This is a genomic window from Bathymodiolus heckerae thiotrophic gill symbiont (genome assembly GCF_900180345.1).
Classification (GTDB): Bacteria; Pseudomonadota; Gammaproteobacteria; order PS1; family Pseudothioglobaceae; genus Thiodubiliella.
Window position 1 is genome coordinate 1 of record NZ_FXLV01000003.1, and the last position, 47,874, is coordinate 47,874.

Here is a 47,874-nt window from a genome sequence, read left to right on the forward strand (position 1 = left end):
CATTCGTTATATCGTAGAACGCACTTTTGGCTTGCTAAAACTTCATCACGGTTTAGGCAAGGCAAGATACCTTGGACTAGAGAGAAACAAAACCAGAGTACAACTGATTGCCATGAGTCATAACCTTTTGAGCAAGAAAAATCAATCTCACAACTAATGCAAGCCTCTTGATTGACAAACTATCAATACAGGGAAGTGAATAAACAATTTAACGACATTTATCATTTAATCGATACAAAATTATGCCAGGTAAAAACGATGTATCCGTATGGAAAGTAAAAAAGTAAAAATACACTAATTAATTTAGAAAAATCAGCAACTAGCCAAAATAGCCCAGCTTGACGAAAACCCAAGCCAAAGGCTGAAAAACAATCTGAGCTTATTGGTTTGCGTTTTACGCTCAGTGAATATGAGCAAATCAAAACAAGGGCTGGGATTATTCCTATAGCCACTTATTTGAAAGATATTTTGGGTAAAACCGAAGTTTTTGAAAAATAAACTTTATTTTTTAGCCACTTATGACATAATACTAACAAATTACTTGTTAAAATACATCATTATGACTAGATTAGATTTACTCAAAAGAGTACAAAAAAGAAAAAGACAAATCGGTTTAACGATTGACAATATCGCCAAACTATCAAATCTTGGGAATAGAACCATCACTCGTTTTTTAGCAGGTGAAGATGTAAAAATGTCTACTGTAGAAAGTGTAACCCACTTATTGGGGCTTGATTTTGCTGGTAATGAAATACTTAGTGAGACCTTTGCATAAATATGAATAATCATCAAAAATCCACTTTTCACCCGCTTGGCAATTTTTTAAACCCAGCCTTAGCCCTGCTAGGACAAGGTTTAAGAAAATCACCAATCTGGCAAAAATTGAATTTTGCTAATCATCCCTATTTATGCAAAGGTCTCTTAGTATAAATGAGTTGGAACAAAATAGAGCCAAAGAAAAAGCTCTTTATATGGTTTCTCTTGTGCAAGATACCTCATCACTTGAACAACAAGGTTTGGATAATGAGCAGTTGAATTTATTGATAGAGCAGGCTAAAAATAGCTTTCTACACCAGCATCAAAAAAGCCTGTGGATCAGCTAGTCTAATTTTTAACGCTTAATTATATTTGACCAATGGATGGTAAAACTAAAATTGCCGATGCTACTTATGAAAGTGATTTATCAGGTTTAAAACTGGATAAAAACAAAACTTATAGTGCCAATGAAATTTATTTTTTTGAGGCTCAAAATATCCTAAAAGCCAGCCTTGATTATTTAGGAGGTATGCCTGATAAAAAACCAGACTCTTTTGATGCTGATTTTTTCTTGAAACTACATAAAGAGACCTTTGCATAAATATGAATAATCATCAAAAATCCACTTTTCACCCGCTTGGCAATTTTTTAAACCCAGCCTTAGCCCTGCTAGGACAAGGTTTAAGAAAATCACCAATCTGGCAAAAATTGAATTTTGCTAATCATCCCTATTTATGCAAAGGTCTCATAAAGAAATGTTTGATGATGTGTGGAATTGGGCTGGAAAAATAAGAACAGTTGAGCTTAATTTTGGCGTTAAAGCTTACCTTGTTAGCACTGAACTGAGAAAATTAGTAGATGATCTGAATTTTTGGCATAAAAATAAAAACTTTGATGTTGTTGAAATTGCAGCAAGATTACACCATAGGGCAGTGGTTATTCATCCATTTATAAATGGAAATGGTAGATGGTCTAGAATGCTTGCTAATATTTATCTAAAGCAAAACAGCCTAACACCAACCAAGTGGAATGAAGATTTACTTGCTAAAGAAAATGTCCATAGAGGTGATTATATTCGAGCTTTAAAGCAGGCTGATAATGGTGATTATGCTCCACTAATTAAATTGCAAAGTAATTTAACAAATCCCGATACTTTATACGGAAAAGTAGCCAAACTTGCCATTGAAGAGGGTTTAGCCTCTGAAAGCGAAACCAAAGATCTGCTTGATAGTATTGACTAATCAAAAAAATAACAAAAACTCCCAGCTAAGGGAGTTTTTAAATTTCAAAACCAACAGCACTAAAAATCAAACCCAAGCTGAATATCTGCACTTTTACTAATATCTTTGATATTGTCATCTGGCAGTTCAAGCTCGTCAATTTTTGGCTCATTAGTTTCATCTTGCGCTTGCTGTTGTTCAGTGATTAAATTCTCAGATTTTCTAAGATTTAATCGTACATCCTACAAGCCCATATAATGGGCTGGAGTATAAAACACCTCACGAGTTTCAAGCGTTAGTGAATTACCCACAACAACCTGTGCTGGCACATGCCATAAACTCAACTGCACATAACACATCAGGGCAGTAAGTCTATCAATATCAGTACACTGCACCCAAAGTTTACGAGCAGGGTTATGACCATGAGCAATCATGACTTTAACAAAAGCTAAAACCATGCCACCAGCACCACAAGTAGGCTCGGACAAAGTGATGAACGGCTGTTCAATATCTTCTAGAGACCTTTGCATAAATATGAATAATCATCAAAAATCCACTTTTCACCCGCTTGGCAATTTTTTAAACCCAGCCTTAGCCCTGCTAGGACAAGGTTTAATAAAATCACCAATCTGGCAAAAATTGAATTTTGCTAATCATCCCTATTTATGCAAAGGTCTCTTCTAATTGATCACCATAAACCAACTGCGCCATTAGCTCAGATATATGTGCTGGAGTAAAAAACTGCCCAGCATTTTTATTGCCAAGGTTTAGCTCCATATACAGATCACCCAATACATCGTGAGGCGAGGGTTCAAGCATCATCACTAAATCAGCAAACAACTTAGCAAAAGCGTTAACTTCATCCTTTGCATAAGGTTTGATAATTTGCATATATTCATCTTCTAACGATTCAACCTTATTCACTGCATATTGTGTATACATACGGTATACATTTTTAAATTAGAAAAATAAAAACCCTAAAAAATGTTGATTTTAAAGGGTTTTTGTGTAAAATAATGGCGGAGAGAGAGGGATTTGAACCCTCGGTACCGCAAGGTACACCCGCTTTCCAAGCGAGCAAAATAAACCGCTCTGACATCTCTCCAATAAGAGGGTATTTTAACTGATTTTCATCCCTGCTTGTGCGCCAGAATCAGGGGATAAAATATGCAAAGATTTTCCATCGCTTGCAGCCAAAACCATGCCTTCCGAGACACCAAATTTCATCTTTCTAGGCGCTAGGTTAGCGACCATGACAGTAAGTCGCCCTTCTAGGTCTTCTGGGTTGTAGTGTGCCTTAATGCCAGCAAAAACATTTCTGGTGGATTCTTCGCCAATATCCAGCGTAAGTTGCAAAAGTTTATCCGCACCATCAACGGCTTGTGCCTTTACAATTTTGGCAATGCGTAGGTCAATTTTAGTAAAATCATCAATTTGAATCATGCTGTCGTCCTCTTCTTTTTCTAGTTCGGTTGCTTGTATGCTTTGCTTAGAATTCTCAACTACTTGACTAATTTGCGCATCTTCAATGCGTAACATTAGCGGCTTAAACTTATTAATTTGATGCTTAGTAAGTGGGTGCTTGATGTCGTCCCAGTTTAGCGAATCAATATTTAAAAAAGCCTCAGCTTGTTCTGCCATCACTGGCAATACTGGCTTCAGATAAGTCATTAGCACTCTAAACAAATTAATCGCCAAAGAGGCAACATCATGCACTTGCGCCTTTTTGCCCTCTTCTTTAATTAACTGCCAAGGTTTATGTTCGTCAATGTATTGATTAGCCTTGTCTGCAAGTTTCATAATTTTACGCATCGCTTGATTGTAATTGCGTGCCTCATAAAGCTTGGAAATCTGCTCGCCTTGGTCAACAAACTCTTGATACAGCTGCGGTTCAACGGCATACGCTGATAAAGTTTTATTGAATTTTTTAACCACAAAGCCCGCACTGCGTGAGGCAATATTAACTACTTTACCCACCAAATCAGAGTTTACCCGTTGTTTAAAGTCCTCTAAATTAAGGTCAATATCATCAATCTTGGCAGAGAGCTTATAGGCGTAATAATAACGCAAATACTCGGGGTTTAAGCTCTCTAGGTAAGTTCTTGCTTGAATGAATGTGCCACGAGATTTACTCATTTTCTGCCCATTAACGGTTAAAAACCCGTGTGCAAAAATGGCATTTGGTGTGCGGTAATCCGCCCCCATTAACATTGCTGGCCAAAACAACGCATGAAAATAAACAATGTCTTTGCCGATAAAGTGATACAACTCAGTAGCCGAATCTTTATTAAAGTATTCGTCAAAATCCAGTCCTGTGTCGATACATAATTTTTTAAAACTCGCCATATAACCAATCGGCGCATCCAGCCAAACATAAAAGTATTTACCCTTCACCCCAGGAATTTGAAAGCCAAAATATGGTGCATCACGAGAAATATCCCATTGTTGTAAACCTTGCTCAAACCATTCTGCCAGTTTGTTGCTAACTTCATCCTGTAAATGCCCTGCTTTCGTCCATTCTTTCAGTTGTGTCTCAAACTGCGGCAAATCAAAGAAATAATGCTGTGAATCCTTAGTTACAGGCGTTGCGCCTGAAATAGCGGATTTGGCATTTTTTAATTCAGTTGGCGAATAAGTTGCACCACAAACTTCGCAATTATCGCCATATTGGTCGCTTGCACCACATTTAGGGCAATCGCCTTTGATAAAACGGTCGGGTAAAAACATTTGCTTTTCAGGGTCAAATGCCTGAGAGATAATGCGTTTTTTAATAAACCCAGCGTCGTTTAATTTGTTATAAATACCCGCAGAAATTTCCTTATTTTCTTGGCTATGGGTCGAATGATACTGACTAAAGCCAATCGAAAATTCCCTAAAATCTGCTTGATGCCTCTCACTCACACTTTGAATTAATTCTTCGGGAGTAATACCAAGTTCGTTGGCTTTGAGCATAATTGGCGTGCCGTGTGCATCATCTGCACAGACGAAATGACACTCATTACCCATCATTTTTTGAAAACGCACCCAAATATCGGTTTGGATATATTCTAATAAATGCCCTAGATGGATTTCGCCATTGGCATAGGGTAATGCCGAGGTAACAAGGATTTTACGATTTGACATAATAATATTAAGGGCTTAGTAGTAAGCAACTACGATAAAATAGCACATTTTACTTAATCGGATGAAGTGATGGCAGATTTAACTCAAGACAAAATTGAAAAAATTCTTGAAGGTGTGGTAGATATTTATACCAAGCAAGATATTGTTTCTTCAAACTCATTAGACAGTATTGAGATTGACAAAGACAAAGTTACCATCAATATTGTATTAAGTTATCCAGCACAAAGCTACCATCAAACCCTATCTGACGCAATAACCACGGCACTCTCAGAGGCAGGTATTAGTAATGTAGAAGTTGATATTAAAACAGAAATCGCCAAATATGCCACCCAAAAAGGCGTGGAAATGTTGTCAGAAGTTAAAAACATCATTGCCATTGCTTCAGGCAAAGGTGGCGTTGGCAAATCAACCACTGCCGTTAATTTGGCACTTGCACTACAAGCAGAAGGCGCAAAAGTGGCTATTTTAGATGCCGATATTTATGGACCTTCTCAGCCCAAAATGCTAGGCGTTTCCAAACTTAAACCTGAGCAAACAGGCGAAGGCAAATTATTACCTATCTTAGGTCACGGTATGCAATCTATGTCTATCGGTTATTTGGTTGATGAAGAAAACCCAATGATTTGGCGTGGTCCTATGGTAACGCAAGCGTTAGAGCAAATGTTGCGTGACACTTTGTGGCGTGGCGTGGATTATATGATTATTGACTTGCCACCTGGCACAGGCGATACTCAGCTCACACTGTCACAAAAGATTCCAGTCAGTGGCTCAATCATCGTTACCACGCCGCAAGACATCGCCCTACTGGATGCTAAAAAAGGTCTGAAAATGTTTGAAAAGGTTAATATTCCAATTTTAGGTATTGTTGAGAATATGTCATTACATATTTGTTCAAAATGTGGTCATGAAGAGGCGATTTTTGGCACCGGTGGTGGAGAAACAATGGCCAAAGACGCTAATGTCAATTTCTTAGGCGCGCTACCTTTAGAAATAGACATTAGAACAGATGTTGATGAAGGCACACCAACTGTGGTCAAAAACCCAGATGGAAAAGTGGCACAAATCTACAAAGAAATTGCCAAGAAAATATCCGCCAAACTCACTCAACAAGACAAAGCACTGAGTGCATTTCCAAGTATTACTATTGAGTAAACTCGTTTAGCATGGACTATTTAGCACACTTTCAAGGTCGCTTTATTGGTATTATGCAATGGGAGGATTGTCACGCATTGTTTGAAAAACTTAGCAACAATCCAAACGACTGGTATCTATACAATACCTCAAAAGTTGCGCCAAAAACAGTTGTTAATGCTAACGATTTTCTTGATGCTATCAATAACATTAAGAAGGTTATTAAAAGTGAGCACCAAGAAAGGTATTGTGGTATTGTTTATACTAACAACTTAAACAACCCTGATTTTGTGAAAATATTTCACCCAAACAATCTAGGAAAATCTTGTGGCAGCAGTGAAAATCCACTAATACCACAATGGTTGTTATCTAAAATAAAACCAATTGATATAATAAAAAGATTTTATCTTCCACCTAAAAAGAAAGGGTTTATTTCTAAATATTTTAAACTGTGAAAAACTTGAAGTATTCAATGAGTGTTTTCATTGTAAAAAATTAGCATTTTGTTGGTTTTATGTCCTTAGGAGACCTTTACATAATTCATAATTCCCCATCCTATTTTCAACCCTTGCAATTTTTCAAAAAAAATAGCTCAAAATTTCCGTATTTTTCCATAGAAATCTAAAAAACACCTTGTTTGTCTGATTTTTTTAGCCTTATTTCTCTCTTTTTAGCCTTTTTTACTCACTGGATGTAATAATCCCTTAGGCTTTTTAATCGCTGCATTTCTTTAAAAATATTCATGCCAGTTTTAAGGTTATGACTCATGGCAATCAGTTGTACTCTGGTTTTGTTTCTCTCTAGTCCAAGGTATCTTGCCTTGCCTAAACCGTGATGAAGTCTTAGCAAGCCAAAAGTGCGTTCTAGGACTTGGAACAAGTCCAAGTTGGGGCTTTGCTTCAAACCTCAAAAAAGATTATTGATACAGAAAAAATAATGCGTAAACTATTAATTTTGTGTCCAGTCAAGTGGGGGGAGGAGTTTTAGCCTGTCCTCATTATTTCTTTTTCTTTTAGTGTTAACGCTTGAATTTACCTACTGCGTTAGCAGTCGGCTGGTAGGATTATATTGGCTTAAATACCATCCAATATAAATTAGCCAATGGCAACAAAGTTGCTAATACGCCAAAAACTATCCATAACTTCCCTAATTTCCAATATTGTTTTGGTATCGGCTCTTCTTCAGAAAATTGTTTAGCTATTCTTGCTTGTTTAATTTGTACTGGCAGTAATATTGCCACCCAAATAATACCAGATGCTACAAACAACCAGTATCCCCAAGCCAGCCACTTTATCATGAAATAGTCTAGTTCGTGTAGCATTGTATTACCTATCCCTGTAACTAAAACAAGTAAAACACCACCTAGAGTGAAAACATAGTCAGTAAGTGTTACTTGGCGTTGAGCGAAAGCAATGATGTGTTTGTTTTTTGTGCGATCAGCCATTACTTTCCACCAGCCAGTGATAATAATATTGCCAAGAAATAAAACCACGCCAAGTATGTGTAAACTTTTTAATAATAAATAAGTATTCATTGTTTTATCCTTTTTTTAGTCTATTTTAATTGATATTGTTTGGTCGCCATTAATTATAATTTTTGCCTCATCAAAAGTAGGCTCTCCAAAAACATCTGCACCACTAAAGCCGTATTTTTCTATTGGTATGCCAAAGAAATTTTTATCTAATACTTTGTTGTTATTCGTGTCTTGGAAAATTGCTATGGCGTAACTTCCAGATAGAATTTGTAAAGTTTTACTAAGTTTATTTTTATCACTATTAACAATAACGCCTTCAAACTGATTTCCATTTGGAAATTCTTGGCGATTAAAAATACCAATACGAATATTGCCCTGATTTAAAGTAATGCCATGAATGTTAATCTTTAGCGAATCGGCAATAGTATTTGTACTTAATAAAATGAGTGAAAAATAATAAATTATGTACTTCATAGTACTCCTGTTGATAATACTAACTATTTATCATTGCCACTATTATGAGATCTTTGTATAAATATGAATAATCATCAAAAATCCACTTAACGCAAAATAAAAACCTACTAAGCACAACAATTAACCACTTGCCACTAACAAATAAAGTCCTAAAAAGAGGGCTTTATTGTGGAAAATATGATATTGGTTTATAGTGCTTTAATCTGTGCGTTGAGGCGAGATTTTTTTCTGGCTGCTTGGTTTTTGTTCATTAAGCCTTTGCTAACTGCTTGGTCAATCTCTTTTTGCATTTTAGCAAAACCGCCTTGTGCGTCTTTTTTGTTGCCATCTGCTAAAGCGTAGGCGACTTTCTTGATAAAGGTACGAACTTTGGCACGAATTTGAGAATTGTGTTTGTTGCGTTTAACTGCTTGTCTTGCGCGCTTCTTAGAGCCTGCTGAATTAGCCATTGTATAAATTATGAAATGAATAAAAAGGCGTAATTATAAAGTCTAAAGCGTTAAAAGTCCATAGTGTTTATTAATTTAAGTGCTTGTTTTTTATTAAACAACAAATGCCAGACTTTACCACCTTGTGATTTCCACAAAGATACTGCACGAATACCTGCCAGTAATAACGCTCTAATGTGGTTGGCAGTGTGCTTATTAGACAGATAAATTTGCTCGCCACTGACCATAATAGTGGGGTTTAGTTCACCCAAAGTTGATTTGTATAATTCGGCTAAACGCGCTAATGAGTTGGTATGAGAGATTTCAAAAAACTCTTGTTGTTTAATGTATTCAATTTCACTCAATATTTGTGATAAAAGTTTTTTATTTTTCATGAGTTTCTTTTCAAGATTTATCAACGCCAAAGAATAAAAAATAATATTTTGTATGTTTTTTGTTTTTTTACTAAAGGCGATTTTGAGCGAATTAAGCCCAACAGATAAGTCTTTTGGCGAGTGAAATATGTCCTCAATATTGGTACTGTTGGTAACAATACTTTTTAGGCTAACTTCGTCGCCTTTGCTATCGCAAACGCCCGTGCGTGCTAATTGGTCAACCAGAGTTGCGCTTTGTAGTAGGGAGGCAAGTGCTAGAGTGCGTTGTTTTAGGTTGTTCATTTTTTTGTAGTATTAATTCCTAGTTTCTATAATAGCACCACCCAGACAAGCGTCTTGTGCATAAAAAACCACTGATTGTCCGGGTGTAATGGCGCGTTGTGGTTGTTCAAAATTAACTTCAATCTCTCCATTTTTCTCGCTAATTGTGCAGTTTTGTGATGCTTGGCGGTAGCGTATTTTAGCACTACATTTTAATGGGAATATTGGTGGTGGTGTAATCCAATGTGGATTTGAGGCATTTAAAGATTGGTGGTAAAGCAGCGGATTATCGCCCTGCACCACGACTAATTCATTGCTATCCAGTCGTTTATCAGCCACAAACCAAGGCTCGCCTGATGTGCCAAAGCCACCACCGATTTCCAAGCCTTTACGCTGACCAATGGTGTAGAAAGCCAAACCTTGATGGTGTTTGATAAATTGCCCATTTTCATCAACAATATCCCCTTGTTGTTTGGGTAAATAAGTTTGCAAAAACTCAGAAAAATTGCGCTCACCAATAAAACAAATACCCGTGGAGTCTTTTTTATCGGCAGTGATAAAGCCATTCTCTGCGGCAATTTTCCTTACCTCGTCTTTGTTGATTTCACCTAAGGGAAACAGACTTTTTGACAGTTGCTGCTGGTTTAAAAGGTGTAGAAAGTAACTCTGGTCTTTATTGTCGTCCAGCCCTGTTTTGAGTTGATAAACGCCATTTTGCTCTTCAATACGAGCATAATGCCCTGTGGCAATTTTGTCTGCACCTAGTGCCAGTGCGTGATCTAAAAATGCCCTGAATTTTATCTTTTGATTACACAATACATCAGGATTAGGCGTGCGACCTTGTTTATGTTCTTGCAAAAAATGCGCAAATACATCCTCCCAATAATCCGCCGAAAAATTAACCGTATGTAATTTTATCCCCAACTTATCAGCCACCTTTTTCGCATCAGATAAATCTTGCTCTGCCGTGCAATGTCCATCCTTGTCATCCTCTTCCCAGTTTTTCATAAACAAAGCCTCAACCTCAAAACCTTGCTCAAGAAGAATATGAGCCGCCACAGAAGAATCCACTCCGCCTGATAGTCCGATAATTATTTTCATTGGTTGATAAAGTTTTGTAAGTCTAACTTGAATTTATCAACACCCGCTTTATCGATCTTAGTCACAAATTCAAAGATTTCATCTTCTGAATACTTTTCTTTCATTTTCTCATAGACACCTCTGCCTTTTGGATCGGGCTTAGGGATTACAACCTTTTGAAAAAAATTAAACCTTTCTCCATGAGGCAGTGGCAGCTTAATAAACTCTTCAAAAGAGTGTTTACCATGGAAGTAAAGGTTAAATATTTCTTGAAATGATTTTTTTTTGATCATAAATTGGTTGGCGTTTTTTAAAATGCCCAATGTTGACTTCATCAACATTGGGCATTTAAAATTAATAATAACCACTTAAAAGTTAAATTTTTATAGACTGAAGATACTTCTAGTCATTCAACTTAAGAGAAATTATATCAAAGAAGTAATTATATTACAACTAACGAATGCAGTTTAATGATAACTCAAGACCTCTATTTAAATTTTTCGTAGGCAGAAACGATGCGTTGCACGAGATTGTGGCGTACCACATCTTTGGTTTCGAAATAGCAAAAAGAAATTTTATCTTCGTGTGCTAATACTTTGGCGACGTGAATGAGTCCAGATTGCTTTGGATTGGCTAAGTCGATTTGCGTTACATCGCCTGTGATGACCATTTTTGAACCAAAGCCTAAGCGGGTTAAAAACATTTTCATTTGGGGGATGGTGGTGTTTTGTGCTTCGTCTAAAATAATAAATGATTCATTTAAAGTGCGACCACGCATAAAGGCAAGTGGGGCGACTTCGATGATGTTTTTATTGAGTAATTTTTCTACTTTATCGAAGCCTAGCATTTCATACAAAGCATCGTAAATAGGGCGTAAGTAAGGGTCGACTTTTTCATTCATATCACCAGGCAAAAACCCTAACTTTTCTCCCGCTTCAACGGCAGGACGAACCAAAACAATTCTGCGTACATCAGAACGCTCTAACGCCTCAACAGCGCGTGCCACAGCGAGGTAGGTTTTTCCCGTACCAGCAGGACCAATACCAAAGGTGCAATCTTTTTTTTGAATATCTAGGGCGTATTTTTGCTGATTTTTACTTCTAATATGAATGAACTTGCGTTTGGTTTTAATATTAACCATCTGCTCTGGCAAATCCGTATGAGAACACGCCTTGATTGCCATTTCCACATCGTGGATTTCAATGGTTTGGCTATTGCCGAGTGTTGCTAAACCTTGCAATACTCTGGCAGCAATATGCTGGTTATCGCCTTGGATAACAAAATCTTCGCCTTTGTTGCTGATTTCAACCTCTAGGCTTTTGGCAATGGTTTCTAAATGCCTGTCAAACGATCCACAAATGCTGGCTAATTGTTCTGAGCTGCTAATTTCAAGAGTAAGATTCATATTCGGTATATTTTATAGGTAAAATGTAGCGTATGAGTTTTAATAAAAATAGAGCAAAGATTATTTATGCAGTGATATTTGTATCCCTGTTTCAGTTGCTTTCTTCAACGGTTTTTGCCTTAACACTTGGCTCTGAACAAGGTGGCAAGTATCTTACCGTTTGCACAATGCAGGGCTATAAGCAGATTTGGGTTAATGCAGATAATGAACAACACGACACCAATTCCGCTGATTTAAGTTGCCCATATTGTTTGTTAAATATGGGCGCATTAGATGTTATAAATACCAATGTAGAGCATTATTTTAATTTTTCAAATGAATATACCAACAGTTTTACTACTGTTCAAAATACCCTTCAATCAGAGGTTTTATTAAAGTTTTTAGCCATTCGTGCGCCACCTATTTTAAGTTAATGTCATAACAAAATCTTTGTGCTTGCAAAGGTGTAAAGTAGTCTGTTTCTAATTTGGAGACAGAGCAACAACTTAAATTCTTAAAAAAGGAAAACACTATGTTTAATAAAGCAAAAAAACTTGTGTTGGCGGCTATTACGCTAATAACGCTAAATAGCGCCATTGCAATAGAGCATCATCGCACGAACCAAACCATAGCTGAGAAGATTGTGATAAACAATCCATGGGTGCGCTCAGCACCACCTAATACACCTATGTTGGGTGCATTTATGGAAATTCATAATAATTCTAATCAGACTGTTAAATTGTTATCTGCAGATAGCAAAGGCTACAGGCGACTTGAATTACACAAAACTCAGTATGAAGATGGCATGATGAAAATGATTAAGCAAGATTTTATGCCTATTCCAGCTCATGGAAAATTAACTTTAAAGCCAGGCAGTTGGCATATTATGTTGATTGCCCCTGAGTCAGTGCCACGCGAGGGCGGTACGGTGATGATTGACTTGGTATTTGATAATGGCTTATCAAAAACCGTGCATGCTCCAGTCAGGAAAATGAAGAAAATAATGGGCAATCGCCATTATATGACGCACTAGTAAAAAAACATTTAAACAAGGTCTTTATATAATTATGAAGGCAAAAAATCTATATATTTAAGGAGATATGATGAATAATAAATTACTTAGTAGCATTGGTGTGGTTGCATTAGCGATTGCGGCGTTTTATTTTGCAACTGCTGGCAAGGACTATCAGGCATTAAAAAAACAACTAAAAGTTTCTTACATCCTACACAATCCAGACAAACCCCTACCTGAATTTTCTTTACTTGATCATAATCGTCAATTATTTGATAATACACACTTAAAGGAGGGCTGGTCATTGCTGTTGTTTATGTATACGCATTGCCCTGATATTTGCCCAACCGAGTTGTTTGATATGTCACGCTTAAAGAACCTAATGGAGGAGGACAAAACAGCAAGTATGCCAAGTGTTGTGGTCATTACTTTTGATTCGCTTAGAGACACGCCTGAGGTAATGAAGGAATATATCACTCATTTTGATAAAGATTTTATCGGTGTGTCTGGTGACCAAGCGCAAATTGACCGACTTATTAAGCCTTTTGGTGCTTATTACGAACGGGTTATTTACGACGAAAAAGGCAAGCCAGTTATCTTAAAAGCCAGTGATGAATTACCAAAAGATGCGCTTGAAAAGGGGTATATCATCAATCACACTGCTTGGATTTATCTAATCAATCCTGAGGGTGAGATTTTTGCTGGCTTTCCATCGCCACATAAACCCAGTGCTATGGTACAGGATATTAAACTCATGATGGATTATTAAGTGCCTCGCAATATTATGCAACACAAGCCTATTTTTATTATTGCTGCAATCTTATCGGCATTTATTGTTTTATTAGGGTATTCGGTTGTTAATTGGAATGCTCAGGATATCGATTATTACCTTCGAGTTGATGATTGTCAAATAGACAAAACCAGCTGCCAAGTTACACTTGATAAACACAGTTCTATTAAAGTTAACATCTTACCAAGAGGTATTCCCGACACTAAAAAACTAACTGTTTATATTCAGGAAACAGGCGATGAACTTGATGAATTAAGCGTCTCTTTTGAGGCGATTGAAATTGACACCACCACGCCACAATATCGTTTATACAGGCAAACTGAAAACAGTTTTTCAGGTGGTGCTTTTTTGGCAATATGTTCATTATCAAAACAAAGTTGGGTTACGCATCTTTTTGTTAAAAAAGGCAATGAAACTTGGGAAATAGCATTCCCATTTAGTAAGCAATTAAAGGATTAATTCTCCAATAAGTGAGTTGCCTCGTGCGTTTGTAATTTTGACATCGACAATGTGACCGATGAGAGAAGTATCGCCGTTAAAGTGGGTGTTGCGCATATTTTCAGTGCGACCGAATAAGTTATCGTCTTTTTTTGCTTTGTTTTCCACTAGGACTTTTTGCACACTGCCAATCATCGCCTTAGAGATGATTTCCGTGGAGTCGTCAATGGTTTTTTGTAACAGCGCAAGGCGTTCTTTTTTAATTGCCATATTAACATCATCGGGATAACTGGCCGCAGGCGTGCCAGGGCGTTGAGAGTAAATAAAACTAAAAGATTTGTCAAAACCAATATCGTTAATAAGCGTCATTGTATTAGCAAAGTCTTGCTCGTTTTCCCCGGGAAAGCCAATAATAAAATCCGAAGAAATGGAAATATCGGGGCGAATTGCACGCAAACGCCTAATTTTAGATTTGTATTCAAGTGCGGTATGTCCACGCTTCATTAGGGTTAAAATCTTGTCAGAACCACTTTGAATGGGCAGGTGCAAGTGTGAGACTAATTCAGGCACTTCGGCGTAGGCTTGAATCAGGCTATCGCTAAATTCAACGGGGTGTGAAGTGGTGTAGCGAATTCTATCAATGCCGTCAATTTGTGCCACAATATTAATCAACAGTGCCAAATCAGCCATTTCTCCATCGTCTATTTTGCCTTGATAAGCATTGACATTTTGCCCTAATAAATTTACCTCTCTAACCCCTTGTCTGGCGAGTATTTGCACCTCGTTAATAACATCGTTGAAGGGGCGAGAGACTTCTTCGCCTCGTGTGTAAGGCACTACGCAGAATGTACAGTATTTAGAGCAGCCTTCCATAATAGAGACAAAAGCGGTTACACCATTGGTCTCTGGCTCAGGTAAGTGGTCAAATTTTTCAATTTCTGGAAAAGAAATATCAATACTCACAGACTTATCGCTTAAGGCGTTGTTAAGCATATTTGGCAATCTATGCAGCGTTTGTGGGCCAAAAATCATATCTACATAAGGCGCTCGTTTTAGGATGAGTTCGCCTTCTTGTGAGGCGACACAGCCACCTACGCCAATAATCAAATTGGGATTTTTGTCTTTGAGTTTACGCCAACGACCGAGTTGATGAAACAGTTTTTCTTGTGCTTTTTCACGAATAGAGCAAGTGTTGAGTAATAACACATCAGCCTCAAGTGCATCATCGACGAGTTCTAAACTGTGTGAATGTTTGAGCACATCAATCATTTTTTGACTGTCGTATTCATTCATTTGACACCCAAAAGTGCGAATGTATAATTTAGACGGTGTCATTATTTTTGAATATGTAAAGTTTGCGTTGGGAAGGCAATCTCTGCCTTGTGTTTGGTAATAATATCTGCAATACTGAGTAACATTTCTTGCTTAATCTGCTGATATTTTCCTTTATTGACGGTTTTGGTAAAGGCATAAATATTAAAATCTAACGATGAGTCGTTGAAATAATTAAAACACACACGCAGTGTTTGAGATTGGTCAATTTCTTTGTGTGCTTTTAACATAGCCTCAACTTCGGTAGTAATGGCAGACATTTGTGCTATGTCATTATAGCGAATGCCAATCGTTTCATTGATGCGTCTGTTGGTCATTCGTGACGGGGTTTCAATTGGGATTGAGGCAAAAATTGAGTTAGGAATGTAGATTGGGTTTTTGCTAAAAGTACGAATGCGCGTCATCCGCCAGCCAATTTTTTCAACCACACCTTCAAACTTGCTAGAGCGAATCCAATCACCGACCGAAAAAGGCCTATCCATTTGAATCATTAGTCCACCAAAGATATTTGACAGCATATCTTTGGCAGCAAAGCCCATCACAATACCACCGACACCACCAAAAGTTAGCAAACTGGAAATTGAAAAACCAAAATGCTGGGCAATGCCGAGCGCAATAGAGGCAACAATCAACAGTTTGACTAAGCGAGTAATCATTCTTACCGAGTCGTTGTCAATACTAGTATCACCCTCAATTAGGTAAAATTCAATATTGGATATTGCCCGCAATACACCCCAAGTAATAATAAAAATTGGGGTAATATCAATGTAGTCGATTACTTTCGTGAGCAGTTCGCCTTCCTCTTTAAATACATTGATAGAAAAATAAACCCAAGCGAACCAAACCAAGGCTTTAAGTGGTGCAGAGATGGATTTGATTAAATAATCATCCAATTGATTTTTGGTTTTACTGGCTTGAGTAGTGAGTTGTTTTAGCAATAGCCCTAGGGTGAGGTGCGCTACAACAGCCGTGATGAGTAAAGCGCCAACGGTTTGATAAAGATTTAAGTTTTGTAAAAATTCCATATTACTTTAGATAGTTAAGTGGGTTAATCGGTGTTTTAAATTTTTTCATTTCAAAATAAAAATTATTTTTTCCAGTGAGTGCAACAATCTGCCCTTTTTTTACCTTATTGCCGCTTACTACTTTCAGCGTTTGATTCTGCGTATAAGAACTGTAAAAACCCAACGGGTGTTTGATAATAATCATTTCGCCATGACTTTTCATTTTATTACCACTATACACTACAATGCCATCACGAATAGCACGAACCACTTGACCAGGGCTGGTGTTAAAAGTTAGGCCTTGGTGTTTTTTAGAAAAACCTTTGATGATTTCTCCAGTAACAGGAATGAATTGGGCCTTTTTAGCGGTAGGTTTGTTTGTCTGAATATTAAAGTTCACTAAATTAATATTTTCTCGACCGCTTGACTTATCAATGATAATCACGGGTTTTTTGACCTCGTCAGAAAAACAACTGACAAGCGTCATGGAAATAAAAGCAACAATCAAATTATTTAGAGACCTTTGCATAAATAGGGATGATTAGCAAAATTCAATTTTTGCCAGATTGGTGATTTTATTAAACCTTGTCCTAGCAGGGCTAAGGCTGGGTTTAAAAAATCGCCAAGCGGGTGAAAAGTGGATTTTTGATGATTATTCATATTTATGCAAAGGTCTCATTTAACATACCAAATCCCTAGTGCAATAACAACAATCAAACTATAACCCAAACGGTCAATGTATTTTTTTAGCCAAACATCACAAACATTGCCGAATTTTCTAATGAAAAATGCCACCAAGAAAAATCGCATACCTCGTGCCAAAAATGAGATTAGTATAAACGGTAAAAGTGCCATATTGGCAATTCCTGCACCGATGGTAAATATTTTGTAAGGCATGGGCGAAAAACCTGCAATTGCCACAATCCAAATGCCGTATTCGGTAAACCATTGTTTAATGGTATCGAGTTTATCGATATAATGCAGTTTGACCAATAAGGGCTGGATGCTGTCTATTAATAATGCACCTAAAAAATAACCAACCACACCTCCCAGTACTGATAAAACCGTGCAAATCAAGGCAAATTGATAAGCGCTTTTTGGTTTTTTAAGTGCCATCGGTGCAAGTAAAACATCAGGTGGCGGGTAAGGCAAAATAAAAGATTCTACAAAACTTACCAACGCAAGCCAATAAATCGCATATTTGCTCTGTGCCCAATCTAATGCTTTTTGATAAAATTTAGAGAAAATTTGCATATTGCTAGTTTTTATTTACCATTGGAAAGCCGAGCGCTTCACGAGAATCATAATACGCCTTAGCCACTTTTTGACTCATTGAATGCACACGACGAATAAAACGCGCTCTGTCAGTAACGCTAATTGCGTGGCGTGCATCAAGTAAATTAAACAAATGCGAAGCCTTTATTACTTGCTCATAAGCGGGATAAGGTAGTGCCTCGTTAATCAACTTTTCATTCATCGCTTCGGCCTCATCAAATTGTTTGAATAAAACATCAGTATCGGCAATTTCAAAATTATATTTGGATTGCTCTACTTCGTTTTGATGAAAAACATCGCCATAACTCACACCATCAACCCACACCAAATCATAAACACTGTCCACACCTTGTAAATACATCGCCAGACGCTCAAGCCCGTAAGTAAGCTCGCCCGAAACAGGCTTACAAGGCAAACCGCCAATTTGTTGAAAATAGGTAAATTGAGAAACCTCCATGCCATTGAGCCAAATCTCCCAGCCCAATCCCCAAGCACCTAGAGTGGGTGATTCCCAATTATCCTCAACAAAACGCACATCGTGTTTGGTTAAATCAATGCCAATTTGCATTAAAGATTCCAAATACAAATCTTGAATGTTTTTAGGTGAGGGCTTGAGCAATACTTGGAATTGATAATAATGCTGCAAGCGGTTCGGGTTTTCTCCATAACGCCCATCAGTAGGGCGGCGAGATGGTTGCACATACGCTGCCTTCCACGGCTCAGGACCAATGGCTCTTAAAAAAGTGGCAGGGTGAAAAGTCCCCGCACCCATTTCCATATCAAAGGGCTGCAACAAGGCACAACCCTTTGACGCCCAAAATGATTGTAATTTTAAGATCAAGTTTTGAAACGAAGCCGTAGCATCTAAGTCTTGTAGTGACATTTTTTATCTGTACAAAATGAAATAAATTTTACCTTTATTTTTTTGCATAATAGGCAATATTTTCTAACCCTTATTGATGATAGATATGTGGCACTATACTATAAAAATCAATAAATTTAATATTTATAACTTTCAGGTTTGAAAGGACCTTGATTAGGCACATTAATATAACTGGCTTGCTCATCAGTTAGTTTGGTTATTACTCCGCCAAAACCAGCAACCATATCGGCTGCCACTTCTTCATCGAGTTTTTTTGGCAACACCTCAACATAAATCTCACCGCCTGCATTGGCAAATTCTTTTTCGTATAAATACATTTGTGCCAGCACTTGATTGGCGAATGAGCCATCCATAATACGGCTTGGGTGCCCTGTGGCATTGCCTAAATTCACCAAACGACCTTCGGATAATAAAACAATATAATCATCTTTATCGGCACTTCTGTTGACACGGTGAACTTGAGGTTTGACCTCGTCCCAATCCCAGTTATCACGCATAAATTGAGTGTCAATTTCGTTGTCAAAGTGCCCAATATTACAGACCACTGCGCCTTGTTTGACAGTTTGTAGCATTGCAGCATCGCAGACATTAAAATTACCTGTGGTGGTAACGATTAAATCCGTTGTGGCTAATAATCGCTTGTTAATATCATCGGTTTTTCCTGTGTTGTTGCCTTGCTTGTAAGGGGAAACAATCTCAAAACCATCCATGCAGGCTTGCATGGCACAAATTGGGTCAATCTCACTGATTTTAACAATCATACCTTCTTGCCTGAGACTCTGCGCTGAGCCTTTGCCAACATCACCATAGCCAATTACCAGCGCTTTTTTGCCTGCCATTAGCATATCAGTGCCGCGTTTAATAGCGTCGTTGAGTGAATGGCGACAGCCATATTTGTTGTCATTTTTTGATTTGGTAACTGAGTCATTGACATTGATGGCAGGCACTTTAAGTTCATTTTTTTTCATCATTTCAATTAAACGATGAACGCCTGTGGTGGTTTCTTCGCTAATGCCGTGAATGCTTGCCAACATTGCTGGATATTTTTCGTGCAACATTTGGGTTAAATCGCCACCATCATCAAGCACCATATTAGCATTCCAAGGCTTGCCATTGTCTAAAATGGTTTGCTCGATGCACCATAAGAATTCCTCTTCGGTTTCGCCCTTCCAAGCAAAAGTAGGAATATCAGCGGCCACCATGGCAGCGGCAGCGTGATCTTGTGTTGAGAAAATATTACAACTTGACCAGCGCACTTCTGCCCCTAAATCTACTAGCGTTTCCATCAAAACTGCGGTCTGAATGGTCATGTGAATACAGCCTAAAATTTTGGCATCTTTTAAAGGCTGCGTGGCACTGTATTTTGCTCGAAGTGCCATTAATGCTGGCATTTCCTTTTCCGCTAACTCGATTTCTTTACGCCCAAAATCAGCCAAAGTCATATCAGCAACTTTGTAATCGTTGTTTGTTATTGTTGAATTACTCATTTTTTCTCCATTTTAAAAGTTAAAAAAATGAGCGTCGTTTTGATTTTACCAAGCCTGATTGAAAACAATTTTTCAATGCAACGCTCCTTGGCGTGTTTGTTATTTTGAGACCTTTGCATAAATATGAATAATCATCAAAAATCCACTTTTTACCAACTTGGTAATTTTTTTAAACCCAGCCTTAGCCTTGCTAGGGTAGAGTTTAAAAAAAATACCAATTTGACAAAAATTGAATTCTGCTAATCATCCATATTTATGCAAAGGTCTCATTTTATTGGTTTTTTAAAGTGATTGCTTGATTTTTTCCCAAGTAATGTCATCTTCAGTTCTGCCAAAATGTCCGTAAGCGGCTGTTTGTTGGTAAATAGGTCGCTTTAAATCCAGCATAGCAATTAAGCCTTTGGGGCGTAAGTCGAAGTTTGTACTAACGAATTCCTTAATTTCTGTGACAGATGCTTTTGCTGTACCAAAGGTTTCAATACTAATTGAGGTCGGCTCTGCCACGCCAATTGCATACGATACTTGGATTTCGCATCTATCTGCCAGACCAGTAGCCACGATATTTTTTGCCACATAGCGTGTAGCATACGCCGCACTTCTGTCTACTTTTGAAGGGTCTTTGCCTGAAAAAGCGCCACCACCGTGTCGCGCCATACCGCCGTAAGTATCCACAATAATTTTACGCCCTGTTAGTCCCGCATCGCTCACAGGGCCGCCGATAATGAAAGCACCTGTTGGGTTGATGTGGTATTGGGTTTTATCATTTAGCCATTCAGCAGGTAGAATAGTTTTGATGATTTCTTCCATAATCGCTTCTTTGAGGTCTACTTGAGAGATGTCGCCATCATGCTGAGTGGACAAAACTACCGCATCAACGCCAACCACTTGCCCATCTTGATAAACACAAGAAACCTGTGCTTTTGCATCGGGGCGTAACCATGCCAATTTGCCACTTAACATTAAATCTGCTTGTTGTTTAACTAGGCGATGTGCGTAAGTAATCGGTGCTGGCATTAAAACATCAGTCTCATTACAAGCATAACCAAACATAAGGCCTTGGTCGCCTGCACCTTGCTCGTGGTTGTCAAACTCATCAACACCCATAGCAATTTCTGGCGATTGTTCGCCAAGTAGATTGGTGATTTTGCAAGTATCGCCTGTAAAGCCATACTCTTCTTTGGTGTAGCCGATGGCGTTAATCGTTTCACGCACAATCTTGTCGTAATCAACGACAGCATGAGTGGTAATTTCGCCTGCTAATACAACATCGTTGTCTTTAACTAAGGTTTCACAAGCCACACGGGCATTTTTATCTTGCGTTAAAATAGCGTCTAATATCGCATCAGATATTTGGTCGCAAACTTTATCAGGGTGTCCGGCAGAAACGGATTCGGAAGTAAAAATCATTTTTTATTCTCCTAAAATCAAAAACCCCACAAAGTGGGGCTCTCAACTAAGAAAAACACCTACTTTAGCTTGTTTTAGTTGCATCTTGCGGGCAACAACGCTAGCAATCGGGACAAATTAGCGTGTGTAAAAAATTATACAGAAGTTATTAGTCATTCTAAGCTTATCTTTAAAGATAAGGCACTAACAAGAGGTACAAGCATTAAGCTCACCACCAAAATTGTGGCTAAAAAATATAATTGTGCGTCAATCTCTAAGCCAGATTGCGCTTGTGAAACAGCAGAAGAGGCAAAAATTAAAATAGGAATATACAAAGGCAATATTAATAATGATAATAACATCCCTGAGTTTTTAATACTCACAATCAACGACGCACCAATCGCACCAATCAGGCTTAGACTTGGCGTGGCAAGTAGCAGGGTGAGCATCAGTATTTTAATGCTCTCATTATCAAGAAATAAAAGTACACCGAGTAATGGCGATAGTAGGATAATCGGCACACCTGTGAGTAGCCAATGTGCCACAATTTTGGATAAAATCAGAAGAGGTAGTGAGTGATGAGAAATAACCATTTGCTCTAACACACCATTGTCAAAATCATTATGGAACAAGGTATTTAATGACAGCAACACAGCCAGCATACTTGCCACCCAGATAACACCTGCAGCGATTTGTGACAGCATTGACGCTTCTGGACTAATAGCGAGTGGAAATAGTGAGATAGAAATGATAAAAAACAACAAAGGATTAAGCACACTGGATAGATTGTGAATGGCAGAATGCAGGTCTCGTGTGAGTGTTTGCAGATAAATATTCATAATGCCAGCACCTGTTGATTTTTTAGCGCTGAGCTTTGATGCGTGGTGAATAAACACATCCCGCCTTGCTCGCAATGTTGTGTAATGTACTGCTCCACCATTTCTACGCCTTGCGGGTCAAGCGCAGTAAAAGGCTCATCCAATAGCCAAATTTTTGCCTTAGAAAGTATCAAGCCTGCCAAGGTTACACGGCGTTTTTGTCCTGCTGAGAGCTTGGCACAAACTTCGTCTTCATAATCCTCTAATCCCACTTGTTTGAGTGCGTCAATTAAAAGTGGCTGTTTAACCGATTGATTAAGTGTGGTCAAAAACCTAAGGTTTTCAAGGCAACTGAGTTCAGCGCTCAAAGCAGGTAAATGTCCTAAATAAAAAATTGCTCGCTGATAGTCTTCTGATTTGACGGAGTAATCTTTTAAGAAAATCGTGCCTTGTTCTTGCACATTAAGCCCAGCGAGAATTTTCAAAAGCGAAGTTTTGCCACTGCCATTAGTACCAGTAATGTGTAAAATATCACCCGAACTAACCTCAAAAGAAAGGTGGCTAAACAAAAGATTGTAGCCTTTTTGACAACTGAGATTATTTATTTTTAACATAACCGAGATTATATATGAAACGCACCTCTGATGAACAATTAGCTGATATTGCCCAAGAATTTGTCCACCAAAATAAATCCAAACGCCGCTGGCGCCTTGTATTTGGTTTGTTATTTATAGGTTATTTCGCATTTATATCTTATATCGGCATTAGTGAAAGTGGCGTATTAGATGGGGCACTTAAAAAAGAATCCCCTTTTGTTGCCGAGGTGGTGTTGACTGGCACAATTCAAAGCTCAGGCACAATTGATGCCGATGAAGCGATTAAATTATTGCACAGTGCTTTTGAATCAGAAAACGCAAAAGCTGTTATTTTAAGAATTAATTCACCAGGCGGCTCACCCGTTCAATCCAGTAGAATTTATAAAGCCATTGTGCGTTTTAAAAAGCAGTTTGATAAAAAAATCTATGTGGTTATTGAGGATATTTGTGCCTCAGGTTGTTATTATATCGCCTCATCTGCCGATGAAATATATGCCGATGAATCTTCAATTATAGGCAGTATTGGTGTGGTTATATCGGGTTTTGGTGCGGTTGATGCGATTGAAAAACTGGGTATTAAAAGAAGGCTTTACACCGCAGGAAAATACAAAGGATTGTTGGATTCTTTCTCCCCAGAAAACGAAAAAATGATGGCGCATATTCAAAGCAACATTTTAAACAAATCACATCAAAATTTTATCAATGCAGTGAAAGTGGGCAGAGGTGATAAACTCTCAAAACACCAAGATTTATTTACTGGTTTGATTTGGCTTGGAGAAGATGCCAAAAAACTGGGCTTGATAGACGGTATTGCAGATTCAAATTATATTGCCAAACACATTATTGGTGTGGATTCAAGGATTTTGTTCGAGAAGGAAAAAACCTTATTGGAACAATTAACCGAAGCCAGTGCCAAAAGCATTGCACTGGTTATTGGCGAGCAGTTAACCAGTCAGAATTTTACAGGCGCTTTACAGTAAATAAATAATGGTTAAGACCCTAAATAATTACTAGAATTTATACCAAGGCTTGTTTTTTTCTTGAATCCGTTTTTCTTCTAATGCCTTTGCTTTAGCATCGGCAATGTCTTTTGCCACTTTTTCTGCTTTAGCTTTTTTTGACGCCTCTGCTTGAGCGAGTTTTATTGCTGCTATTTTAGCCTCTTCTGCTATTTTCTCTTGCAGAATGCGTTGGGCTTTTTCTTTTGCTACTCTAGCCTTTTCTTTAGCGAGTTTTATTGCTGCTATTTTGGCCTTCTCTTTTGCTACTCTAGCCTTTTCTGCTGCTATTTTGGCCTTCTCTTTAGCGAGTTTTATTGCTGCTATTTTGTCATTAATTCTTTTGTTTTCTTCTGCTTTTTCTTTGGCAGTCATTTGCGGCAGTGAATCAATGCCGTTAGTATTGATATTGACTAATTTTTCTTTTTCAAATGTTAGTGTTAAGCGGTAACTAATAACTTCACCTGAGCCAAGGGTGGAGTGGTTGATATAGTCCCATTGATTGTTATGGAATGGGTCAATTATACTCGGTGGGCCGATTAAATCCTGCACTTGGTTGCTTGACATGCCGAGTTCTAACTGGTTGATGGTAAAACGCTCCAGCACCGATCCTTGATGAATATCAGCTTTGTAAGGTGTTATTAGCAGACTTGATAGCGATAGATTTGGCGTATCGGCAATATGCTTTGAAATAACGCAGGCATTTAAAAATAGAGATAATAATACAATTAAGATTAATCGGTTCATTTTTTGGTTAAAATAATTAAAAACTAAATAAGTGATTTTACATCAAGGAAGACACAATGGACGCACAAGATTTAAAAAGTGCAGGACTTAAAGTAACCCTGCCAAGGCTTAAAATTTTAGAAATTTTAGAAACCAGTGAAAACCACCATATGAGTGCTGAGGACATTTATCGTGCACTAATTATGCAAAATGCAGAAGTGGGTGTAGCGACTATTTATCGTGTCCTGACTCAGTTTGAAGAATCAGGCATGGTTAATAAACTCAATTTTGACAATGGCCAAAGTGTGTTTGAATTGTCTAATGTTGAGCATCACGACCATCTCGTATGCGTAAAGTGTGGCAAGATTGACGAGTTTTCAGATGAAGTTATCGAGCAACATCAGCACGATGTTGCTACTAAGCACGGTTATCAATTAACTGACCACTGCCTGTATTTGTATGGACTGTGCAAAGACTGCCAATAATCTAAATTTTAAATGGAAGATTTTATTATTAGAGCTGCACTAGCAGCCATCGGCATCTCAATAATTGCAGGCTCATTAGGCTGTTTTGTTATTTGGAAGCGAATGAGTTATTTTTCAGAGTCAATTTCGCACTCTGCACTTTTGGGCGTGTCTTTAGGGTTGGTTAGCGGTTTAGGGTTGCATTTTGGTTTGTTGATAGTTGGGGCGATATTCTCTATACTTATCGTCGTTTTACAACAAAGACAATTTTTATCCAACGATGCGATTTTAGGTATTTTTTCGCACATATCTTTGTCGCTGGGTATTGTTCTTTTGGCGTTGGTGGGCGGTGCGAATACCGATTATTTTTCACTCTTATTTGGCGATATTTTGTCTATTAGCAATCAAGATATTATTTGGATTTATGCCATTCTTGTTTTGGTGAGCATTTTGCTCAGTATTTTTTGGCAACGCTTGTTATTACTCACTTTAAATGAAGAATTGGGTGTGGCAAGTGGGCTCAATAGGCTGGCGTATCAGTTATTATTTATGCTGATGATTGCACTTACGGTGTCAGTTTCAGTGCAAATTGTCGGTGTTTTGCTCATTACTTCGTTGCTTATCATTCCACCTGCTACTGCCAGAGTTTTTGCTCGTAGCCCTGCACAAATGGTGCTATTATCCATTGTGGTTTCAATGATTGCTGTGGTAATGGGACTTAGTGGCTCAATATATTATGATGTAGCTACAGGTCCTGCTATTGTCATTGCACTTGGTATTTTGTTTTTATTGTCGCAGATATTACCCAAAAGAAACATTATTTAGTGTGTAAGGTTTAGTTTTTCTGCTAGCCCAAAGTGTCATTTAATTCGCTAAGCTGGCTGGTTTGTTGTTCAACAATTAACGGCTCAATTACGGATTCTAAATCGCCTTCCATCACTTCAGCTAATTTGTAAAGGGTTAAGTTAATGCGGTGATCAGTGATGCGTCCTTGGGGGTAATTATAGGTGCGAATGCGTTGTGAGCGGTCACCGCTACCGACGAGCTCTTTGCGTGTTGAGGCTTGCTGTTGCTGTTGCTGTTGCTGTTGTGCGTCTAAGATGCGTGATGCTAATACTGATAGTGCTTGTGCTTTGTTTTTGTGTTGTGAGCGACCATCTTGGCATTCCACCACAGTGTTGGTAGGGATATGCGTTACTCGAACGGCAGAATCAGTTTTATTCACATGCTGCCCTCCAGCACCACTTGCTCGGAAAGTATCAACACGCACATCGCTCATATTGATGTTGATTTCCTCGATATTTGTGACTTCTGGCATAATGGCAACAGTGCAAGCAGAGGTGTGAACACGACCTTGTGATTCGGTTTCTGGCACGCGTTGCACACGATGTGCGCCTGATTCGAACTTGAGTTTTGAATACACATTTTCGCCACTAATTCTGGCAATAATCTCTTTAAACCCACCGTGTTCGCCAATATTGGCGCTCATTATTTCCATTTGCCATTTTTGTTTCTCAACATAGCGAGAATACATTCTGAATAAATCACCTGAGAAGATAGAAGCCTCATCACCGCCTGTACCCGCTCGAATTTCAATAATAATATTGCGTGAATCGTTCGGGTCTTTTGGCAGCAGCGCTTTCTTTAATTCTAAATCAAGTTGCTCTAGTATTCCCTTACCTTGTATGATTTCTTCTTTTGCCATAGCACGCATTTCATTGTCATCTTCAAGCAACATTGCCTCAGCATCCTCAATGTCGTGTTGCGCACTCAAATATTGCGAAAATTGTTCATTAACGGGAGTAAGTTGGGCGTGCTCAATAGAAAGTTCACGAAATTTGTTTTGGTTTGAGGCGATTTCGGGGTCGCTCAGCATTGCACCGACTTCTTCAAGTCGCATAGAGAGTTGTTCGAGCTTGGTTATGATGGAGGCATTCATAATTTTTTATTAGAGTTTGTTGGTACACAACCCTTGCACTGAGCGAGTTGCTTCATATTTACTTGTTTAATATTACCAAACGGTGTGTGCAATAATTTGTTGGTAAGCTGGTCGGCTAATTGACTAATAATCGTTGTTGCGTCGCCTCCATTGTTGAGTTTTTTAAGTGCCACTTTAACGCTTTCCTCTTTAATTTTATAGGCATTTTTTCTATAAGTTTGCACCACTTTTTCGTTAGGCAATGTTGCCACCCAGTCTGTAAATTTTGTGTTTTGACTGGTGATAATTTCTTCAGCCAGTGTTTTCTCTCTTTGTCTATTGTTAATGTTGTTATCCACCACTTGCTGTAAATCATCAATGGTGTATAAAAACACATCATCAAGTTGTGCAACTTCTGGCTCAATATCCCTAGGAACGGCAATATCGAGCATAAATATTGGCTTGTGTTTACGCAATTTGAGTGCGCTTTCAATTAGCCCCTTGCCGATAATTGGCACGCTGGCAGCGGTGGAAGAAATAATAATATCCGCCTCATGTACCACCAGTGAAAATTGCTTTAAGCTGATGGATTCTGCATTATACAAATCAGCAATTTTCTTGGCATTTTCAACAGTGCGATTGGCAACAATCATTCTATTAACGCCTTTTTGATTCAGGTGCTGGGCACATAGTTCGATCGTCTCGCCCGCACCAATTAGCATCACCGTTTGCTCAGATAAATTAGCAAAAATCTTTTCGCCGAGTTTGACTGCACAATAAGCCACCGAAACTGCTGATGAGCCGATTTCTGTATCAGTCCTGACTTTTTTAGCAGTTGAAAAAGCGTGTTGAAACAGCTTTTCTAACAATTTATTCAGTGTATTAGCCTCTTTGGCGGCGTGATAAGCATCTTTAAGTTGTCCTAAGATTTGTGGCTCACCCAGCACTAAAGAATCCAGCCCTGTTGCCACACGGCAGATGTGATTAAGTGCATCATCGCCCTCAAAATAAAGCAGATAAGGGTCTAATTCTGCAATATCCATATTGTGGGCGTTAGCCAGATATTCTCCCAGTGTTCGTTGAGCATTGCGACTCTCGACAATGGCGTATACCTCAGAGCGATTACAAGTGGAAAGAATGGCGCAGGCTTTAACCCCTTTGGTCTTGTTGAATTGTTTCAATTCATTTGACAATTTATTCGGTGTAAACGCAACTTTTTCACGCACGGCAATGGGCGCAAGTTGATGATTAACACTTAAAATTGCAATACAGGGCATTTAAAAATGGTAAAAAATTAAACGCTTGATTATACCCTAAGGGACTTGTTTGCCATTACAATAGGCGACTATGAAAATACTTATATTATTGCTACTCATCTCGTTTTTATCTGCTTGTTCGACAATGCCTGAACGACCCAAACAAGTTCTTTATTCGAGTAGCGTGCCAAAGGCATGGAAGATAGAAGGGCGCATTAGTGCGACAAATAATGAGGGAACCAAAATAGCAGGTTTTGTGCTCAATCGCCAAAATGGGCATTATCAATTAACACTAACAGAATCGTCTGGGTTTGGACAAATGCAAGTAAGACAAACTGAGCAAGGTTTGTTGGTGGATGATGAATTAACAAAATTGTCTTTACAAGAATGGATGATAAGTGAATTGGGCTGGTATTTTCCCATAAGTAAATTGGAAAATATTATCTTTAAACATGCAGAGGTAATTATGCAGGATTGGCAAGTTGAAGTTGATAAATATCATATCATTAACGGGATTATTTATCCGAAAACCATTCGCCTTCAGCGCACACACCAAACAATCAAAATCAAATTACTTTTACAAGAAATTAATCTAAAATAAGCAAATATGATAGAAGAAGATTCCTTGGTTAGCGGACAAAGTCAAGACAACGAAGATATCGTTATGACATCAGTTCGCCCTGATTCTCTGTCTGAGTATATCGGGCAAAAAGATGTTAAATCTCAAATGTCATTGTTTATTAAAGCTGCCAAAAAACGAGGCGATGCACTGGATCATTGTTTGATTTATGGCCCGCCAGGATTGGGTAAAACCACATTGGCAAATGTGATTGCCAATCAAATGGGCGCAGGGTTTAAACAAAGCTCCGGTCCTGTGTTAGAACGCTCAGGCGATTTAGCGGCAATACTTACCAAGCTTGAACCGTACGATGTTTTGTTTATTGATGAAATTCATCGCCTAAATCCTGTGGTGGAAGAAATCTTGTATCCTGCGTTAGAGGATTTTAAACTCGATATTATGGTGGGTGAAGGTGTTGCTGCGCATTCTGTGCAATTGTCGTTGCCACCATTTACCCTGATTGGTGCGACCACGCGTGCAGGTATGCTGACTTCGCCGTTAAGAGACAGGTTTGGTATTGTGCAGCGATTGCAGTTTTATGAAGTGGTAGATTTACAAAAAATTGTTAAGCGTTCTGCGGGTATTTTAGGCGTTCAAATAGAAGGTAAAGGCGCATTGGAGATTGCTAAACGCTCACGAGGTACACCTAGAATCGCCAATCGTCTATTGCGCCGAGTGCGTGATTTTGCCGATGTTAAAACCGACGGCATTGTCCATCAAGAAATTGCACAACAGGCGTTGACTGAATTAAAAGTGGATGAGTTAGGATTGGAGCAATTAGACAGGGAATATTTGTCAGTGATGACACAAAAATTTGGTGGTGGGCCGGTGGGCTTGGATACACTTTCAACAGCAATTGGTGAAGAACGAGGCACTTTGGAAGACATGGTTGAGCCGTATTTGATACAGCAAGGGTTCATTATGCGCACACCACGAGGCCGTAGTGCGACTAATTTGGCCTATGCACATTTAGGCTTAAAAAGCCCTGATTCAGCGATAGATTTATTCAATAAATAATTTTGGAGAAAAGTAATGGACAATAGTATTAGTATTTTAGGTTTAATCACACAGGCTGGTTTGGTGGTGCAATTGGTAATGTTAATTTTGGTGATAATGAGTATTTATTCTTGGACCCTTATTTTATCTAAAAAGAAAATTTTGTTGGATTCTAAGAGTGATATTAAAAGATTTTCTCAGATTTTTTCAGCCACTAAGACATTAGACGAACTAAAGTCTCAGCTGCCAGCCAAGGGTGCAATGGCAAGTATTTTTGCCACGGGTTGTGAAGAGTTTACCCACTCAAATACGGGCAATAATCAGGCAAACGCCGAGCGTGCTTATCGTCTAATGAATACGACGGTGAATGATGAAGTTGAGCGTTTAGACAGTAATTTGAGTATTTTGGCAATGATTGCTTCTTCCAGCCCATATATTGGTTTATTCGGCACGGTGTGGGGTATTATGCACTCTTTTATTGGCTTGGCATCTATCAAACAAGCCAGTATCGCAGTGGTTGCACCCGGTATTGCGGAGGCGCTTATTGCCACTGCTTTTGGTTTGTTTGCTGCTATTCCAGCAACTATTGCTTATAATCGTCTAATGTCTCAAGTGGGGGAAATTGGCAATCAATACAGTGCCTTTATTGAAAAGATGTTTGTTATTTTCCAAAGACAACGCTAAACAGCAATGATTACCCTGCCAAAATACGCAAGAGCAAAGATAGAAGCAAACATTAATATCGTGCCGTATATTGATGTGATGTTGGTGTTGTTGGTGATTTTTATGATGACCACGCCGATTATTGAGCAGGGTATTGAGGTGGATTTACCCAGTGGTAATGCAAAAGCAGTTGACTTTACTGAACAACAGCCCAGTATTATCACCATCAATAAAAATGGTGAATATTTTATCAATTCTTTGGTGGATGAAGGTGGTTCACTTGAGCGTTTGTCAGCAGGAAAAATTGCCGCACGAGTACAAGCCAGATTGCAAATTTTTCCAAAGATGAAGGTTTTTGTTAGAGGTGATAGAGAAGTTGCTTATGGTGCGGTAATTGCACTGATGGTTTTTTTACAAAAAAACGGTGTTGAGAAGGTTGGCATTGTTACCGAGTCGGCAGAATGAATATAGATTTTATCAAAAGAATTAAACTGCCTGCCATTGCGAAACGCCATCCTGTGGCTTTTTCTGTTGCAGTAGTGCTACATATTATTGTATTTTTTGGGTTGTTTTTTTCTAATGTGCAACACTGGGAAGAGGTTCAAAAAAAGCCAACGACAAAAGCCGTGCCTAAGTTTATTCCTAAAACGGTAACAATTGATTTGAACGAGATTAAGAAAGAGCAGCAACGCTTGATTGACGGTCAAAAAAAGAAACAAAAAAAACTTAAACGAGAAGAAAGACGCTTAAGAGAGTTAGAGGATAAGCGTTACCAAAAGCAAAGAAAGATTAACAAACTCAAAGCCAAGGCTAAAAAAGAAAGGCAAGCCAGAGATTTAGCCGAGAAGAAAAGAAAAACAGCTGAGGAAAAAACCAAAATTGCGGAAAAGAAAAGGAAAACAGCTGAGGAAAAAGCCAAAATTGAGGAAAAGAAAAGGCAAGAGATTGAAAAAAAACGCCTAACTGAAAGCAAAAAATTTAAAGCAGAGCAGAAAAAACGAGCATCAACCCAGCAACAACAGTTAGCGGTGGATAAAAAGAGAAAAGACGCTCAGGAAAATATTCTCAACGAACTTAAGGTAAAATATACTAACCAAATTGCTGCCAGAGTGCGTGAGAATTGGCGTTATTCAGGTGCAAAAGATGAATGGGGCTGTGTGGTGAACATCTCACAAGACAATAACGGTAATGTTAAAGATGTTAAGTTAAAATCTTGCAATGTTGATAATAAAAGTAAAGAAAAATATTTTAAAAATGCCATTATAAGGGCAGTAAGAAAGGCTTCTCCGTTGCCAAGTGCACCAGATAAAAGTGTATTTGATCATGAAATAATATTCCATTTTAAGGTAAATTAAAAGCGTGTTTGAAAAAAATGACTGAAGAACAAAAAAACCAACTAACCTTTCGTTTAACGCAAGTAATGGAGGGCTGGAAATTGACAGACCAAGACCAAATCGCCTTATTGGGATTGTCGTTAAAGCCTAGGCACTTGTATTTATACAGAAGGGGCGACAAGTCTTTTGATTTTGATGAGGTTTCAATTGAGCGGGCCAAGATGGTTTTAGGTATTCATGAATCTTTAGGCACAACTTATCCAACCAATCGTGAATATGCCGCTATTTGGCTGAAACGAGCAGTTAAAAAATTTAATCATAAAGCGCCGCTAGAGTTGATGTTAAGTGGAAATACAGGAATGAAGCGTGTTTGGCATTTCTTGGATTGCACGCAAGGTTGGAAGTAGTAGATGATGAAAAAAACCGATTTAATTGAGGTGGAAGTTCAAAATGAGGCGTTTTATACGCTTAAAGTATTGAGTAAAAATACGGATGAATTGTTTGATGAGATTGCTGATTTATCAACCAGTAATAAGGGGAAGTTCCAGCACGCACCAGTTATTTTAGAGATTGAAAACAAGCATTTTCAAGCCAACGAGTTGGCAGTATTGATAGAGATATTAACCCAAAACAATATGGTAGTGATTGGTATTCGTTCACAGGTACAGGAATTGATTGATTTTGCCAGATTTTCAGGTTTGGCAGTATTTGATAAATCAATCAGTGCCTTAAAGAACCCAGAAACAACCAAACCAAGCAAGAAAAAAGACCCTACGCCTGAGAGAGAATACCGCCTACCTAAAATTGTTGTGGGCGAGGTTGCATCGGCACAGCAGGTATTTGCCAAAGACAGTGATTTGGTGTTGTTAGGTGTAGTTAAGGTTGATGGAGAGGTTATTGCACATGGCTCTGTTTCTTCTTATAGAGAGATGCAGGGCAAGGTGTTTGCAGGCATTGATGGCGATGAAAAGGCCACGATTTTTGTCCATTCTTTTGATGCGCAGTTGGTTTCTATTGCTGGTATTTATAAGCGGTTTGATGTTGTGCCAGCCAAACTACAATTGCATTCGGTCATGATTGACTTAAAAGAGGGAAAATTAAGGTTTCAAATCATTAAATAATATGAATACACAAGATTTTTTATTAGAGTTAGGCACAGAAGAGTTGCCACCTAAGTTATTAAAACAACTCTCAAATGACCTAAGTAGTAATTTGACTAAGCAATTTTCTGAGTTAAATTTATCTTTTAGTGAGGTGGAGGCTTTTGCCACCCCAAGGCGTTTGGCAGTTTTGGTGTATGATTTACAATGCCAGCAAGATGACCAAGTTATTGAACGCAAAGGTCCAGCAGTGAATGCGCCTGAGCAGGCGGTGGCAGGGTTTGCAAAATCTTGCGGTGTGGAGGCAAGCGCCTTGGAGAAAAAAGCGCTTGGCAAAATAGATTATTTCTTTTTTAGTCAAGATAAAAAAGGCTTAAAAACGCAAGATTTATTGGCAGAAGTGGTTGATACTGCAATTAAAAAAATACCAATTACCCGAGCAATGCGTTGGAGCGATTTGGATTTTAACTTTGTGCGTCCCGTGCATTGGCTAATTATGATGCTTGGTAGTGATGTCGTAGAGGCGAACATTATGGGGCTTGCTAGTGGTAATACTACCCGAGGATTGCGTTTTACAGGTGCACAAGAATTCAGCATTAATCATGCCAAGGATTACCAAAAAACTTTACTTGATAAGGCGCAAATTGAAGTGGATTTTGAAGTGCGCAAACAAATCATTCGCCAGCAAGTTATGCAAGAAGCCAGTAAGAAAGGCGCAACTGCCGTTATTGACGAATCTTTATTAGACGAAGTGTGCGCCTTGGTTGAATATCCTTGTGCGTTCTCTGGCGTGTTCGATAAAAGATTTTTACAAGTACCAGAAGAAGCATTGATTTCAGCAATGAAATCACACCAAAAATATTTTCATATGGTGGACGATAATGCTAAATTATTACCTGCTTTTATCTCGGTTGCGAATATTAAATCCAGTGATTTATCCGTGATTATTGATGGTAACGAGCGAGTGATTCGCCCTCGATTAACCGATTCTGAGTTTTTTTGGGAGCAAGATAAAGCCACTTCTTTAGTATCCAGACTTGCAAAATTAGACAGCGTTTTATTTATGAAATCACTCGGTTCAATGGGCAACAAAGCCAAACGCATTGAATTACTTGCCACTTATATTGCAGGTGTTATTGGCGCAAATAAAACGCATAGTGCTCGTGCAGGGCTGCTGGCAAAAACAGATTTAATCACCGATATGGTAGGCGAGTTTGCTGATTTACAAGGGGTAATGGGTGGTTATTACGCCAAAAATGATGGCGAAGATTTGGCAGTTTCCACTGCAATTAGCGAGCATTATCACCCCAGATTTGCAGGTGACACATTGCCTTCTACAAAAGAGGGCTTGTGTGTTGCTATTGCTGATAAATTAGACACAATTACTGGTATTTATGGCATTGGACAAGGTCCAACAGGCTCAAAAGACCCTTACGCTCTAAGAAGAATGGCGCTGGGGTTATTAAGAATGATGGTGGAGGGCGAACTTAAACTTGATTTAAAAACCCTAATTAAGCACTCGCTTGAATTACACAGTTCTGAGGTTAATATCGACAGTGCAGATGATATTTATAAATTTATGATGGATCGTTTGCGTGCTTATTATAAGGAGAAAAAAGTTAGTGGCAAAGCCTTTGAGGCGGTATTAGCAGTGCGTCCTGAGTCGCCTTATGATTTCCATCTTCGTGTTGAGGCGCTTAACAACTTTACTCAAGACAAGGCGTCAGAGAGTTTGATTGAGGCAAATAAACGCATTGCCAATATTTTAAAAGACCAGAGCAATCTTTCTGTTGAAGTTGATAGCTCAATATTACTTGAAGATGCCGAAAAGGCACTATATAAAGCTACCGATGCGATAGCAAAACGCCTAACTTCATCAACGGATTACACTGGCAATATGCACGAGTTGATTGCACTCAAAGATACGATTGATACTTTTTTTAACGAAGTTATGGTTAATACAGATGATAGCCACTTAAAGCAAGCGCGCTTGAATCTTATTAACTGGGTGCGTTCATTATTTTTATCAGTAGCTGATGTGTCGTATCTAAGTTCGTGAAAGCCTTAATCCAGCGTGTTTCCAATGCTAAAGTTGAAATTGAGGGAAAAATAACAAGTGAAATTAATCAAGGGATTTTGGTTTTTTTAGGCATTGAAAAGGCAGACGAAAAACCTCAAGTTGATAAAATGATTAAAAAATTATTGGCTTACCGGGTGTTTTACGACAGTCAAGAAAAAATGAATTTATCACTTACTGATATTAATGGCGGGATGCTTTTGGTGTCTCAATTTACACTGGCAGCTGATACTAAATCAGGCACTCGTGCTGGTTTTTCAAGCGCCAAATCGCCCGCACCTGCCAAAGATTTATACGATTATTTTTTAACTCAAATCAAGCAAGTGCATTCGCCAATTGCCAGCGGTATTTTTGGCGCTGATATGCAGGTGTCATTGACTAACGATGGTCCCGTTACTTTTTTACTGGAGTGTTAAGCCAAATGTTAGATTTTATTAACAGTTTACTTGTTGAATACGAGGAGTTGCTAGTAACAGTGGGTATTGTTTCGGCTGTTATTTTTGTTATCAGCCTGGTGTTAATGCCTTGGTTGTTAAGCAAAATTCCTGTTGATTATTTTATGCAAAGTAATCAACACAAGGCTGAAATTAAAGGTTTTGGTAGTTTACTGATTGCCATTATTAAAACAGGTATTGGACTGGTGCTATTATTGGCGGGTATTATTATGTTGGTTACCCCAGGTCAAGGCATTATTTCAATTTTGTTGGGTTTATTTTTAATGGAGTTTCCAGGTAAGCGTAAGCTAGAAATTAAATTTATTAATCACGACCCAACTTTTAAAACACTTAATTGGTTACGCTCTAAAACCAACCACTCTCCCTTTAATCGATAGGATTCTTATGATAAAAATGTATGGTATTAAAAACTGTGACAGCATTAAAAAGGCACAGAAATTTTTAACAGCACGGGGTGTTGATTTTGAATTTATTGATTTTCGTCAAACCCCAATTAGCGAGCAAACTTTGCAAAGCTTCGCTGATGGTGTGGGCTGGGATAAATTAATTAATAAGCGCTCAACGACTTATCGAAATCTGAGTGATGACGAAAAACAAAACATCTCGTTAGCGTTGATATTAAAAAATCCAACGCTTATCAAACGCCCTGTTTTAGTAACAGAGAATGGTATTAAAATCGGGTTTAATGAAAAACTTTATCAGGATTTGATTTAGTCACCTGCTTTTTTTTTGGCAACTTCTTCACGCACTTTGTTCATGTCTAATGTTTGTGCTTTTTTGATAACTGCCTCTAAATCAGCACCTGACATTGCTCCAGGTTGAGAGAAAATAGCAATCTGCTCTCTGAAAATCATCAAGGTTGGGATTGAGCGAATTTGAAAATTACCTGCTAATTCCTGCTCGTCTTCCGTGTTAATTTTTGCAAAAATGACCTTATCAAACTTTTCAGAAACTTCGTCGTAAGTAGGTGCAAACTGCTTACAAGGACCGCACCACGGCGCCCAAAAATCCAAGATAACAATGTCATTTTTTTGAATTGTGTTGTCAAAATTATCTTTGTTGAGTTCTAATACTGCCATGATTTTCTCTGATAAATAAAAAGTTATATTATATCTTAGACTTTTGTTTGCGCTAAGCAATAATATCCAATTCATCGTTTGTTATTATGGGATATTGACCCAAGACTAAAGTCGCATTATAATGAAAGCATATGAACACAATAGAACGATAATGACTACAACCATGACACTTCGCCTTGATGACGAAACCAATAATCGCCTTGTCAATTTAGCAGAAGCTACTGAGCGTTCAAAGGCATATTTGGCAACACAGGCACTTAAATATTTTTTAGAAAGCAATGAATGGCAGGTGCAGGCTGTTGTTGCGGCTGACAAGTCCAGCCTAAATCAATTTGTTGACAATGACACTGCTATGGCATGGATGGAAGCTTGGGGAACAAGTCTTGAACATAAAATTCCCTTGTGAAAGTTGTTTGGTTTGCCTATGTTATGCTGGATTTAAAATTGGTAAAAGATTGTATTGCTCAAGACAATTCGAAGGCTGTTCAACAAATGGTAGAAAGCATTAAAAAAAGTGTTTTTTTATTGAGCCAACAACCAAGCAGTGGAAGATTGGGAAGAGTGCCAAATACAAGAGAGTTGATTGCGCATAAAACTCCATTTATCCTGCCTTATCGAGTTCGTGATAATCAAATTGAAATTTTGCGTGTGTTGCACACTTCAAGGCAACGGCCAAAAGATATTCTTTGAGTTTATGAAAATTTTAGGAATTGACCCCGGTTCAAGAGTAACAGGCTTTGGTTTGATTGAGGCCGAAAAACTCAAATTTACTTATCTTGCCAGTGGTTGCATTCGCACCAAAGGTGAATTGACTGAGCGAATTACCACAATTTTTGAAGGCATTAGTCAAATCGTTGAGCAATATCAGCCCGATGTTGTGGTTATTGAGCGTGCATTTATGCGACCTGATCGTCCCAATCCAGACGCTGCTATTAAACTAGGGCATGCACGAGGTGCGATTATTGCGGCAGTTGGCTCTCGTGGAATTGTCATGGTGGAATACAGCCCCAATCAGATTAAAAAAGTGATTGTTGGCAAGGGGCACGCTGCAAAAGATCAAGTAAGTTATATGGTGTGCGAATCCTTAAAACTTAATAAAGCACCGCAAGAAGATGCAACAGATGCGCTGGCGGGCGCTATCTGCCATGCTTATCATTGTCTTTAACTAAAATAGACCTTAATATTGCCAAAGGCGGGTAATACTTTTATAACTTTAGTGAGTTTGTTTAAAATGTCATTATGGCTTATATCCGCAGACAAACAACTGAGTGGCAGGTAAAAGTCTACATGAATTTTTCCGTCTAAATAGTGTAATTGAATGCGTTCAATTTCTCCATCACATTGATTATTAAACAAAGTTTTGTTTAGAATGCCTAGAGCCTCAGCACGCTCAGGCAAGTGCTCGCAAGGTGCCACTGTTTCGTCATCTTCAGGGTCAATATGCACAGTAACATCAGACAACTCTTCTAAGCATTCTTTTGCTGCTCGTTCGACACTGACGCTAATAATATGTCCCTCGCTGACACTCAGAAACGGGTCAACTTGCACATGCACATCGGCTGAAATAGCACTGCCGATTTTACGAGTGCGTAGTGAATGCACATTATTAACCCCGCTAATCATCCCAATTGCTTGTTTGAGCTGTTCAACTTGTTCTGCGTTAATGGAAGTATCAACCAACTCTTTGGTCGCATTCACCCCTAATTCCCAAGCAATATAAACAACCATTAAGCCAACCACAATGGCGGCAACCCCATCTAAGTATGGATAGCCATTAATACTACCCAAGACCCCCACAAACACGACAACAGAGGACAACGCATCTGAACGATGATGCCAAGCGTTGGCTTTAAGCATATCCGATTTATAAGTTTTGGCAACTTTGAGTGTGTACCAATACAAAACCTCTTTAGAGAAAATAGACAACACAGCAACACTTAAAAGTAGCGTACTGTGTGTGATCACACTTGGGTTATTTAAGCGTTCAAAAGCATCAAAAATAACCCCAACACCAACAATCGCCAGAATAATCGCTAATCCCAGCGTGGCAACGGTTTCAAAGCGTTTATGCCCGTAAGGATGCTCCTCATCGGCCTCTTCGGCAGCGTGTTTGACGGCATACAGCACTATGCCATCGGAAAGCAAATCTGAGAATGAGTGAATGCCGTCGGCAATCAGCGCACCGGAGTTGCCCAATACACCTGCAATCACTTTAAGGATGGCGAGCAATAAATCAACAATCGCACCAATGAAGGTAACTTTTTGACTGGCTTTTGTTTTATTGTGTGAATTCAAAGCGCTAAAAATTATTAATAATGACTTTCTTATTTTATGTTATTTATTCACAAACAAGCGTGTTATTAATCAAGTGGCGATAAAGATTTGTTTTTGGCTAACTTGTTGCGCTATATGACTGTAAATAATCGTGGATCTGGCGTATTTGTGACCGAGTAGTTTTTGTAGTGTTTTTATGTCAACTTGATTTTGCAATAAATGTAGCGCATAAGAATATCTAAAGGTTTGTGCTGTGACTTTAAAATCAATATTGATTTTTTTGGCAGCGGCGATGATGTTGTAATTTAGGGTATTACTGATAATAGGAAATCTGGTTAATTGACCTTCTGCACTATTACACAACTGTTTCATCGGGAACAAATAAAGCGCATCAGTATTATTTTTTTGGAAAAATTTACTCTTAGAATCTTTGTTATATTGTTCGCTAACAAATGACATTTGATTGCGAATTTCGTCGGTGATTTTCAAAGGTATTGACAATACTCTAGCGTACTTGTGATTGGATACACTCAATCGATTGTTGGTTAAATCAATATCGCCTAATTTCAAGTTCAACACTTCGTTAGAGCGCAAACCACAACCGTATAAAAGGTAGACAATCAGTTGATAAGAGTCTTTTAAGTGATAAGCAATAGCACTAATCTGTTTTTTGGACAGTGTTTGGGGTAAATGATTGTTGTGTTTCAGCCTTAGTGCTGAGTTTAAATTGTTATTTATAGGTACATTGAGTATTTTATTGTATAAAAAAATAATCGCATTTAACGCCTGATTGTAAGCTGATGTTTTGACTTGTTTAACAATTAAATCGGTTAAAAAATCTTGAATATCTTGCGTGGTAAATAGTGATAATGCTTTATTGTGATATTTTAAAAAACGAACAATCCAAGATTGGTAAGCGTTGACTGTTGTTACGCTGTAATGATTGTCATTCAATGATTGGATTATTTCTTGCCTACTAATGCATCTCATTTAATAAAAGTCTTTGCGTAATTATCTGCAAGGAGGGCTACGCGCTGGATGGTTAGTAAAATGATAACCTTCTGATGATGTTGAATGCCTTTATCGGTAACAGCGTTGCAAATACACATAGTTATAAATATAAATGATAATGATTATCATTATATATAAAGATAAATCTGGTGTCAATCTCAAATGTAGCGAAAAGTCTTTATAAACCTGATGATAGCGCGATATTTTTGTGCTATTTTTTGTCCAAATTTTGTGATATTTCACAAGAAACATAAACAATGGTTATTGTTGTTGACAATACAAATGATAATCAGTATCATTTGCATACAAGAACTTAGGAACAAAAAAGTCTTATTGAGTTAATAAAACATTTAACAGGAGAAATGAAAATGAAAATAAAGAAAGGTTACTTACTAATTAGTCGAAAAGAATTAAAAGATTATTTGGATTTTTTCTCAAAATTGGCTAATTGAGTATTATAAATAACAACGCCAATGCCAGATTTTTAAAAAACCTCCTTATTTTTTTTGAACTCATCAACGGTATAGTTGTTATTTTCTTTGTCCAGTAAAGAGCTTGTCGCTCACTACGCTGGATTCCATGAAAAAAGGGATATAAATTGCCGGTTTAAAGGAAAACTCTCTCATAAAAAAACTAATTTAGGCTGGCAATCTATATATCTTTTACAATTTGAGACCTTTGCATAAATATGCAAAGGTCTCTATAAATAAAAAAGGCGGAATAATGAAAAATAAACTCATCGATATACAAACTACACCTAGCGTTAATCAAGCGCATATTAAACCACCAGCTAAGAACAAAAAGCCAAGCACTGGCTGCAATAAATGTCGTGGCTGTCATGCTAAGTAATGATGTTAGATTTTTGGCATAACTATAAAGTGCGTTATCTGCGCAGGCACAATACGCTTGATTTTGATTCAATGAGGGGGTTCAGTGTTCCCAGTCGAATTATTAAAGAGGTTTTGCTGAGTGAAGTTGCCAACGAAATTGGACGGTTAAGAAATGGTAATAAATAAAATCAATCTAAAAAGCGGTATGCGTTCGTGTGAAATTGATACAATTAACTGTATTGCAAAATATCTTTGGGGGTTTGATGACTCTTTGTTAGTCGAAAGGGAACTAGATTTAGATGAAATACAATTATTATATTTGTATTTTAATTATTGATTTAATAAGAGACCTTTGCATAAATAGGGATGATTAGCAAAATTCAATTTTTGCCAGATTGGTGATTTTATTAAACCTTGTCCTAGCAGGGCTAAGGCTGGGTTTAAAAAATCGCCAAGCGGGTGAAAAGTGGATTTTTGATGATTATTCATATTTATGCAAAGGTCTCAATAAGTGTAATAAAGGTTTTTAGGCGGTATTTGTAAAGTTGAGTTATGTGATATATCACAATATTAGTATATTATGATAATGTTTATTATTAATGCAAATGATAACTGGTATCATTTGTATAACTAAAAAATTACTTGTTTATTCTTAACAGAATGACGCCGTGAATTTTAGGAAGGTGTAGGAAGTATCAAAAGTAAAGTGGTCGTATTTTGCGGCATTTTTTAAATAGTAAAGGAATAATATGAAAAGGAATAAAATTGTAACATTAGGTACGCTAATTGTAGGCACAACAACTGTATTTGCAGGCACTGAAATGGACGCCTTAAAAGATCGTATTACTGAACTTGAAAATAGTGCGACTAAGGTTGAAATTAGTGGTGCAATTAGTGTGAATTACGCCAAAGGCAATCAAACTGATAAAGAGATTTATGTCGATGGAGTGGAAATAGGCATTGCGACCAGTATTGCCGATGGGTTTAATGCAAACATTGTATTTTTAGCGGAAGTTGATGATGATGCGGACAATGAGCTGAAAAACCCTGTTATTGATGAAATTACCATTGGTGGCAGCATCAACAGTGTTGACTTTTCTATAGGTAAGCAAAGCGCACCGTTTGGCGCATATGAAAGTATGATGATTTCTAATGCCACAGAAGGTATGGGTGATACTGGTACGAAAAGTTTAATACTTTCAACGGAAGTTGGCGGGATAACACTTTCAGCATGGAGCGGTAGTAGTAAGAATCGTGGTTTCTCTATTGGCTATGAAGGCGAGCACTTTGCTGTTGGCGTTGACACCATTCGTGATGCTGGCGGAGATGCTCAAAAACAGTCAGATATTGTGAATAATAAGGGCACGGCTATTCATGGGCAATTTTCAATAAATAATGTTACTTTGATTGCCGAAAAGGTTGCAGTTAAGACCCCTAGTGCGAATAAGGCACATGTAACTTCAGTAGAAGCGCAGTATACAATGAGTGATTTTACAGTTGCGTTGAGAAAAGACAGCACTGACGACGCTACTAATGCTGATGCAACTTTGTTTGCCGTTGGTTATGAGTTTACCGAAGGCTTGGGTTTAACAATAGAAAACTTCAACCCAAAAGCGGCAGGCAAAGATACTGTAATGACCGCTAATTTAGCTTACGAATTTTAATTGATTAATATTAGGAGAAATAACATGAGAACACAAAAAAGAATTATAGTTTCATCAGTGCTTACAATAGTAATGGTGGCATCTACTGCTCAAGCATTTTTGGGCGCTAAGAATGGAGTATTAACTACTTATGCAGATATTGCTACCGCTAATTATACGGATGCATTAAACGATGCTAAAACTTTACAAGTAGCATTAAAAGGCTTTACCAACAATCCCACAGCCGCAACCATGGCCAACGCAAAAGCGACTTGGCTAAATGCGCGTGAATCTTATGGACAAATAGAGGTATTTAGATTGTCAAATGGTCCGATTGATGCAGAAGAAGGCTGGCATACGGCTTATGGCGCACCAGAAGGGCAGCTTAATGCATGGCCGTTGGATGAAAATATGATTGACTACACGACTGATACTAAAGGTAAGAGAACTTCTGGCAATATCATTGATGCAAAAGGCTCGTTTACCCCAAGTGGCAATAAATCTGTAACAGTAAATGTGAGTAATATTACCCCTGATGCACTTGCAGCGTTGAATGAAAATGGTGGTGATGCGAATGTGGCAACGGGCTATCATGCGATTGAGTTTTTGCTTTGGGGTCAAGACCAAGATTATGCCAACTTTATGAAAGATGGTGTTACCAATGGTGCATTGACTGCTGGCCAAAGACCCGTAGCTGATTACACAACAGCTAAAAACGCCAATCGTCGTAAGCAATATCTAAATGCAGCATCTGCACTTATCGTTTCAGATCTTGAAGCGATGACTGCCGCATGGGCTGATGGAGACGATAGCAACTACAAAGCGGCGTTATTAGGTAATAATGCAGACAGCGCTAAAAATATCGATGAGAAAACAGCGCTGTCTCAAATCTTTGCAGGCATGGGCGTGTTTATTAAATCAGAATTAGCGAATGAGCGCATTGCTGTTGCTGTATTAACACCAAGTGAAGAAGACGAGCACAGTTGTTTTTCTGACAACACTCACCGTGATATTACGCAAAATTATCAGGGTTTTAAAAACATTTTATTTGGCACTTACAACGGTGTTGATTACGGCGTAGCACCGATTGATGCACTAAAAGATAAGTCTAAGTTAATGGCATTGATTAAATCTGCGGATGCTAAAGTGAATCAAATGAATGCTTTGGCACGAACCTCTCGTCATTTTGATTACCAAATTCGTCCTAATGATTCTCAGGCCAAGCAAATTAAAAAGCTTAAAAATGAGTTAAGAGCGATTGGCGACCAAATGATTAATGTGGCTAAAGCAAACGGTGTTAATTTGAGTATTGGCGATGTGACGGATGGTGAAGAGACTCAACTTTAATAGAGCCTTATTGTTGGCATTAATCCTTGGCATTGTTTTGATGCCAAGGGTTTTTGCCGTCTCAATCAAGGCGTTTAATGAAGATAGGTTTATTTTGGGTAAAAGTTTTTTTGAAAAACCTTGGGTGGCTTTTCCTGCATCCACTACAGCGCGTGACGGATTGGGCCCTTTGTTTAATCAGAATGCTTGTGTAAATTGTCATCCAAAAGGAGGTAGGAGTAATAAATTTGTCGTTAAATTAGACAATCCTAATACTATTTACGGGGGGCAGATTAGCACACAATCTGCTGGCAATGTGCCTGCGGAGGCAAAGGTGGCAATTGATTATCAAATGTACACAGCACATTATGCAAATGGCGATAAAGTGGTATTAAAAAAGCCAGTGGTCAAGCTTAGTAATCTAGGTTATGGTAAAGTTGATAGCACTCTCTCGGTGCGTATTTCCCCTTCTTTGCATGGCTTGGGCTTGTTGGCAAGTATTCCCAATAAGCCTGTAAAGCGTTTTAATTTAAGTGCCAGCGAGCCATCTATTTTAGCGCAAGCAGCAAACGCTGCCCATAATGATATGGGTTTGAGTAACCCACTTTATCCGCAGGAAAATTGCACCAATAAGCAGGAAAAATGCAACAACGCCCCCAAAAGTAACTCGTTGGATTTACCACAACATCGCTTAAAGGCAATTGCTTATTTTGTTAAAAGCTTGGACAAGGTGAGTGCAGTTAAGCCGATTAAACTGTTTGCTAAAATCGGTTGTAGTCGTTGTCATACACCGAGTTATGTCTTAGAAAAACGCACTATTTATCCTTATAGTGATTTATTGGTACATAATTTAGGCGAAGGTGATTTTCGCACTGCACCGCTTTGGAGCAGCAAAAAAGCACCTAATTTTTGGCATGACGGGCGTGCCAGCACTGTTGAAGAGGCGATTTTATGGCATGGTGGCGAAGCGCAATCGGCTAAGGAAAGTTTTGTCAATTTAAGCAAAAAAGACAGAGTACAATTCATAAGATTTATTGAGAATATGTAATTATGAAAAAAGTAATCATACTAACCGCTTTACTGTTCACTTTCTGCGCCAATGCAGTAGATAAAGTCTTTTTTGAGCAAGTCATCATTGACAATGTTGAGCGCTCGATTGTTAGTATTAAGCAAATAAACGCCAGTATCAAACAAGGACAAAGCAAAAAAAGTCAAGCATTGTTTGCTCAATTAGTCAGGCATTGGAAAAAAGTAGAAGCCACTTATATGTTGGGTGATTTAAATGAGGATTTTTTAGACACACCACGATATATTGATATTTTTCATGGCAATAATGAAGACATTAAAGCCCAATTAGATTTGATTATTAGCACTAGTGATGATTTGTCTTACGCACTTTATAAACACTCGCACAAAACCATTAACGCACTTGAATATTTGTTATTTACGCAAGATTTGTCTAATGCCAGAGTAAGTGCGATGGCTTTGATAATGGCAAAGTCTATTGAGCGTTATTTACAAGAGATTAAGTCCGCCTATCAAGCACATCAGGCTAAATTCGTGCAAGATGAGCAGTTTGCCAGTGCTATTTTGTTAAATACTTTGGTGAGCAGTGCTTATGCTTTAAAAGAATGGCGCATTGGCGATGTGGTTGGTTTGAGCAAAAAATACAAAGACCATGCAGATGCTCAGCGCGCAGAATATGCTATAAGTCAAAATAGCACAGTGGCAATTTTGTCTATTCTGCAAGCGCATAAACAGGCGATTGATGCTCCTAACTATAAAGATTTTGGCGATGTTGCTAGAAAATTTGGTGCCAGCAAAGAAATTAATAAAACCACCGACTATCTTAATCAAGCCATCGCACAAGTTGAAAAAATGCAAGAGCAAGATTTGCTTAATGCTAAAGGAAAATCCCTATATCAATCAACTGATCGGTTAATGAATTCTTATTACTTATCGCTTATGAACAAACTGGGCTTTATTTCAAAAGTACTTGATGCTGATGGCGATTAACCCACTTGAGTATTTAATCGACCCGCATAGGCGTATCTATTGGGTGTTTTTATTCAGTTCGGTGGTTATTGCGGCAGTTTTTTTATGGTTTAATCCTAAAAAGCGCAGGCTTAATCTCTCAAAAAAACTATGGCTGCATCCCAGTGCTTTGTTGGATTATGGATATTTTATCTTCATCTCTGTTTTTAAAGTTTTGGTTATTTTGCCTGTGTTGATTGGTGCAAAAGAAGTGGCATTATGGGTGAATGATTTTTTATTAACGCAATATGGTTTTGTTCGGATAGAGGGATTTTCTTACAGCCAAGTAATGGTATCTTTTACCCTGATTTTGTTTGTTTTAAGTGATTTGAGCCGTTATTGGCTACACCGTTTTTTACATACCGTGCCTTGGTTGTGGGCGTTTCACAAGGTGCATCACAGCGCTAAAGTTTTAACACCACTGACTTTTTATCGGGTGCATCCCATCGAGTCTTTGTTGTTTGGTTTGCGTTATTCGTTTGTTATCGGGCTAGTGAGCGGTGTGTTTATTTATGGCTTTGGTGCAATGATTGGTATCGTTGATATTTTAGGGGTAAACGCTTTGGCTTTTGTTTTTTCATTCGTAGGTTCTAACCTTCGACATTCTCATATCGGCATTAGTTTTGGTGCCATTATTGAGCACTTTTTAATCTCTCCAAAGCAGCATCAAATTCATCATTCGAAGCAACATATTAATGTTAATTTTGGCGGATTTTTGGCAATCTGGGATTGGTTTTTTAATTCCTTAGTACTATCTAGGGATGTTAATAGGGTAAAATTTGGCATTAAGTACAGTGAAATGAAGTACTTTAGTCGTTTTCATCAGCTTATTTTTTCTCCTTTCTTTCTATTATTCAAATCAAAATGAAGTTATTATCCTTATTTTTTATTCTAATGTTAAGTGCCTGTGGCACAGAATCCAACCTCAATACGCAAAAACAAGCACTCGGTCAACAGCTGTTTTTTGATCCAATTTTGTCTAACAATCGCACCCAGTCTTGCAGTACTTGCCACAATCCCAGTTTAGGCTTTATTGATAATCGTGATAATGGTGTTGGTGGCGCTGCCTCTCTTGGCGATGATGGTAAAAGTTTAGGTGATAGAAACACCCCAAGTGCAGCATATGCTATGCTTAGCCCTGACTTTCATTTTAATAAAAAAAACCAACAATGGATAGGCGGGCAATTTCTCGACGGGCGTGAACAAGATCTAAAAGGACAAGCAGGTGGTCCGCCACTTAACCCCGGTGAAATGAATTTGCCAAACAAACAAACTTTGATTAATCGTTTTAAGAATCATCCTGCTTATAACACGCAATTTAAAGATATTTATGGCGATGATGTTTTTAACGATGCCGACAAAGCGTATACAGCAATGGCACAAAGTATTGCCGAATTTGAAAAAACCAAAATTTTTGCCCCATTTGACTCAAAATATGACCGTTATTTGGCGGGCAAATACGAGCTCACAGATTTAGAAGATTTAGGACGCTCTTTATTTTTCTCAAGTAGTAACATCAATTGTGCCACTTGCCATCAACTAAAAAAATTCGATAATGCCACAGGTGAAACATTTAGCAATTATGAATACCACAATATCGGCGTGCCAATTAACACCGCATTACGCACTAAAAACGGCGTAAAGACGATAGATGAAGGCTTGCTCAACAACCCCAAAGTAAACGACATAAAGCAAAAAGGAAAATTCAGGACTCCGAGTCTTAGAAATGTCGCCATCACCGCTCCTTATATGCACAATGGCGTGTTTAAAGATCTAACAACTGTGATTATGTTTTATGACAAATACATTAATAAAAACCGCACTACTAATCCTGAAACTAATCTGCCTTGGGCAGCAGCAGAAGTGCCTGAAACGATAAATTTTAATGACCTTGAAAAAGGCATAAAACTTTCAGATAAAAAAGTAAATGCTTTAGTGGCTTTTCTAAAAACTTTAACAGATAAGCGTTATGAGCATTTTCTGAAAAGCAATTAACACCTGAATTGATAAGATGATTGAGAGTAGGTTACTTTTTTCATAATTTTCTCTCATTTTTTTTGCACTTTATCTTGTCTTTTTGAAGTTTTTTAGTGACTGCATTGGTTTATATGGAGAATAGGAATTGATATTTTAGTTGCTTTTATTGGATTTTTTTTGTTAGGCTTTTATTTAAATATAGTTAGTGCTATCATTATTACTTGAATTCGCACATTAAGTGCAATTTCTCCTAAGCCGTTAATAAATCAACAGCCTTTCCTAAAAATAACTCAACTGGTTGTTTCCCACCTCGTGTTTTTCGAGGTCTTGTATTGAGTCGCTTCATG

Annotated in this window: 67 protein-coding genes, 1 tRNA gene and 1 riboswitch; of the genes, 39 read left to right on the forward strand and 29 right to left on the reverse strand. The window is 38.1% G+C overall.

All coding sequences use genetic code 11. The annotated features are described in order from the left end of the window. The first annotated feature begins 10 nt into the window (after positions 1 to 10). From CRYPD_RS08415 to CRYPD_RS00675, 7 genes are all read left to right on the forward strand, one after another. Positions 11 to 157 carry a transposase gene (locus CRYPD_RS08415; RefSeq protein ID WP_425290258.1) on the forward strand — a complete coding sequence of 49 codons (147 nt, stop codon included), beginning with the start codon at positions 11 to 13 and terminating at the stop codon, positions 155 to 157. A gap of 402 nt (positions 158 to 559) precedes the next feature. Beyond that, positions 560 to 775: a hypothetical protein gene (locus tag CRYPD_RS00655; protein ID WP_138145645.1), complete on the forward strand. Its 216-nt coding sequence runs from the start codon at positions 560 to 562 to the stop codon at positions 773 to 775. 2 nt (positions 776 to 777) lie between these two features. Continuing rightward, the gene (locus CRYPD_RS07785; protein WP_171004258.1) at positions 778 to 930 is read left to right on the forward strand and encodes a hypothetical protein; all 153 of its coding nucleotides are present in this window, start codon (positions 778 to 780) and stop codon (positions 928 to 930) included. Beyond that, the gene (locus CRYPD_RS00660) at positions 909 to 1,103 is read left to right on the forward strand and encodes a hypothetical protein (RefSeq protein WP_138145646.1); all 195 of its coding nucleotides are present in this window, start codon (positions 909 to 911) and stop codon (positions 1,101 to 1,103) included. Before CRYPD_RS07785 ends, CRYPD_RS00660 begins: the two co-directional genes overlap by 22 nt. A 32-nt stretch (positions 1,104 to 1,135) precedes the next feature. After that, entirely contained in the window at positions 1,136 to 1,357 is a 222-nt protein-coding gene (locus CRYPD_RS00665) for a hypothetical protein (RefSeq protein WP_138145647.1), read from the forward strand. A gap of 2 nt (positions 1,358 to 1,359) precedes the next feature. Further along, a complete protein-coding gene (locus tag CRYPD_RS00670) occupies positions 1,360 to 1,548 on the forward strand; it encodes a hypothetical protein (protein ID WP_138145648.1) in 189 nt (62 codons plus the stop codon). Further along, positions 1,512 to 1,997 carry a mobile mystery protein B gene (locus CRYPD_RS00675; RefSeq protein WP_244610218.1) on the forward strand — a complete coding sequence of 162 codons (486 nt, stop codon included), beginning with the start codon at positions 1,512 to 1,514 and terminating at the stop codon, positions 1,995 to 1,997. Before CRYPD_RS00670 ends, CRYPD_RS00675 begins: the two co-directional genes overlap by 37 nt. A 221-nt stretch (positions 1,998 to 2,218) precedes the next feature. Here the strand turns inward: CRYPD_RS00675 and CRYPD_RS00680 are convergent, their stop codons facing one another. Further along, positions 2,219 to 2,506 (reverse strand): DNA methyltransferase family protein, encoded by a 288-nt coding sequence (locus CRYPD_RS00680; RefSeq protein ID WP_212743987.1) that lies wholly within the window; start codon positions 2,504 to 2,506, stop codon positions 2,219 to 2,221. A gap of 4 nt (positions 2,507 to 2,510) precedes the next feature. On the opposite strand from CRYPD_RS00680, the gene CRYPD_RS07790 reads away from it, so the two are divergent. After that, positions 2,511 to 2,660, forward strand: a complete 150-nt coding sequence (locus CRYPD_RS07790) for a hypothetical protein (protein WP_171004259.1) — start codon at positions 2,511 to 2,513, stop codon at positions 2,658 to 2,660. Here CRYPD_RS07790 and CRYPD_RS00685 read toward each other — a convergent pair. The 3 genes from CRYPD_RS00685 to metG all read right to left on the reverse strand — a co-directional run bounded on the left by CRYPD_RS00685 (position 2,640) and on the right by metG (position 5,099). Further along, positions 2,640 to 2,900 (reverse strand): SAM-dependent DNA methyltransferase, encoded by a 261-nt coding sequence (locus CRYPD_RS00685; RefSeq protein WP_212743988.1) that lies wholly within the window; start codon positions 2,898 to 2,900, stop codon positions 2,640 to 2,642. The two genes, CRYPD_RS07790 and CRYPD_RS00685, sit on opposite strands and share 21 nt — an antisense overlap. A 93-nt stretch (positions 2,901 to 2,993) precedes the next feature. Continuing rightward, a tRNA-Ser gene (locus CRYPD_RS00690) sits at positions 2,994 to 3,081 on the reverse strand. Between the two features lie 14 nt (positions 3,082 to 3,095). Beyond that, entirely contained in the window at positions 3,096 to 5,099 is a 2,004-nt protein-coding gene (metG, locus tag CRYPD_RS00695) for a methionine--tRNA ligase (RefSeq protein ID WP_138145651.1), read from the reverse strand. A gap of 69 nt (positions 5,100 to 5,168) precedes the next feature. On the opposite strand from metG, the gene apbC reads away from it, so the two are divergent. Continuing rightward, a complete protein-coding gene (apbC, locus tag CRYPD_RS00700) occupies positions 5,169 to 6,251 on the forward strand; it encodes an iron-sulfur cluster carrier protein ApbC (RefSeq protein WP_138145652.1) in 1,083 nt (360 codons plus the stop codon). Positions 6,252 to 6,262: 11 nt separating this feature from the next. Continuing rightward, complete coding sequence (locus CRYPD_RS00705) at positions 6,263 to 6,685, forward strand: hypothetical protein (protein ID WP_138145653.1); 423 nt, start codon at positions 6,263 to 6,265, stop codon at positions 6,683 to 6,685. A 229-nt stretch (positions 6,686 to 6,914) separates the two neighbouring features. Here the strand turns inward: CRYPD_RS00705 and CRYPD_RS00710 are convergent, their stop codons facing one another. The 8 genes from CRYPD_RS00710 to CRYPD_RS00745 all read right to left on the reverse strand — a co-directional run bounded on the left by CRYPD_RS00710 (position 6,915) and on the right by CRYPD_RS00745 (position 11,747). Then, on the reverse strand, positions 6,915 to 7,133 hold the full coding sequence (locus tag CRYPD_RS00710) for a transposase (protein WP_138145654.1): 219 nt from the start codon (positions 7,131 to 7,133) through the stop codon (positions 6,915 to 6,917). Between the two features lie 160 nt (positions 7,134 to 7,293). Continuing rightward, positions 7,294 to 7,764 (reverse strand): DUF2269 family protein, encoded by a 471-nt coding sequence (locus CRYPD_RS00715; RefSeq protein ID WP_138121242.1) that lies wholly within the window; start codon positions 7,762 to 7,764, stop codon positions 7,294 to 7,296. A 15-nt stretch (positions 7,765 to 7,779) separates the two neighbouring features. Beyond that, the gene (locus CRYPD_RS00720) at positions 7,780 to 8,178 is read right to left on the reverse strand and encodes a DUF2141 domain-containing protein (protein ID WP_138145655.1); all 399 of its coding nucleotides are present in this window, start codon (positions 8,176 to 8,178) and stop codon (positions 7,780 to 7,782) included. A gap of 188 nt (positions 8,179 to 8,366) precedes the next feature. Further along, positions 8,367 to 8,627, reverse strand: a complete 261-nt coding sequence (rpsT, locus tag CRYPD_RS00725) for a 30S ribosomal protein S20 (RefSeq protein ID WP_138145656.1) — start codon at positions 8,625 to 8,627, stop codon at positions 8,367 to 8,369. Between the two features lie 50 nt (positions 8,628 to 8,677). After that, positions 8,678 to 9,283, reverse strand: coding sequence for a high frequency lysogenization protein HflD (gene hflD, locus CRYPD_RS00730; RefSeq protein WP_138145657.1), 606 nt, complete (start codon positions 9,281 to 9,283; stop codon positions 8,678 to 8,680). A 12-nt stretch (positions 9,284 to 9,295) separates the two neighbouring features. Next, positions 9,296 to 10,363 (reverse strand): tRNA 2-thiouridine(34) synthase MnmA, encoded by a 1,068-nt coding sequence (mnmA, locus tag CRYPD_RS00735; RefSeq protein ID WP_138145658.1) that lies wholly within the window; start codon positions 10,361 to 10,363, stop codon positions 9,296 to 9,298. Further along, positions 10,360 to 10,677 (reverse strand): hypothetical protein, encoded by a 318-nt coding sequence (locus CRYPD_RS00740; RefSeq protein ID WP_138145659.1) that lies wholly within the window; start codon positions 10,675 to 10,677, stop codon positions 10,360 to 10,362. The genes mnmA and CRYPD_RS00740 overlap by 4 nt, the downstream gene beginning before the upstream one ends. Before the next feature lie 152 nt (positions 10,678 to 10,829). Beyond that, complete coding sequence (locus CRYPD_RS00745) at positions 10,830 to 11,747, reverse strand: PhoH family protein (protein WP_138145660.1); 918 nt, start codon at positions 11,745 to 11,747, stop codon at positions 10,830 to 10,832. 32 nt (positions 11,748 to 11,779) lie between these two features. Between CRYPD_RS00745 and CRYPD_RS00750 the strand changes: the two genes are divergently transcribed. From CRYPD_RS00750 to CRYPD_RS00765, 4 genes are all read left to right on the forward strand, one after another. Further along, positions 11,780 to 12,160 (forward strand): hypothetical protein, encoded by a 381-nt coding sequence (locus CRYPD_RS00750; RefSeq protein WP_138145661.1) that lies wholly within the window; start codon positions 11,780 to 11,782, stop codon positions 12,158 to 12,160. A gap of 98 nt (positions 12,161 to 12,258) precedes the next feature. Beyond that, entirely contained in the window at positions 12,259 to 12,759 is a 501-nt protein-coding gene (locus CRYPD_RS00755) for a copper chaperone PCu(A)C (RefSeq protein ID WP_138145662.1), read from the forward strand. A gap of 70 nt (positions 12,760 to 12,829) precedes the next feature. Beyond that, entirely contained in the window at positions 12,830 to 13,507 is a 678-nt protein-coding gene (locus CRYPD_RS00760; protein ID WP_138145663.1) for an SCO family protein, read from the forward strand. A gap of 15 nt (positions 13,508 to 13,522) precedes the next feature. Further along, on the forward strand, positions 13,523 to 13,987 hold the full coding sequence (locus tag CRYPD_RS00765) for a hypothetical protein (RefSeq protein ID WP_138145664.1): 465 nt from the start codon (positions 13,523 to 13,525) through the stop codon (positions 13,985 to 13,987). On the opposite strand, the gene miaB is transcribed toward CRYPD_RS00765, so the two are convergent. The 10 genes from miaB to ccmA form a co-directional block, all read right to left on the reverse strand. Further along, positions 13,976 to 15,301, reverse strand: coding sequence for a tRNA (N6-isopentenyl adenosine(37)-C2)-methylthiotransferase MiaB (gene miaB, locus CRYPD_RS00770; RefSeq protein ID WP_138145665.1), 1,326 nt, complete (start codon positions 15,299 to 15,301; stop codon positions 13,976 to 13,978). The two genes, CRYPD_RS00765 and miaB, sit on opposite strands and share 12 nt — an antisense overlap. Beyond that, complete coding sequence (locus CRYPD_RS00775) at positions 15,301 to 16,323, reverse strand: mechanosensitive ion channel family protein (RefSeq protein ID WP_138145666.1); 1,023 nt, start codon at positions 16,321 to 16,323, stop codon at positions 15,301 to 15,303. Before CRYPD_RS00775 ends, miaB begins: the two co-directional genes overlap by 1 nt. Before the next feature lies 1 nt (position 16,324). Next, positions 16,325 to 16,831 (reverse strand): murein hydrolase activator EnvC family protein, encoded by a 507-nt coding sequence (locus tag CRYPD_RS00780; protein ID WP_244610219.1) that lies wholly within the window; start codon positions 16,829 to 16,831, stop codon positions 16,325 to 16,327. Further along, the gene (locus tag CRYPD_RS07795; RefSeq protein WP_171004260.1) at positions 16,816 to 16,962 is read right to left on the reverse strand and encodes a hypothetical protein; all 147 of its coding nucleotides are present in this window, start codon (positions 16,960 to 16,962) and stop codon (positions 16,816 to 16,818) included. Before CRYPD_RS07795 ends, CRYPD_RS00780 begins: the two co-directional genes overlap by 16 nt. A gap of 15 nt (positions 16,963 to 16,977) precedes the next feature. Next, on the reverse strand, positions 16,978 to 17,556 hold the full coding sequence (locus CRYPD_RS00785; protein ID WP_138145667.1) for a YqaA family protein: 579 nt from the start codon (positions 17,554 to 17,556) through the stop codon (positions 16,978 to 16,980). Positions 17,557 to 17,560: 4 nt separating this feature from the next. Beyond that, positions 17,561 to 18,460, reverse strand: a complete 900-nt coding sequence (gene glyQ / locus CRYPD_RS00790; protein WP_138145668.1) for a glycine--tRNA ligase subunit alpha — start codon at positions 18,458 to 18,460, stop codon at positions 17,561 to 17,563. Between the two features lie 116 nt (positions 18,461 to 18,576). Further along, positions 18,577 to 19,947 carry an adenosylhomocysteinase gene (gene ahcY / locus CRYPD_RS00795; protein ID WP_138145669.1) on the reverse strand — a complete coding sequence of 457 codons (1,371 nt, stop codon included), beginning with the start codon at positions 19,945 to 19,947 and terminating at the stop codon, positions 18,577 to 18,579. A 22-nt stretch (positions 19,948 to 19,969) separates the two neighbouring features. After that, positions 19,970 to 20,042, reverse strand: a riboswitch (S-adenosyl-L-homocysteine riboswitch). Between the two features lie 187 nt (positions 20,043 to 20,229). Beyond that, positions 20,230 to 21,354 carry a methionine adenosyltransferase gene (gene metK, locus CRYPD_RS00800; RefSeq protein WP_138145670.1) on the reverse strand — a complete coding sequence of 375 codons (1,125 nt, stop codon included), beginning with the start codon at positions 21,352 to 21,354 and terminating at the stop codon, positions 20,230 to 20,232. Positions 21,355 to 21,506: 152 nt separating this feature from the next. Continuing rightward, the gene (gene ccmB, locus CRYPD_RS00805; protein WP_138145671.1) at positions 21,507 to 22,172 is read right to left on the reverse strand and encodes a heme exporter protein CcmB; all 666 of its coding nucleotides are present in this window, start codon (positions 22,170 to 22,172) and stop codon (positions 21,507 to 21,509) included. Continuing rightward, the gene (gene ccmA, locus CRYPD_RS00810; protein WP_138145672.1) at positions 22,169 to 22,765 is read right to left on the reverse strand and encodes a cytochrome c biogenesis heme-transporting ATPase CcmA; all 597 of its coding nucleotides are present in this window, start codon (positions 22,763 to 22,765) and stop codon (positions 22,169 to 22,171) included. The genes ccmB and ccmA overlap by 4 nt, the downstream gene beginning before the upstream one ends. 14 nt (positions 22,766 to 22,779) lie before the next feature. Between ccmA and CRYPD_RS00815 the strand changes: the two genes are divergently transcribed. Further along, on the forward strand, positions 22,780 to 23,727 hold the full coding sequence (locus CRYPD_RS00815; protein WP_138145673.1) for a S49 family peptidase: 948 nt from the start codon (positions 22,780 to 22,782) through the stop codon (positions 23,725 to 23,727). A gap of 30 nt (positions 23,728 to 23,757) precedes the next feature. Here CRYPD_RS00815 and CRYPD_RS00820 read toward each other — a convergent pair whose 3' ends face one another. Further along, positions 23,758 to 24,492, reverse strand: a complete 735-nt coding sequence (locus CRYPD_RS00820; protein ID WP_138145674.1) for an outer membrane protein assembly factor BamE — start codon at positions 24,490 to 24,492, stop codon at positions 23,758 to 23,760. Between the two features lie 56 nt (positions 24,493 to 24,548). Here CRYPD_RS00820 and fur point away from each other — a divergent pair, with 56 nt between their 5' ends. Together fur and CRYPD_RS00830 are read left to right on the forward strand one after the other, a co-directional pair. Further along, positions 24,549 to 24,956, forward strand: coding sequence for a ferric iron uptake transcriptional regulator (gene fur / locus CRYPD_RS00825; RefSeq protein ID WP_138145675.1), 408 nt, complete (start codon positions 24,549 to 24,551; stop codon positions 24,954 to 24,956). A 12-nt stretch (positions 24,957 to 24,968) separates the two neighbouring features. After that, positions 24,969 to 25,760: a metal ABC transporter permease gene (locus CRYPD_RS00830; RefSeq protein WP_138145676.1), complete on the forward strand. Its 792-nt coding sequence runs from the start codon at positions 24,969 to 24,971 to the stop codon at positions 25,758 to 25,760. A 22-nt stretch (positions 25,761 to 25,782) separates the two neighbouring features. Here CRYPD_RS00830 and prfA read toward each other — a convergent pair whose 3' ends face one another. Together prfA and hemA are read right to left on the reverse strand one after the other, a co-directional pair. Continuing rightward, the gene (gene prfA, locus CRYPD_RS00835; protein ID WP_138145677.1) at positions 25,783 to 26,874 is read right to left on the reverse strand and encodes a peptide chain release factor 1; all 1,092 of its coding nucleotides are present in this window, start codon (positions 26,872 to 26,874) and stop codon (positions 25,783 to 25,785) included. Beyond that, positions 26,871 to 28,130: a glutamyl-tRNA reductase gene (gene hemA, locus CRYPD_RS00840; RefSeq protein ID WP_138145678.1), complete on the reverse strand. Its 1,260-nt coding sequence runs from the start codon at positions 28,128 to 28,130 to the stop codon at positions 26,871 to 26,873. The genes prfA and hemA overlap by 4 nt, the downstream gene beginning before the upstream one ends. Positions 28,131 to 28,200: 70 nt before the next feature. On the opposite strand from hemA, the gene CRYPD_RS00845 reads away from it, so the two are divergent. The 11 genes from CRYPD_RS00845 to CRYPD_RS00895 are packed head-to-tail and all read left to right on the forward strand — an operon-like array spanning position 28,201 to position 36,067. Further along, entirely contained in the window at positions 28,201 to 28,710 is a 510-nt protein-coding gene (locus CRYPD_RS00845) for a lipoprotein insertase outer membrane protein LolB (RefSeq protein WP_138145679.1), read from the forward strand. Between the two features lie 6 nt (positions 28,711 to 28,716). After that, complete coding sequence (gene ruvB, locus CRYPD_RS00850) at positions 28,717 to 29,745, forward strand: Holliday junction branch migration DNA helicase RuvB (protein ID WP_138145680.1); 1,029 nt, start codon at positions 28,717 to 28,719, stop codon at positions 29,743 to 29,745. A gap of 15 nt (positions 29,746 to 29,760) precedes the next feature. Further along, positions 29,761 to 30,408, forward strand: coding sequence for a protein TolQ (gene tolQ / locus CRYPD_RS00855; protein ID WP_138145681.1), 648 nt, complete (start codon positions 29,761 to 29,763; stop codon positions 30,406 to 30,408). 6 nt (positions 30,409 to 30,414) lie between these two features. Then, positions 30,415 to 30,852: a protein TolR gene (gene tolR, locus CRYPD_RS00860; RefSeq protein WP_138145682.1), complete on the forward strand. Its 438-nt coding sequence runs from the start codon at positions 30,415 to 30,417 to the stop codon at positions 30,850 to 30,852. Further along, positions 30,849 to 31,742 carry a cell envelope integrity protein TolA gene (gene tolA, locus CRYPD_RS00865; protein WP_138145683.1) on the forward strand — a complete coding sequence of 298 codons (894 nt, stop codon included), beginning with the start codon at positions 30,849 to 30,851 and terminating at the stop codon, positions 31,740 to 31,742. The genes tolR and tolA overlap by 4 nt, the downstream gene beginning before the upstream one ends. A gap of 17 nt (positions 31,743 to 31,759) precedes the next feature. Beyond that, entirely contained in the window at positions 31,760 to 32,128 is a 369-nt protein-coding gene (locus tag CRYPD_RS00870; RefSeq protein ID WP_138145684.1) for an antitoxin Xre/MbcA/ParS toxin-binding domain-containing protein, read from the forward strand. A gap of 6 nt (positions 32,129 to 32,134) precedes the next feature. Next, complete coding sequence (gene minC, locus CRYPD_RS00875) at positions 32,135 to 32,842, forward strand: septum site-determining protein MinC (RefSeq protein WP_171004261.1); 708 nt, start codon at positions 32,135 to 32,137, stop codon at positions 32,840 to 32,842. Between the two features lies 1 nt (position 32,843). After that, entirely contained in the window at positions 32,844 to 34,880 is a 2,037-nt protein-coding gene (gene glyS, locus CRYPD_RS00880) for a glycine--tRNA ligase subunit beta (RefSeq protein ID WP_138145686.1), read from the forward strand. Continuing rightward, the gene (gene dtd / locus CRYPD_RS00885; RefSeq protein WP_138145687.1) at positions 34,877 to 35,314 is read left to right on the forward strand and encodes a D-aminoacyl-tRNA deacylase; all 438 of its coding nucleotides are present in this window, start codon (positions 34,877 to 34,879) and stop codon (positions 35,312 to 35,314) included. The genes glyS and dtd overlap by 4 nt, the downstream gene beginning before the upstream one ends. A 5-nt stretch (positions 35,315 to 35,319) precedes the next feature. Then, the gene (locus tag CRYPD_RS00890; protein ID WP_138145688.1) at positions 35,320 to 35,730 is read left to right on the forward strand and encodes a PGPGW domain-containing protein; all 411 of its coding nucleotides are present in this window, start codon (positions 35,320 to 35,322) and stop codon (positions 35,728 to 35,730) included. 7 nt (positions 35,731 to 35,737) lie between these two features. Beyond that, positions 35,738 to 36,067 (forward strand): Spx/MgsR family RNA polymerase-binding regulatory protein, encoded by a 330-nt coding sequence (locus CRYPD_RS00895; RefSeq protein ID WP_138145689.1) that lies wholly within the window; start codon positions 35,738 to 35,740, stop codon positions 36,065 to 36,067. Here CRYPD_RS00895 and trxA read toward each other — a convergent pair. Next, a complete protein-coding gene (gene trxA, locus CRYPD_RS00900) occupies positions 36,064 to 36,432 on the reverse strand; it encodes a thioredoxin (protein WP_138145690.1) in 369 nt (122 codons plus the stop codon). The genes CRYPD_RS00895 and trxA overlap by 4 nt on opposite strands. A gap of 121 nt (positions 36,433 to 36,553) precedes the next feature. Between trxA and CRYPD_RS00905 the strand changes: the two genes are divergently transcribed. Genes CRYPD_RS00905 through ruvC form a run of 3 tightly spaced genes read left to right on the forward strand, consistent with a single transcriptional unit; the run spans position 36,554 to position 37,597 of the window. Then, on the forward strand, positions 36,554 to 36,838 hold the full coding sequence (locus tag CRYPD_RS00905) for a CopG family ribbon-helix-helix protein (RefSeq protein WP_244610220.1): 285 nt from the start codon (positions 36,554 to 36,556) through the stop codon (positions 36,836 to 36,838). Then, positions 36,835 to 37,122, forward strand: coding sequence for a type II toxin-antitoxin system RelE/ParE family toxin (locus CRYPD_RS00910; RefSeq protein ID WP_244610221.1), 288 nt, complete (start codon positions 36,835 to 36,837; stop codon positions 37,120 to 37,122). The genes CRYPD_RS00905 and CRYPD_RS00910 overlap by 4 nt, the downstream gene beginning before the upstream one ends. A gap of 4 nt (positions 37,123 to 37,126) precedes the next feature. Continuing rightward, a complete protein-coding gene (gene ruvC, locus CRYPD_RS00915) occupies positions 37,127 to 37,597 on the forward strand; it encodes a crossover junction endodeoxyribonuclease RuvC (protein ID WP_138145691.1) in 471 nt (156 codons plus the stop codon). Here ruvC and CRYPD_RS00920 read toward each other — a convergent pair. Together CRYPD_RS00920 and CRYPD_RS00925 are read right to left on the reverse strand one after the other, a co-directional pair. Further along, complete coding sequence (locus tag CRYPD_RS00920; protein ID WP_138145692.1) at positions 37,594 to 38,727, reverse strand: cation diffusion facilitator family transporter; 1,134 nt, start codon at positions 38,725 to 38,727, stop codon at positions 37,594 to 37,596. The two genes, ruvC and CRYPD_RS00920, sit on opposite strands and share 4 nt — an antisense overlap. A 69-nt stretch (positions 38,728 to 38,796) precedes the next feature. Next, positions 38,797 to 39,696 (reverse strand): tyrosine-type recombinase/integrase, encoded by a 900-nt coding sequence (locus CRYPD_RS00925; protein WP_138145693.1) that lies wholly within the window; start codon positions 39,694 to 39,696, stop codon positions 38,797 to 38,799. 744 nt (positions 39,697 to 40,440) lie between these two features. On the opposite strand from CRYPD_RS00925, the gene CRYPD_RS08335 reads away from it, so the two are divergent. Next, positions 40,441 to 40,566 (forward strand): hypothetical protein, encoded by a 126-nt coding sequence (locus CRYPD_RS08335; RefSeq protein ID WP_280178647.1) that lies wholly within the window; start codon positions 40,441 to 40,443, stop codon positions 40,564 to 40,566. Then, a complete protein-coding gene (locus tag CRYPD_RS07800) occupies positions 40,566 to 40,733 on the forward strand; it encodes a hypothetical protein (RefSeq protein WP_212743989.1) in 168 nt (55 codons plus the stop codon). The genes CRYPD_RS08335 and CRYPD_RS07800 overlap by 1 nt, the downstream gene beginning before the upstream one ends. A 144-nt stretch (positions 40,734 to 40,877) precedes the next feature. On the opposite strand, the gene CRYPD_RS07805 is transcribed toward CRYPD_RS07800, so the two are convergent. Then, a complete protein-coding gene (locus CRYPD_RS07805; protein WP_171004263.1) occupies positions 40,878 to 41,036 on the reverse strand; it encodes a hypothetical protein in 159 nt (52 codons plus the stop codon). 260 nt (positions 41,037 to 41,296) lie between these two features. Here CRYPD_RS07805 and CRYPD_RS00930 point away from each other — a divergent pair, with 260 nt between their 5' ends. The 6 genes from CRYPD_RS00930 to CRYPD_RS00955 are packed head-to-tail and all read left to right on the forward strand — an operon-like array spanning position 41,297 to position 47,545. Further along, positions 41,297 to 42,211 carry a hypothetical protein gene (locus CRYPD_RS00930; RefSeq protein ID WP_138145694.1) on the forward strand — a complete coding sequence of 305 codons (915 nt, stop codon included), beginning with the start codon at positions 41,297 to 41,299 and terminating at the stop codon, positions 42,209 to 42,211. A gap of 24 nt (positions 42,212 to 42,235) precedes the next feature. After that, on the forward strand, positions 42,236 to 43,537 hold the full coding sequence (locus tag CRYPD_RS00935) for an imelysin family protein (protein ID WP_138145695.1): 1,302 nt from the start codon (positions 42,236 to 42,238) through the stop codon (positions 43,535 to 43,537). Next, positions 43,518 to 44,564 carry a di-heme oxidoredictase family protein gene (locus CRYPD_RS00940; protein ID WP_244610222.1) on the forward strand — a complete coding sequence of 349 codons (1,047 nt, stop codon included), beginning with the start codon at positions 43,518 to 43,520 and terminating at the stop codon, positions 44,562 to 44,564. Before CRYPD_RS00935 ends, CRYPD_RS00940 begins: the two co-directional genes overlap by 20 nt. Before the next feature lie 2 nt (positions 44,565 to 44,566). Continuing rightward, on the forward strand, positions 44,567 to 45,532 hold the full coding sequence (locus CRYPD_RS00945; protein ID WP_138145697.1) for an imelysin family protein: 966 nt from the start codon (positions 44,567 to 44,569) through the stop codon (positions 45,530 to 45,532). Continuing rightward, a complete protein-coding gene (locus CRYPD_RS00950; RefSeq protein WP_244610223.1) occupies positions 45,522 to 46,418 on the forward strand; it encodes a sterol desaturase family protein in 897 nt (298 codons plus the stop codon). The genes CRYPD_RS00945 and CRYPD_RS00950 overlap by 11 nt, the downstream gene beginning before the upstream one ends. Further along, a complete protein-coding gene (locus CRYPD_RS00955; protein ID WP_138145699.1) occupies positions 46,415 to 47,545 on the forward strand; it encodes a cytochrome-c peroxidase in 1,131 nt (376 codons plus the stop codon). The genes CRYPD_RS00950 and CRYPD_RS00955 overlap by 4 nt, the downstream gene beginning before the upstream one ends. Positions 47,546 to 47,874 lie beyond the last annotated feature (329 nt).

Coding starts and splice junctions, on each gene's coding strand:
- apbC (WP_138145652.1), top strand. CDS start 5,169: ATGGCAGATTTAACTCAAGACAAAATTGAAAAAATTCTTGAAGGTGTG.
- CRYPD_RS07785 (WP_171004258.1), top strand. CDS start 778: ATGAATAATCATCAAAAATCCACTTTTCACCCGCTTGGCAATTTTTTA.
- prfA (WP_138145677.1), bottom strand. CDS start 26,874: ATGAATGCCTCCATCATAACCAAGCTCGAACAACTCTCTATGCGACTT.
- CRYPD_RS00720 (WP_138145655.1), bottom strand. CDS start 8,178: ATGAAGTACATAATTTATTATTTTTCACTCATTTTATTAAGTACAAAT.
- mnmA (WP_138145658.1), bottom strand. CDS start 10,363: ATGAAAATAATTATCGGACTATCAGGCGGAGTGGATTCTTCTGTGGCG.
- CRYPD_RS00905 (WP_244610220.1), top strand. CDS start 36,554: ATGAAAGCATATGAACACAATAGAACGATAATGACTACAACCATGACA.
- glyS (WP_138145686.1), top strand. CDS start 32,844: ATGAATACACAAGATTTTTTATTAGAGTTAGGCACAGAAGAGTTGCCA.
- CRYPD_RS00740 (WP_138145659.1), bottom strand. CDS start 10,677: ATGAAGTCAACATTGGGCATTTTAAAAAACGCCAACCAATTTATGATC.
- fur (WP_138145675.1), top strand. CDS start 24,549: ATGGACGCACAAGATTTAAAAAGTGCAGGACTTAAAGTAACCCTGCCA.
- CRYPD_RS00715 (WP_138121242.1), bottom strand. CDS start 7,764: ATGAATACTTATTTATTATTAAAAAGTTTACACATACTTGGCGTGGTT.
- CRYPD_RS00775 (WP_138145666.1), bottom strand. CDS start 16,323: ATGGAATTTTTACAAAACTTAAATCTTTATCAAACCGTTGGCGCTTTA.
- CRYPD_RS00655 (WP_138145645.1), top strand. CDS start 560: ATGACTAGATTAGATTTACTCAAAAGAGTACAAAAAAGAAAAAGACAA.
- CRYPD_RS00925 (WP_138145693.1), bottom strand. CDS start 39,696: ATGAGATGCATTAGTAGGCAAGAAATAATCCAATCATTGAATGACAAT.
- hflD (WP_138145657.1), bottom strand. CDS start 9,283: ATGAACAACCTAAAACAACGCACTCTAGCACTTGCCTCCCTACTACAA.
- trxA (WP_138145690.1), bottom strand. CDS start 36,432: ATGGCAGTATTAGAACTCAACAAAGATAATTTTGACAACACAATTCAA.
- CRYPD_RS00760 (WP_138145663.1), top strand. CDS start 12,830: ATGAATAATAAATTACTTAGTAGCATTGGTGTGGTTGCATTAGCGATT.
- CRYPD_RS00930 (WP_138145694.1), top strand. CDS start 41,297: ATGAAAAGGAATAAAATTGTAACATTAGGTACGCTAATTGTAGGCACA.
- CRYPD_RS00950 (WP_244610223.1), top strand. CDS start 45,522: ATGGCGATTAACCCACTTGAGTATTTAATCGACCCGCATAGGCGTATC.
- CRYPD_RS00705 (WP_138145653.1), top strand. CDS start 6,263: ATGGACTATTTAGCACACTTTCAAGGTCGCTTTATTGGTATTATGCAA.
- CRYPD_RS00660 (WP_138145646.1), top strand. CDS start 909: ATGCAAAGGTCTCTTAGTATAAATGAGTTGGAACAAAATAGAGCCAAA.
- CRYPD_RS00820 (WP_138145674.1), bottom strand. CDS start 24,492: ATGAACCGATTAATCTTAATTGTATTATTATCTCTATTTTTAAATGCC.
- CRYPD_RS00780 (WP_244610219.1), bottom strand. CDS start 16,831: ATGCAAAGGTCTCTAAATAATTTGATTGTTGCTTTTATTTCCATGACG.
- tolQ (WP_138145681.1), top strand. CDS start 29,761: ATGGACAATAGTATTAGTATTTTAGGTTTAATCACACAGGCTGGTTTG.
- rpsT (WP_138145656.1), bottom strand. CDS start 8,627: ATGGCTAATTCAGCAGGCTCTAAGAAGCGCGCAAGACAAGCAGTTAAA.
- tolA (WP_138145683.1), top strand. CDS start 30,849: ATGAATATAGATTTTATCAAAAGAATTAAACTGCCTGCCATTGCGAAA.
- CRYPD_RS00895 (WP_138145689.1), top strand. CDS start 35,738: ATGATAAAAATGTATGGTATTAAAAACTGTGACAGCATTAAAAAGGCA.
- CRYPD_RS07790 (WP_171004259.1), top strand. CDS start 2,511: ATGAATAATCATCAAAAATCCACTTTTCACCCGCTTGGCAATTTTTTA.
- CRYPD_RS07805 (WP_171004263.1), bottom strand. CDS start 41,036: ATGAATAATCATCAAAAATCCACTTTTCACCCGCTTGGCGATTTTTTA.
- CRYPD_RS07800 (WP_212743989.1), top strand. CDS start 40,566: ATGATGTTAGATTTTTGGCATAACTATAAAGTGCGTTATCTGCGCAGG.
- CRYPD_RS08335 (WP_280178647.1), top strand. CDS start 40,441: ATGAAAAATAAACTCATCGATATACAAACTACACCTAGCGTTAATCAA.
- CRYPD_RS00845 (WP_138145679.1), top strand. CDS start 28,201: ATGAAAATACTTATATTATTGCTACTCATCTCGTTTTTATCTGCTTGT.
- CRYPD_RS00955 (WP_138145699.1), top strand. CDS start 46,415: ATGAAGTTATTATCCTTATTTTTTATTCTAATGTTAAGTGCCTGTGGC.
- metG (WP_138145651.1), bottom strand. CDS start 5,099: ATGTCAAATCGTAAAATCCTTGTTACCTCGGCATTACCCTATGCCAAT.
- CRYPD_RS00815 (WP_138145673.1), top strand. CDS start 22,780: ATGAAACGCACCTCTGATGAACAATTAGCTGATATTGCCCAAGAATTT.
- CRYPD_RS00675 (WP_244610218.1), top strand. CDS start 1,512: ATGTTTGATGATGTGTGGAATTGGGCTGGAAAAATAAGAACAGTTGAG.
- ruvB (WP_138145680.1), top strand. CDS start 28,717: ATGATAGAAGAAGATTCCTTGGTTAGCGGACAAAGTCAAGACAACGAA.
- minC (WP_171004261.1), top strand. CDS start 32,135: ATGAAAAAAACCGATTTAATTGAGGTGGAAGTTCAAAATGAGGCGTTT.
- CRYPD_RS00680 (WP_212743987.1), bottom strand. CDS start 2,506: ATGCAAAGGTCTCTAGAAGATATTGAACAGCCGTTCATCACTTTGTCC.
- CRYPD_RS00665 (WP_138145647.1), top strand. CDS start 1,136: ATGGATGGTAAAACTAAAATTGCCGATGCTACTTATGAAAGTGATTTA.
- hemA (WP_138145678.1), bottom strand. CDS start 28,130: ATGCCCTGTATTGCAATTTTAAGTGTTAATCATCAACTTGCGCCCATT.
- CRYPD_RS00750 (WP_138145661.1), top strand. CDS start 11,780: ATGAGTTTTAATAAAAATAGAGCAAAGATTATTTATGCAGTGATATTT.
- glyQ (WP_138145668.1), bottom strand. CDS start 18,460: ATGTCACTACAAGACTTAGATGCTACGGCTTCGTTTCAAAACTTGATC.
- CRYPD_RS00935 (WP_138145695.1), top strand. CDS start 42,236: ATGAGAACACAAAAAAGAATTATAGTTTCATCAGTGCTTACAATAGTA.
- CRYPD_RS00890 (WP_138145688.1), top strand. CDS start 35,320: ATGTTAGATTTTATTAACAGTTTACTTGTTGAATACGAGGAGTTGCTA.
- tolR (WP_138145682.1), top strand. CDS start 30,415: ATGATTACCCTGCCAAAATACGCAAGAGCAAAGATAGAAGCAAACATT.
- ruvC (WP_138145691.1), top strand. CDS start 37,127: ATGAAAATTTTAGGAATTGACCCCGGTTCAAGAGTAACAGGCTTTGGT.
- ahcY (WP_138145669.1), bottom strand. CDS start 19,947: ATGAGTAATTCAACAATAACAAACAACGATTACAAAGTTGCTGATATG.
- CRYPD_RS00830 (WP_138145676.1), top strand. CDS start 24,969: ATGGAAGATTTTATTATTAGAGCTGCACTAGCAGCCATCGGCATCTCA.
- ccmB (WP_138145671.1), bottom strand. CDS start 22,172: ATGAATATTTATCTGCAAACACTCACACGAGACCTGCATTCTGCCATT.
- CRYPD_RS07795 (WP_171004260.1), bottom strand. CDS start 16,962: ATGAATAATCATCAAAAATCCACTTTTCACCCGCTTGGCGATTTTTTA.
- ccmA (WP_138145672.1), bottom strand. CDS start 22,765: ATGTTAAAAATAAATAATCTCAGTTGTCAAAAAGGCTACAATCTTTTG.
- CRYPD_RS00755 (WP_138145662.1), top strand. CDS start 12,259: ATGTTTAATAAAGCAAAAAAACTTGTGTTGGCGGCTATTACGCTAATA.
- miaB (WP_138145665.1), bottom strand. CDS start 15,301: ATGACACCGTCTAAATTATACATTCGCACTTTTGGGTGTCAAATGAAT.
- CRYPD_RS00945 (WP_138145697.1), top strand. CDS start 44,567: ATGAAAAAAGTAATCATACTAACCGCTTTACTGTTCACTTTCTGCGCC.
- metK (WP_138145670.1), bottom strand. CDS start 21,354: ATGATTTTTACTTCCGAATCCGTTTCTGCCGGACACCCTGATAAAGTT.
- CRYPD_RS00870 (WP_138145684.1), top strand. CDS start 31,760: ATGACTGAAGAACAAAAAAACCAACTAACCTTTCGTTTAACGCAAGTA.
- CRYPD_RS00765 (WP_138145664.1), top strand. CDS start 13,523: ATGCAACACAAGCCTATTTTTATTATTGCTGCAATCTTATCGGCATTT.
- CRYPD_RS00745 (WP_138145660.1), bottom strand. CDS start 11,747: ATGAATCTTACTCTTGAAATTAGCAGCTCAGAACAATTAGCCAGCATT.
- CRYPD_RS00785 (WP_138145667.1), bottom strand. CDS start 17,556: ATGCAAATTTTCTCTAAATTTTATCAAAAAGCATTAGATTGGGCACAG.
- CRYPD_RS00670 (WP_138145648.1), top strand. CDS start 1,360: ATGAATAATCATCAAAAATCCACTTTTCACCCGCTTGGCAATTTTTTA.